Source organism: Microcoleus sp. AT3-A2 (assembly GCF_036705685.1).
Lineage (GTDB): Bacteria > Cyanobacteriota > Cyanobacteriia > Cyanobacteriales > Microcoleaceae > Microcoleus.
The window spans coordinates 56534-114204 of the sequence record NZ_JAUBVF010000008.1 but is presented as its reverse complement, the minus strand read 5'-3'; the positions used below and the strand labels follow the sequence as shown (position 1 = coordinate 114204).

Here is a 57671-nt window from a genome sequence, read left to right as displayed (position 1 = left end):
AGCTATCGTAGAAGCGAGTATTGGTATAACTTCTAGTGCAATAAATTATCAACACCCGATGGATATCCTTAGAGATGTGGATATTGCGATGTATCGAGCCAAAAAGCAGGGAAGTGGTAACTATCAGGTTTTCGATCCGCAGATGCAAGCGGATGCGATCGCACGCCTCGAACTGGAGCAAGACTTGCGAAAAGCGATCGCTCAACAAGAATTTTGCTTGTACTATCAACCTATTGTTTCCCTCGTTACTGGAGAAATTAAAGGTTTTGAAGCTTTAATCCGCTGGAATCATCCCAAAGGCATAATTTCACCCGATCAATTTATCCCTGTTGCTGAAGAAACAGGATTAATTAATCCTTTAGGTTGGTGGATTTTACGGGAAGCTTGCAACCAGTTAAGACGTTGGCAAGAGGAATTGCCTGACCTGCCTTTGAAACTGAACGTTAACTTTTCTCCCATTCAATTCCAGCAAGTTAATTGCTTTGAACAAATTGCAGAAATTTTACAAGAAACTGGGATAAAGAAAAACACTTTAAATATAGAAATTACTGAAAGTTGTCTATTAAAAACAACAAGTTTTAACTTTGAATTTTTAAAAGCTATGGGGGTTGGTATATGTATCGATGATTTTTGTACTGGCTACTCTTCATTAAGTTTACTCAAAGAGTTGCCAATTGATACTTTAAAAATCGATCGTTCCTTTTTGCAAAACTTGGCTCGAAATCCCAACGATACAAGTTTAATTCAAACAATTATATTATTAGGTAAAAATTTAAATATGGAAATTGTTGCTGAAGGATTGGAAACTCAAGAACAAATACAAATTCTTCGAGAACTAGGATGTATTTTCGGACAAGGTTACTTTTTTTCTCGCCCCTTAGATAGTCATAACGCCACGCGGTTTATAGGCTTATAATTGAAATAATTTTGTGTTATTTTCCATCATCAATTTGATTTTTGTTATCGGCTTTGTAATCGTTAATTAATAACCGTAATTGTTTTTCCTGAAAGCTGGCAGCCAATTCACCTACCCGTTCGGCAAAGGGAATATATTTTGCATCCAATTTTTTTAACTGTTCAACTTGTTGAGTCACTGCTTTTAAATTACCTCTCATAACCAAATCGTATAAAATTACCAGTTCTTCATCTGGTGGAGGGACTAACAAAGAAGCTGAATCCGATCGCACGAATTGATTGACATTTTTATTGAGGTGAGATGACTCTTGATATACCCAAGATATCCCTAAATGCTTTTGTAGCAATACAAATAACTCAGCCGCCTGTACGGGTTTGGGTAAAAAAGCATTTGCGCCCATATCTAAACTCTTATGCTGGTCAGCTTCAAACACGCTAGCTGAAGAAACGATAACGACTAAATCTTTAAACTTAGGTTGAGAGCGGAGACGGCTTACTAACTCGAAACCATCCATTTCTGGCATTACTAAATCAGTAATAATAGCATTAAAATGGCCACAATCGACTTGTTTTAAAGCTTCTTTGGCATTCGTAGCTTCTAGCACTTCAAAGCCAAGGGGTGCTAACAAATTAACGAGCACAGATCGATTTTCCCACTGATCGTCAACTGCGAGAATTTTCAGTTTAGTTCCTTGATAGCCAGCGATCGCAGCTTGTAGCTGAATTGCCGATTCCCATTTACTAGCAGAAGGTAAATCTAAATCAAACCAAAATTGGCTGCCAGCATTTAACTGACTGTTAACTTGAATACTGCCACCCATCATTTCGATGATTTTTAAAGTAATTGCTAATCCCAAACCCGTTCCTTCTGACATCTTATCGGTATTGCCTACCTGTTCAAAAGGTTGAAAGATTTTCTGCATTTTCTCTTCGCCGATCCCCACTCCAGTATCTTCAATTTGAAAGCGGATAGTGTTGAGGGCGTTTAATTCATTTGGGTTAGGTTCTAAGGGTACAGATTTTATGAGTTGAACTTTGAAAGTAACGCCCCCTCGATCGGTAAATTTTACAGCATTACCTAAGAGATTAATTAAAATCTGCCTTAAGCGTTTTTCATCCCCTTGCACGTTGGTGGGTAAGGAAGAGTCAAATTGACAAATAAAACTGATAGCTTTTTGTTCCGATCTGAGGCGAAAGATTTGGCTGACATCTTCTAAAAATGCCCAAAAATGAAATGGCGTCGGGTAAAGTTCTATTTTGCTAGCTTCGATTTTAGAAAAGTCGAGGATGTCGTTAATTAAAGTGAGCAAATGAGAGCCACACTGATGAATAATTTTCACACCGCTCAGATCTTGAGAGTCTAAATTTTTTGAACGCATGAGGATTTGAGCGTAGCCCAATATACCGTTTAGGGGTGTGCGAAGTTCGTGGCTCATGTTTGCCAAAAATTCGCTTTTGGCTTTGTTCGCAGCGTCGGCAGCTTCCTTGGCTATTTGCAATTCTATTTCCGTTTGTTTGCGATCGGTAAGATCGGTGTGAGAGCCGACTAAACGTAGGGGTTGGCCTTCCCCATCTCGCTCGACAACCCGACCTCGCGATAGTATCCACCTGTAGCTACCGTTTTTGTGCCGCATCCGAAATTCCCAACTATAAGGTTCGTTACTTCCTCTTTTTAAATACTGTCCTAAAGAGTCTAATATCGGGTGTAAATCATCGGAGTGAATCAGTTCTTCCCAAGAACTAAACTCGTTAGAAATTTCGCTGTCTTGATAGCCTAGCATGGCTTTCCATTGGGGTGAAAAATAGATGGTGTTTGTTTGGACTTGCCAGTCCCAGATGCCTTCATTAACGCTTTCTAGGGTTAATTGATACCTTTCTTCGCTTTGCCGGAGTGTCTCTTGTATCTGTTGGCGATCGCCCATTTCTTGCTCTAATGCTTGAGTTCTTTCTGCGACTTTTTTTTCTAAGGAGTACGAATAATCTTCTAATTGTGCGTAGGACTGCTTGAGTTGCTGGCTCATTAAATTGAAAGAAGTCGCTAAAGCGCTCATTTCTTTAACGGAGGAAGCCGTTACTTTTTGCTCGAAGTCGCCGTCAGCGATCGCGCTTGTGGCTTTACCCAAACGCCGAATTGGTCGGGCTATCCATTCAGAAGTCACAATTCCCAAAACAGTTGCCAAAAATAGTGCCAAAAGACATAATAAAATAGTCGTATGTCTACTCCTGTTAATTTGTTCCATAAAATCATTTTCTGGAACCGCAATTACAATTAACCAATCAATACCTTTACCATCTTGAAAAGGAACAAGTTGTACGAATTGTTTTTGTCCGTTTACTAAAAACTCTAACTGCTGAGAAGTTTTAATTTCATTGAGATTGTTAAATCGATCTGTTAAATATTTTGCAGTAGCTTTGGTTAAAATATCTTTGCTGTCAGTGGCTGGAAATCTTTGCCTATTTCGGTATGGTTTTTCTGATGTGGAAGTTGCCACTAGCATTCCGCTTCGCTCGATAATAAAAGTTTGTCCTGTTTTTCCAACTTTTAGAGTTTGCAAAAAATTCCCAATAAGGGATAAACGTAGAGTAGTTAACAAGACACCAGCAGCTTTTCCATTTTTATCAAAAAGTGGTTGCCCTGCTGTCATTATAGGGGTGATAATAAGTTCACCAAAATGTATTTTTGTCCAGGTAGGTTTGCCAGCTTTCATGCTTTCTTTGTAAGCTGTAATTCTTCGGGGATCGAAATTTTTAACCACTTTAATTAATTTTATTCTTTCTCCTTGACTACCAGCCAAATACATAAATACTTGGTTCGGCTTGGTTGGACTTGTTGCTTGAAGGACTCGCTTTCTTTCATCGTTACTAATAATAGATACACCTTGGCCTTTTTCATTGATAATTGTTAAGCCATCTACGCTATTAAAGCGATTTTTTTGTAGCCCAAAATGACGCTCCCATACTGTCAGGTTATCTAGGCTAAATTGACCCATACTAATAGCATCTGCATTAATTTGATTAACTAAATGGGGAACCGCTAGATAGGTATGCAAATTCTGCTCAATTCTCGTGGCAATTTCACGGCGCAACTGTGCCGCTACATCATTCACAGCTTTCTGTCCGTTTTGTAACGAAAAATATCCGGTCAACCCTACGGCTGTAAAGATTTGTAAAACAAAAGGAACAATTAAGACACGGCGTAGCGGCATTTTCTGGAACTTAGCAACATTTGTACACATAACTTTTTAGTAGGAATAATGTATTTGTCTATACTATAGAGCCATAGAATATTCACCAGACGTAGGACTCTTCTGTAGATAAAGGGATAGGAAAGCTATAAGGCTAGAGTGCGTTACAAAAACTTTACGTTAAAATAAAAAAGATTACATTGGTTAGCATCCTCGTTGAACTATAATATGATGATACACCAATGGGAGAAGGTTAATTTTTTCCCTACCCCTAGATAGTCAGAACGTCATGCAGCTTATAATTGAAAAATCCTGCTGCAGATTGGCTCTGCAAACTTGCAGATTAGATAGTCAGGACGCCACGCGGCTTATAATTAAAAATCAAGGAGAAGGCTAAACCTTTATGAATAATTTATCTTTCTCAAAAAATACCCTTTTAATTGTAGATGATAATCCTACAAACTTAGGTGTTATATTTAACGTTTTAGATGAGGCAGGACTAGAAGTTTTAGTAGCTCAAGATGGAGAAAGTGCGCTGCAAAAAATAGAATATGTCACTCCAGATTTAATCTTATTAGATATAATGATGCCGGGGATTGACGGATTTGAAACTTGTTCTCGGCTAAAAAGTAACCCATCAACTTCAGGAATCCCGATAATTTTTATGACGGCTCTTGGCAACACCGATCAAAAAGTCAAAGGTTTGAGCCTTGGGGCTGTAGATTATATCACTAAACCCTTTCAAAAAGAAGAAGTATTAGCTCGAATTCAAGTTCATTTAGAGTTGCGAAACTTGACCAAAGATCTGGCCAGCAAAAATCAATTGCTCCAAGAAAAAATTGAAGAAAAAACGACTTTAGAAAAAACTTTACAACAATTGAATCAAGAATTAGAAAAACGAGTTGAAGACCGAACCTCTGAACTAAAACAAGCTCTACAGACCATACAACAAGCTCAACTCCAATTAATCCAAAGCGAAAAAATGTCTACCCTCGGTCAATTAGTGGCTGGAGTGGCTCATGAAATTAATAATCCAGTAGGCTTTATCAAGGGAAACCTGACTCATGCTGAAACTTATATTCAAGATTTATTAGAAATTGTTCATCTTTATCAGCAACAGTTTCCCTCTCCAGGTGCAGCGATCGCAACTCGTGCCGAAGAAGTGGATTTAGAGTATCTCATACAAGACTTACCCGAGCTTATTTCATCCATGAAAGTAGGGGTAGAACGGATTCGTCAAATTAGTGTATCTTTAAGAACTTTTTCCCGCGCTGATAGTACATCAAAAGTAGAAGCTAACCTGCATGAAGGGATTGACAGTGCATTACTAATTCTACAACATCGATTAAAAGCAAATGATCTACGTCCGAAAATAGAAGTCGTTAAAGGATATGGAAATTTACCTCTAGTACCGTGCTACCCCGGACAGATAAATCAGGTATTTATTAACATTATTGCTAATGCCATTGATGCTTTAGAAGATTCTCTTCAGAAGCAAAACTTGGCAGAAATTAAAGCAAACCCTAGACAAATTACGATTTGCACTGAAGTTGACCCCCACCGAAATCTCGCCATTATTCACATTAAAGATAACGGTTTGGGAATGCCGGAAGAGGTATGCACTAAAATATTTGATTATCTATTTACAACCAAGCCAGCAGAAAAAGGTACGGGACTGGGTTTATCGATTAGCCATCAGATTGTTGTAGAAAAACATTGTGGTCAACTGAGTTGCTTTTCAGAACAAGGTGTTGGGACAGAGTTTATTATTGAAATTCCTTTAGCCTAAAGGGTGAGCGTAGGAATTAACGAATTTATGGGAGACTAAACCGACGTAGCAGGGAACGTCTCTACTCGGTCAATGAGACCCTTCATTTAGACCCGCTATATAGCGACGGTTCAAAGCAGGATTTATCAACGCCCTTGGAGAAATGATGATTTTCATCCCCGCAGTTCCCCCAGCCAATCAATAAAAATTAAGAGAAGCCGCTAGGACTTACGCATTAACAAAATGTTTATATTTTGTATAACGGCCCCTAGAGGCGATCGCTATTTCCAGAGCCGACAGAATTAAGTAAAATTACTCAAGTTGTCATTTGGAGCAGAAACATTAGACATCTCCCCAAAAGCTGAATCACCTACTGGGAGACAATTGTGCAGAATATGCACAGCCAGTTGACTTCACCTCGATTTTACAAATCCCGATGAGTAAACTCCTTCGCATCCTTGCCTACATAACTCGCGGCAATATGGCCATCTCCAACAACTCGATACTTATAGGTAATCAACCCCTCTAAACCAACAGGCCCGCGAGGTGGCATTTGCTGCGTGCTAATCCCCACTTCTGCACCGAAACCGTAGCGGAAACCGTCGGCAAATCGAGTCGAACAATTGTGATAAACTCCGGCCGCATCGACTCCATTTAAAAATGTTTCGGCGGCTTCGCTGTCTTCGGTAACAATGACATCTGTATGTCTGGAACCATATGTATTGATATGGTTGATTGCCTCTTCCACAGAATCTACTATTTTGATTGATAAAATTAAATCGCTGTATTCTGTAGACCAATCAGCTTCATTTGCTTCGGCAATATTTTCTAGGATGGCGCGAGTTTTTTCGTCTCCCCGCAATTCGACTTTTTTCTGCTGCAAAGCTGCGGCGACAGCGGGCAGGAATTTGGGGGCGATCGCACTGTGAACTAACAAAGTTTCAATGGCATTGCAGGCGGCTGGATACTGAGTTTTTGCATCGACAGAAATGTCTACTGCTTTCTGAATATCCGCCGCTGTGTCTGCGTACAAATGACAAATTCCGTCGGCGTGTCCTAACACGGGAATCCGCGTGTTTTCCTGCACGAACCGCACGAAGGAATTAGAACCTCTGGGAATAATTAAATCTACATATTCATCCATTTTCAGCAGTTCGATAGTTTCTTCCCGCGTAGTGAGCAACTGCACGACTTCGGGATTTACTGCGGTTTCAGCTAATGCTTGATGTATCACTTTTGTCAAGATTTCGCAGGAACGGACTGCCTCTTTGCCTCCTTTGAGAATGACGCCATTTCCTGATTTGATTGCCAAGGATACTATCTGAATTAAAGCTTCGGGGCGCGCTTCAAAAATAATGCCTAAAACGCCCAAAGGACAGGTGATGCGCTTCAGAATTAATCCTGTATCCAATTCACGGTGAATTTGCACGACACCGATCGGCTCAGGGAGTTTCGCAACGTCGCGCACGCCTGCGATCGCACTTTTCAACTTGCTCTCATCCAACTTGAGGCGATCGTACAGCGGTTTCGCAATTCCATCCGCCTGGGCAGCCTTGCAGTCAGCCGCATTCGCTGCCACAATATCCGGCGCAGCAGTTTCTAAAGCTTTCGCAATAGCCTCAATAGCGTGATTTTTGGCATCAGCGGACAAAACTGCCAATTTTCTAGCAGATACGCGCGTTTTTTGGGCAATTTCAATAATAGACATGGCAGTAACTTTTAAATAGTTTTGATTGTTGGGTTTTGAATTTTGAGTTGTGAATTGAATCCGCACAAATAAATTTCGCGCCGGTTTTCAGTCTTAACAATTCTAGAGGAAATTCTATATTTTTGTTGAGACCCCTTACAGCAATCCGCATTAACAGGTTAAAACAGTGAAGTATAGATAAAATCCCACGGTCATTTCCATTTGTCAATAACCTTTGGAGATTATTATGTCATCTCATGCCCCTTTACGCAAGGCAGGGCGAGCCGCCAAAGCCGGCGTTAAACTGATACAGAAAACTGGCGGAAATCTCGTTTTAGCTTCCGGCGTCACCATCAGCCTGCTGTTTGGTATGGTGCTAGCGCTATCTTTAGCATCAGTTTTAATTCTCAACAGTCCCGATCCAGTTGCCGGATTGGCGATCGCACTTCCCATAACTCTGATTTTTAACATCGCTGCTTTTTTCCTATCGCCTTACTTGATGGACTTAAGCCAAAATTGGCTCTACAATACTCGCTGGGTTTCTCTAGCAGAAATTGAAAGCCTAAGTCCCGAAACAGCTAAAGTTATTCAGAAGGTTTGCAAGCAGAAAAAACTCTCTTCTCCGCGTTTAGGAATTATCGACGACCAAAACCCTACTGCTTTTACTTACGGTTCATTTCCAAACAGCGCTCGCTTAGTGGTCAGTCAAGGTCTTTTTACCTATTTAGACGACGAGGAAATTGCCACTGTTTACGCCCACGAACTCGGTCACATCGTCCACTGGGACTTTGCAGTAATGACTTTAGCTTCGACTTTGGTGCAGATTACTTATTTAATTTACACTACAACTCAAAGAATGGGTCGAAGTGGTGGCGACAAAGCTAAAGATGCGGCGGGTACGGTAGCTGCTGTTGCTTATTTGTTTTACATCGCTGGCACTTATTTATTGCTGTATTTGTCGCGGACACGAGAATATTTTGCCGACCATTTTGCCGCCGAAACGACTGGCAACCCCAATGCTTTGTCTCGCGCTTTGGTAAAAATTGCTTACGGTATTTTAGAAGAAGGACAAAGGGCAAAAGAACCCAGCATTTTGTTAGAAGGAACTCGCGCTTTAGGCATTTACGATGCCAAAGCTGCCACATCTACTGGGACTGCTTACAGGATTTCTTCGCAACCAGAAAAGATTGGGCGAGTGTTTTTGTGGGATATGTTTAATCCGTGGGGTTGGTGGATGGAGTTGAACTCGACTCACCCGCTGACTGGTAAACGAGTTCGCGCTTTGAGCACTTATGCCGAACAATTAGGCTTGGATATTGAGTTTGACATGGGTCGGATTGTCGGCGAAGGCAACGATTTGAGCAAGCGGAAATTGTACGGAAACTTTGTGTTCGATTTGCTGCTGTACAGTGCAGAAACTCTGGGCTTAGCGGTGGGTTTTGCGATCGGCATTTCCCTGTATGCTGTAAACCCGATGATGATGGTTGCTTGTCCTTTCATCGGTTTGGGTGTGGGAATTTTGCTCAAGACTTTGGTAATGTTCCCGAATTACCAACAAGCAGAACATTTGGATGTTTTAACCTTAATGTCTGACCCTTATGCAAGTCCTTTGCGGGGTCAACCGGCGCAACTGCATGGCGAATTAATTGGTCGCGGCGATGCGGGTTATGCGTTTGGTTCTGATTTGAAATTGCAAGACAGAACGGGAATGATTTATCTGCGCTATGCTTCTCGTTTTGGGCCAATTGGTAATTTTCTGTTTGGCATGAAACGGGTTGAAAGTTTGATTGGGATGGATGTTAGGACTTTAGGTTGGTTCCGGCGGGGCGTTGCACCTTGGATGGATTTGATTCAGCTTGAAAGCGATAGCGGTACGGTGGTTAGTAGCTATCACCGCTTCTGGTCTTTTGTAATGAGTATAGGGGCGATCGCGATCGGTATTGCACTTCTATTCGTGTCATTTCCTGCTTAACAGTTGACCAGGTGAAACCTTTTAAGTTAAATATAATTAAGCTCGCATTTTCGAGCTTATTTTTTTGGTTACATACGGTACTATATAATTTAATACCGCTCTCAATTATATTTTTCTTATCAAAATAGTGAGGGAACTAACTGCTTTCAATGTGTTAGTGAAGCGGGGCGATAGCGCTCTTGTCGCACAGAAAAAACCAGGAAGAAGTAAAGAAAGAGATAGGTAATCTTATGGTGGAAAGGAAGTAATTCAGTTACGAGCAAACATGACATTCAAAATTGCTACAATTAGTTTGTTGTTGATAGTATTAAGTTTAGCAGTCAGCAACCCCAGCAAAAAACTCAGGGGTAACTTAACAAATTTGACCGCCCAAACGGAAAACCGGTACAAAAATACCATGCAAAGTATTCTTGATGACAGCGCAAAATTAGAAAAACTAGCTGGCGACTTCCAATTTATAGAAGGCCCGATTTGGCATCCAGACGGCTTTTTGCTGTTCAGCGACATTCCCGCCAATATTATCTATAAATTCGCCTCAAATCAGCAAGTTGAGGTATTTCGCCGCCCTTCGGGAAAAGCCAACGGGAATACTTTAGACAAAGAAAACCGCTTACTTACTGCCGAACACGAAAATCGCCGCGTATCCCGCACAGAAAAGGACGGCAAAGTTATCACATTGGCGGATAGATACGAGGGCAAGCGGCTCAACAGCCCGAACGATTTGGTGGTTAAATCCGACGGTAGTATTTATTTTACCGATCCGTCCTATGGTGTTAGTAAAGATCAGGAAGAATTGGGTTTTTACGGTGTTTACAGGCTGGCACTCGACGGAAAATTAACTCTGCTGGTTAAGGATTTGGTGCTGCCCAATGGCATCGCTTTTTCACCAGACGAGCAAAAACTTTATGTCAATAATTCGGAAGCGGGATACATTGCCGTTTTCGATGTAAAACCAGACGGAACTTTTACCAACCAGCGGCTTTTTGCGGAGTTAAAAGATGCCAGTCAAAGCGGAGTACCCGACGGTTTAAAAGTTGATGTAGAGGGGAATGTTTACAGCACCGGGCCGGGGGGAGTGTGGATTTTCTCGCCGGATGGTAAGCTTTTGGGGAAGATTTCTGTACCTGAGACGGCGACTAATTTGGCTTGGGGAGAAAGCGATCGCAAAACGCTTTATATTACGGGAAGTACAAGTCTTTATCGAATTCGGCTTAAAATTGCGGGTGTGCGTCCTGGAAAATAATCTAAAATAGGGCGCTGTTAAAAATAAAGCGGTTTGTCGTGAGCACTAAATTCTTCACGACAAACACTTTTTATTTGGGGTAATTTACCGGGCATGATATAATCCTAGTTTTGAGAATCAGTCCTTCCCAATTCTTTAATCTAAAATCTAAAATCTCCAATGGTATTAATAGCTCCGTTGCACAAATTTCTGACTGCTACAGTCGATCGCAAATCCCGATCGCACACAATATTTTGGTTGACTCTGAGCCTGACATTTGCCGCCCTCTATGCTATTTTAGGGTTGAAGCAAGCCTTTAGCGGTGAGTATATCGTGCAAGACGATGCGAGGCAGCACGTTTTCTGGATGATGCGATTTGTCGATCCTGAATTATTCCCCAACGATTTCATTGCTAATTACTTTCAATCTGTCGCCCCCGCAGGATACAGCACCCTCTACAAATTAGCCGCAACAGTTGGTATTCGCCCGCTATTTCTTCACAAAATATTGCCGCTATTTCTCGGCTTAATCTCGACTTATTACTGTTTTGGCCTTTGCCTAGAAATGCTGCCAGTGCCGATGACTGGATTTATTGCATCTTTGCTGCTAAATCAGCATATGTGGATGACCGATGATTTGGCTTCCACAACGCCAAGAGCTTTTATCTATCCGATATTTCTTGCTTTTTTATATTATTTATCGCGCCGTTCCTTGCTGCCTTGTTTGGGAGCGATCGCCCTAATCGGACTATTCTATCCTCCTTACGCCTTGGTGGCTGCGGGAATTTTAGTTTTGCGGCTGCTATGCTGGAAAAACGGCGGTTTGCGCTTGTCGGGCGATCGAACTAATTACCTATTTTGCACTACAGGTTTGGGAGTAATCTTTTTAGTAATGCTGCCCTATGCCTTAGATAACTCTGAATTTGGCCCAACTTATACCGCAGCAGAAGCGAAGCAAATGGCCGAATTTCTCCCCAGCGGCAGAAATGCTTTTTTTCGTCCAAATCCTAAAGATTATTGGTTGACAGGGCGGGGCAGCGGGATGTTTCCCAAGTCGCTGTTTACGCCTGTAACTCACTGTGTCGGATTGTTATTTCCGCTACTGCTGTTTTTGCGATCGGCTTTTCCCTTAGCAAATCAGATTCAACGCCAAATCTGGCTTTTGCTTCAGCTATTTTTAGCATCCTCGGCGATGTTTTTTGCTGCTCACGCTACCATTTTTAAGCTGTATCAACCAGGTCGCTATACGGCATACAGCTTGCGATTTATTGTGGTTATAATAACTGCGATCGCCCTCACTTTAATTATCGATGGAGTCGGTCATTGGGCATCAAAAACCGCAAGAACATTTGATGTAAAAAATCTACTAGCACTAATTACGACAGCGACAATCGCTATCGCCGTTGTCCTTTATCCCTGCTTGGTAGAAAAATTTCCCACAGTTGGGTATGTAGAGGGTAAAATGCCGGGTTTGTACAAGTTTTTTGAGCAACAACCTAAAGATATCTTGATTGCTTCGATCGCCACCAATACGGATTATTTGCCAACATTTAGCCAGCGTTCTGTTTTGGTCGCAAAGGAATATGCCGTGCCTTATCAGAAAGGTTACTACAGCAGATATCGGCAGCGACTTAACGATTTAATTCGCGCTCAATACACTCCAGATCGAGCTGTATTGCAAAGTTTCATTAATAGCTATGGAGTTGATTTTTGGATGCTCGATCGCAATGCTTTGACTCTTCAGTATATCAAGGATGATGGCTGGCTAAATCAATTTGATTCTACACCGGAGGCGAGGCTTTCTCTCGAACAAGAGAAAATTCCCGCCTTAGCTTCAGCAATCACAAGTTGTGCTGTTTTTCAGAATGAAATTGTAGTGGTGTTGGATGCGTCTTGTATTGTGAAATAGGCTGGGAATTAAGGCGAGGCGGAGCCAAAGCATCTGCGTTACCAGGAAGAGTATGGGAACTCAAAAAAAGTCAATTAGGGGATGGGGAAGATATCAAACATGAATTAGAACGGTTAGAAAATCCTAATTATTCTGTTAGTGCAAATGTTACCGCCTGCTGGGGGGGATGAAACAGGAAGCGATTCGGTTGTGTGGGGCTTGTTATTCTGAGTCGCCTTGTCATAAGATTGAGTGGCAGTTTAAGACGGTGCAGGGTAAACGCATCTTAATTTCAACCTAAAACATGATAAGATGAAGTAATTAGCTAAATCAAGTGCGTAAGTCATAAGGGCGATCGATGGCGAAATGGTTTACTTCGACTTTAACTTCCCAACAAAAAACAATAGGTGTATCGAATCCGACAGACTTATTGAACGTTAGTTTTTTAAACCATTTTGAGACATTGACAATCCAAGCATAGAAAGAAGTAAAGAGCATTTAGTAATAGATATTATAGCCATTGCGCTTCTAGCTGTCATCAGCGGTGCGGATGGGTGGGGAGCAATAGAACTCTATGGAAAAGCTAAATATGAATGGCTAAAAGGTTTTCTGGAACTGCCGAATGGAATTCCTTCTCCTGATACATTTAGTCGAGTATTTGCTCGACTTGAACCGAAGCAGTTTCAAGAGTGTTTTTTGAGTTGGGTAAATTCAATTACCAAAAAAATAGAGCTAGAAGTCATAGCCATTGATGGCAAAACAATGAAACAATCTTATGACCGGAATCAAAGCCGAAAACCGTTACATATAGTCAGTGCATGGTCGGCGTCCCATCAATTAGTTTTAAGGCAAAAAAAGTCAATAATAAATCTAACGAAGTGACCGCAATGCCTGCTTTGTTAGAGCTGCTAAAAATTGAAAAAAGCATAATCTCGATGCTCGATTGATGTCAAAAAGAAATAGCAGCGCTCATAATTAAGAAGAAAGGAGATTACCTTTTAGCGCTAAAGGGAAATCAAAAACTTTTTCATAAAGACGTAAAAAACTGGTTTGAATTAGCTAGAAAAGAAGAGTTTGCTGGCAGAGAGCATAGCTATTATCAACAAATAGAAGCAGGGCATCATCGAGTTGAAAAAAGACAAATTTGGACTGTGGCAGTCTCGGAGTTGCTACCTCTTCATAATCAATCATTATGGACTGGATTAAAAACGGTTGTAATGCTCGTAAGTGAAAGACGTTTGTGGAATAAAACTACCACAGAAGTTCGGTTTTATTTAAGTAATTTAGCGAGTAATGCCGAGAAGATTTCTCAAGCAATTCGCAGTCATTGGGGCATTAAAAATAGCTTACATTGGACATTAGATGTTACTTTTTCGCTCAGACAAGAGTCGCATTCGTAAAGATCATTCTCCTAAAAATTTTGCTCTTCTACGTCGCGAGTGCTGTCAATTTACTGAAACAAAAAAAAGGATTTAAAGGAAGTTTAACAATGAAGCGGTATCTAGCGGGAATGGATAATAATTATTTAGTTCAAATTTTAGACTCTGCCAGCTAACGCTCGAAAACTCAAACGGATTACCGAGCTAAATTGATTCAGCTTTGAGAATTTAGAAATTCTTAAAGCTCGATTTTAACTGGGTTAATTGCATCAAATTTAAGAGTTTTAAGAAGGGTTTTCTCCGAGAATAGCTCATGCACAAATATGATTTTATGTCAACTTAATTTAGATGCGTTTACCCTGTCTTAATCGAAATAGAGCATTTAGTTTGGCAACGGTTAGATGAATTAGGTATAGTACCAGGAACCTCTTTATATGTTCAAGGTAAAAGAGTCAGAAAAAGTCAGCCTGCCACTGGATTTGATGTTGCTTGTAAGTGGAAAAGAAACTAGGGGGCAAGGAAAGTTGATGAAGCGTGGTTCATTCTTACAGATTTAGGTTCATTGCCGTCTGCTATCGATGCTTATAAGCAACAGATGGGCATTGAAGAAATGTTTATAAATTGTAAAACAGGAGGCTAGGATCTGGAAGGAACTAGCTTAAACGGAAACCGACTGATTAACATGATTCTGCTCATGACACTCGCCTACAGTTCGGGAATATTTGAAAGCACCGCTCTTCGGAAAAAGCAAGTAGAAAAATATGTATGTCGGCGTCAAGAACCTAAAACAAGATATCGAAGATGGAGTACATTTGGCGTTGGCGCAAGATGGAGAAAAGTGGGTTAATTATCTCGAACAATATTCTTTGGATGTGGAACAGTTAACTTCATTAACTCGAAATAAACGCCGCTTTTGTCAACAAGGTATGCGGGCTGTAACCCTTATTCTGTCTATCTCCTAGACTTCTTTGTCACCCCCCAGAAAGAAATCAGAATGCTTAAGAATTGCCTACGAGATGAAAGAAGAGTTTCGAGAAAATCTGAAACCAATATGACCTTCACAGTAGCTCAGACAGAGTTCAAGGATTGGCTGAATTATGCGGAAATATTTTTCCAAGAATCAGCTTCGACAATTGTTAATCGCTTTGAAGGAATTTGTAATTACTTTATTAATCGCACAACAAGTGGAGTAATGTCAGGGATAAATAATCAAATTAAATTAATGATGCGACAAGGATATGGCTTCTCAAACTTTGATAATTTTCGAGAACGCGTATTAGCTTGCTTTTCTAATTATATAAAAATATCACTGCAAGTTCAGGAGAGCCGAATTAATGAGTAAAACTCAAACTTTTAGTTAACTCGTTGGTAATCCGAAGACTTCAGAGCATGAGCCAAAAAGCGTTCTGTGTAGTACAAAGCTAATTGATTGCTCGGGCCATTAAAAACTGCATCAAAGGCGTGTTCAGCCCAAGGAATTTCGAGCAAAATAGCCCGTGAAGCGAAGCTATCCCGTAGGGAATCGCCCGTGGCTCGCAATCGTTGGTAGAGCGATCGACCAAACTTAACCTGAACGATATGGTCGCGACCTGCATAAACCAGTAGAGAAGGGGGAAGATTCGGTTTAATATAATTTATGGGAGAAGCCCGACGGTAAAGCTCGTTGAGTTCGTCTGGCGTTCCTCCCAGAAAGGCACGCAAGACGGCTCGAACATTTATAGCATCAGGAAAAGGTGGGTCATTATATCCCCGAATCAGGTCATTTGGCCCGTAATAGTTCACCACTGCTCGAACTGGAAGCACACTAGAATCATAAGCAGTTAGCATTGCTAAATGGGCACCTGCTGATCTTCCCATGAGAGCAATTCGATCGAGATCGATTTCCCAATCACCAGCATGAGTTTTGATATAGGAAAGAGCGGCTTGTACGTCCTCAAGCTGAGCAGGAAATCGATACTTGGGAGCGTGGCGGTAATCAACTGCAACCACACAATAGCCTTGGGCGGCCATGTAGCGGCTGAATTCTTCATTGGCATCGGCATTGCCTCTCTGCCAAGCTCCCCCGTAGAGTGTGATAATCGCGGGATATTTGCCAATTTGCATCGGCCGATAAACGTTTAGTTGCAGTGAAACTCCGTCAGGGTTGGCAAATCCAATAGCCCGATCGATCCTAACCTCTCTGAGGGGAATTCCTCGGAACGCATCTGCGAGGATAAACGGTTGAGGGCGTAGCTGCGCGCGATCAGCTTGAGGAACGGCTGCTAAATAGTTTTCCCCTAGTACAGCTTGCACTTGGGTAGCTATGGCTGCATTGGCTGCGGGGAACTGAATCAGGGGTAGCAGGCCCAGGATTAGGGCGAACAGGTTACAAATGAGTAAAATAATGTAGACTTTGCCTTGATGCCGTCTGAGCAGGTTCAACAGAAGGGCGATCGTATTGATACCGACCAACCAAGGACTGATTTCTGGTGCTCCCACCGCCAAAGGGTACAGGAACATCGTGGGTGCTGGTATGATGACCCAGAGACTGAGAAATAGTGCGATCGCACTCAGGAACCAAGAAATAAATGGCGAGACTAAGAATGCTGCCAATAAGGGTAACTTTTTGCGGTTCTTCTTGTGGATCATCGGATTTTTGCAGCCTAGTTTTTAATCAGTTTAAATTAATCTGGCGGTTTTTATTGGTAACTCGATCGCCTCTGGCATTTTACCAAACCAGCAACTTCATTGACACCGACATCCTACGTCGATCGAAAATGCTTTAATGTATCGTTGTATTTTCATCTTTGGGGTTATTCGCTGTTTCTGGGAATCTTAAGCTGAGGTTCTCTGGCTCAACTAGCTCTATGGGATCTTACTCATCAAAAGTTTGGCTATTATTCCGATTTTGGTAGTTAGACAGGAATTAGGCACGGGTGTGGATAAACCAGGTTTTTTTACATATTATTAAAATTTATGGAAACCTCAAATCGGGACGCAATTAAATTGTAGACTAAGTGTATTTCTCAGGTAAAATCGAGTCTAATCCTTTAATTGCTGAGGCATAATCTCATGCCCATTCCCAAACTCACTGAAACAACGATCGAGCTTCACACCTCTGCCCAATCTCTCAAACGGGGTGAAGCTTACTATTTAGCTGGCAATGTTACTAGGGCAGTCCGGCGTGCCAATATGGTGCAAGCAGTAGTGGAGGGTTCCGAAGTAGAACCCTACCGTGTTACCCTGCCCTTTGATGATGCCGGATTAGCATCTACATTATTTTGCACTTGTCCTTACGAGAACGGTGGGTGGTGTAAACACATTGTGGCGACGTTGTTATTGTGTCTGCGGCAACCAGAAATAATTGAGCAGGGCCCGACATTGGAACAATTGCTCGATCGCCTCAACGATGTACAAACCCAGCAATTAATACAGCATTTAGTAAAAAAAGAACCATCACTCATTGATGCGATCGAACAATACATTAACTTAAGTGCTATTCCTGCACCTTCAAACCAACCAACTAAAGCACCCCGCCACACCTCCATCGATCCTGCTCCCTTTCGGCACCAAGTACGACGAATTTTGCGAGAGGCTATGAGGTATTTGGAGGATGGATGGGAAGAAGACCCGATTACAGAAGAACTTTTAGATGTAATTCAGCGAGCCCAGGAATTCAGCGCACAGGGGGATGGCAACAACGCTTTAGTAATTTTAGAAGCCATCACCACAGCCTGCGTTGAAGATTGGAATGATGTAGAAGAGTTTGGCGCTGAAAATTCAGAGATAGCTAACGCTTTGGATGAAGCTTGGACAGAAGCCATTTTGACGGCTCAACTAACTGCTGAAGAAGAGATCGATCTCCAGGTGATGTTAGAAGCTTGGCAAGATGAATGGGATTGTGATTTCAGTATGAGCTTGGAAGCTTTACGCCAAGGTTGGGATGACCCCCTACTCCAACAGGTACTTGAAGGAAACATTACTGGGCAAGGAGTTTGGGCTGGTGACGCACCAGACTGTGCTCATGACTTAACTTTGATTCGCTTGCAAATCCTCGATCGCCAGGAACGCGATCGAGAATACTTATACTTAGCCCAAGCAGAAGGTTGTACTCAACAATACTTGACGATGTTAACTCGTTTGGGGAGAGTAGAAGAAGCAGTGGAAGCTGCTGCTACCCAGATGCAATCAGCGGAAGAGGCTTTTGCTCTCGTTCAAACTTTAAAACAACAGGGAGCCTTAGAACAAGCTCTGAAAATTTGTCAATCTGGGTTAAATTTGTCAGGTCATTGCCATTACCAACTGGCCACATCGATGAGTGAGTTGGCTGTTGAGTTGGGCGAAGACGAAGTTGCGTTAAATGCTAGAATCCAGATATTTAAAATCCAACCGTCTTTTAGGGATTATAGTTTAGTGAAGGAGTTAGCAAGAGATAGTTGGTCAACTTTGAAAGCAGATTTGTTAGCCACTCTGAAAACTAATGAAAGTTGGAAGTTTACTGACGCGAAGGTTTATATTTTTCTGCATGAAGGAATGATTGAAGATGCGATCGCCCTTGTTGATGGCTTGGGTTATTACCAATCAGCACTGATTCACCGAGTAATGGGGGCTGCTATCAGCCACAGCCCCGATTGGGTAATCGCCAATGCTTGTCGGCGTGCTGCATCGATTATGGATCAGGGGAAATCAAACGAGTACAATCTTGCGATTAAGTGGTTGGAAAAAGCCCGCGCTGCCTATTTACACACTGGGCAAAATCTTCAGTGGTCTGCTTATCGTTCTCAACTGATGCAAGTACACAGTCGGAAGCGGAAGTTGATGGAAATGCTCAAAAGTCCCGATTTAGATTGAGCCTTAAGTTTACGGTAAACCCAAGTGAAAGCGACCCAACCCAGGATCAAATAAACCTTACTTAATTTTTGCTTTCACAGCCCTAGATTCCACTGTGAATCCTGGAATATCTTGCAGTTCTGTTTCGCTCAAACTGTACTGTTCGCAAACCAAACTCAAACGAGTTCCGGTACTTTTAACAGCGTTGACAGAGTGAGTCAAATCTCCTTGAAAATAGATCAGCGAGTTGGCTTGCGGCTTAATCTGCCCGACTTGCTGTTTGTTGCGCCGCAGTATCAATTCTCCCCCTTGCAAGTTCGGCGGTACTTGTACGTACAAAACGCTGACGGCTGCGGGAGGTTCAACTGTTTTGCAGTACGATCGCAAAGATCGATCGATATGCGGATCGACGCGGGAACCTTCACCCAGCAACAAAGGGTTGAGGTAAAAAGCGTTGCATTCAGGCTGTAATGCTTGGTCTAGATAGGGTTTGAACAAGGGAAACCGCCGTTCTACTTCGGCGATTTCCGAACGTTGAAACACTACGGAAAACCCTTTTGTGCCAATGAAATCGCGGTTGAGGTTGTTGATTGCTAGATAAGGGGAAGCTAGAATTGCTCCTCGCAAGTCGTTGAGGTAGTCGATCGAGAAAGCGTTAGGATGTTGGCTATAGTATTTCAAGGCACTCAAAAATCATCAAAGTTTAAGGAAACAGCAGATAGAAATGCAGCAATCACTCAGACTTGGGATTGCTTCGTTTCTCGCGGAGGACATAATAATCTTGATTTCAGTCCGCGTACTTAAGTCAAAGGTTTTTCTTAACTGCGGGCGATCGCCCGGAAGTGTCGCAACCAATTAGCAACTGCCAAATATTACTATACAGGCGATCGTTGTGGTGATTCGATTATATTTGCTATTCGATTATACCTGATGCCGCTGGGCAGTCGATCGCCCATTTATTTTAACTTGTGCAATTGCAGGGACGATCGCGGAAATTGCGATCGCATCCAGCCTCTGTTTTATCACCGATTTCTTGAGCTTGCTAGCTGGAAAACTGATGGGTGTGCTGTATAGGAAGCATCTTGCTAAAACAAGCAATCCGTGCATTAGGTCAAAATGCTGGGAGAGCGATCGACAAAATCTAAGTGGCGATAGAACGTTAATAAAGTTTACAAATAGAGGGTGGTCTACAAAATACCAGCAGTCCCAATAGTTACTAAATAATTATTTCAGATTAAATTAATATTTCACAGAGCGGAAAAAAGCAAAGCTGCCAGCTATAATTAAAGAGTGAGTGAAAAAAATAACTTTCTGAAACGATATGCCAACAACATTGTACGAAAAAATGGGTGGAGAACCAGCCATTAAAGAGATGGTGGATGATTTTTACCGCGATGTTTTGGCGGACGAGATAGTGAGCCACTTTTTCGATCATACAGACATGGAAAAGCAGCGCCGGCATCAAACTGCTTTTATCTCTTATGCCCTTGGCGGCACCAAGCAATACTCAGGCCGTTCAATGGAAAAAGCACACGCAGGTTTGAATTTACAGCCTGAACACTTTGATGCAATTGTGAAGCATTTGACAGATGCAATAGTTGCCCACGGCGCCTCCCAAGAGGATCTCGATGAAGCGCTAGGTAAGATCGCGACTTTGAAAGAGGCTGTTTTGTACAAGTAATATCTAGTGAATGCAACAGGGTTTGTACAGGCACTAGAATAGTGATAAAAGTGGAGATTTCGTAATTAGGAAGCGAAAGCTCCACTTCGTTTTGTGTCGGAGATAATGAACCGCTTTCGAGGCGAAGGAAGAGAAAAGTTCACAATTGAGGCGAAGATGGCTAGAGTTATTTAACTGATATCCCGCATGAGTTGTGGGAATCAATCGCGAGCGATATTATAGCGTGTTTAAATTATTTTCCACTTAATTTATCAATACGTGTTTCATTTTTTATAGTAGCTTATTCGGCGAGCCACGGTATTGCTGAATTATATTTCACTCTATTTGTTCATTTACTTGAAATGCTGACAAGTTATATTCCTCCTTTAGCTAGATGACGGTAGTCAAGTGCGGCTTGCACGATCGGTTTACTAATTGCCAATTACCAATTACCAAATCGTATATGCCGCAATACTTCGGAAAACTGCAAAAAACGGAACAGCCTTGGTCAACAATCGGTTCGGTAGAATCCATAAATAAAACCGATCGCAACCTTCACTTTAATTGCGGCGAAACTTCCCTAAACATCAGCATCCTCGCGCCCAATTTAATCCGAGTGCGAATGTCCCCGACAGGTGAATTCAAAAGCCGATCGCACTCAATAACCCTCGCTGACGAAGAGTGGGAAATTCTACCATTTGAAGTGCGAGAAACCGACGAAAAGATAGGAACTGAAACAGCAGAAATATTAATTTCCGTAAAGCGATCTCCCCAGTGAATTGTCGGACACAATTCCACGCTTCAAAGATTGGCAAAAGCGTTTAATCAGTGAGTCAAATATCATGGGAGGACAAACCGTTTTCCCAAATACTCGCCTCACTGTTCGCCGGGTAGGATCGATGCTCGAACGCGGTTCGCTGCAACGTAGTTGTTAGATTCACATTTCATGGATTTGTATTTACACCCTCGATTAAGACAACAGGATGAGCACGTGGATGTGGTGAACCTGGAAATGCAGAAAAACAGACACGACTCCCGACACTTGGTTTCTTGCCATACACACTATCAAAATGGAAGAAGATAGTCTCTCCATCATCACTTTGAATATTTCCCCAATCATAATTTGGATGTAAATTTTTACATATGCCAATTTGACGATCAACAACTGGATAGCAAAGTTTTTCACACCGTTGTACTAGCTCATCGGCAGTAGGGCGATCGTCTGGATTCTTATTCAAACATTCAAGGATTAGTGTATACAACTCATTGCCCAGGGACTGAAACTGTAGATTTTTATCAATATAAGCGGGTTTTTGGGGTGGAATAGCTGCAAGGATAGTGCGAACCGCAGCTAATCCAAAACCAAAGGGTTTTTGACCGCTCATTAATTCATAAATCATGGCTCCAACCGCCCATATATCTGATGGCTTACCTGCCTTGCTAGCTTCTTCAATCATCTCAGGTGCCATGTATGGCAAGGCTCCCATGACTGTAGCGGAAGCACTTATTGAAGATTCGTCCTTAACACCATTTACAATCTCTTCCTCAGCCATCTTAGCTATACCGAAGTCTGTGATTTTAATCTCTGATAGATTGAAATCGCCTGAAAACATCACATTACTTGGCTTCAGATCTCGATGAATAACACCTGCATTATGCGAAGCTGCAACACCCTTAGCTAAGTAATGAAGAATCTTAGCAGTGAGATATGGATCGACGATACCTAATTGCTGTAATAACCCTTCTTTAAGATCTTTTCCTGCAATAAACTCTTCTACTAAATAAGGCGATGAGTCAGTTTCAAGATAGTCTAATGTTTTTGCTACATTTGGATGATTCACTTTTGCACTGACCACAGCACTTCGCTGAAACCTCTTTTTTGCTGAGAAATTCTTAGGCAATTTAAGAGCAATTTCTCTGCCAAGCACTAAATCTCTTGCACAATAGACTTCCTGCATCCCGCCTTCACCGACAAAGCGAAGGATCTCATAACGCTTATCTACTAGATCGCCGATATTATGAATTTGATTTCCTGTCATAAAACCACCTCTGGGTTAGATATGTCAAAAGTCATAAATAATCTCTTCCCTCCACCCGAGTTATCTTCTAGTGTGATGACGCAACTTTTAGGAAGAGCTTGACCTTTTTCTACTAGCTGATTATTGACAAAAACTGAGCCATTCACTGCATCAACTAAGAAGTTAAAGCCCTCATACTTAATGTGGATAGAACCATAATTGGTAACATCCAGTTTTACGCGCTGATTGATTGTTTCCAGTGTATATGTCTTGTCTCTGTATACAAGTAGTCCACGATGTTTGCCATGCAGAAGATAATTACCAAGAATATCCTTAATTTCTGACATTGCAGGTCTCTCAGTTGCATCTTCAGTTAGGGTGCGATCGAGTAATTTGACAATAGCATCAGGAATACCCAAAGGAATAGAAGAAAAACTTGGAATAGTTGCAAGATGAGGTGGCTTTTTTAACAGAGCTTTTGGGATTTCCTCCCCAGAGAGATACCAGGCAGTAATACCAAAAGCATAGGTATCAACAGCATTTGTAAACGAAACCAATCCCGCTCTATATAATTCAGGAGCTGCAAAACCCTCAGTTCCAACGAATCCCAAAGTTGAGTCGTCTTTACCTAAAAACCTAGCTAAACCGAAATCAAATATCTTAATAATATTTGCCTGGTCAAACTTCATATTGTTAGGCTTAATATCTCTATGAATTAAGCCTTGGGCATGAATATCACTGATTCCCGAGGCTATCTGATAGAGAACCTTCAGATATTCATCTATCGAGAAGGAACTCCGAGCGGCAAAAGATTGTAAGTCATCACCAGAAACATATTCCTGGACGATCCCAACTCGTCTATCAGCTTCATTTAGGAAAACATCAAAGATTTGAACGACATGCTTTGAGCGAATTTTTTGTAATGCAGTTAGCTCATCAAAGAGTCGGCGCTGATGTCTAACATCTTGAATGAACTTAATGGCAACTTTCCTGTCAAGATTCCTATCTTGACAGACCAAAACTTCTCCCATTCCACCGATAAGCACTTTTTCTGTCGGAACATAACGAGACGGGATGCCACTTGACATAACAACTAATTCTCCTCAGAAAACTCAATATTTAGTTGGGGTACTGGCTTGTCAACTTCACGTTTATCGCCATTAGTTTTGTTACTGTTTACACCCGTGAACTCTATCTTTTGAGCATTGTCTTGATTTTTTTTCTTTGGTTGCTTTTTCGGCTGTGGGATTTTTTCTTGTTTAAGAGGTTCCTCAACTCCCGAGGCGCTGGCATCTGGAGTATTTAAGGATTTATCTGGAAGAGCATCAGTTTGTGGAGCTTTAATACTAAAAAATTCTACTTTTCCGGGGATACTCCAAATTTCAAGATAACTTAAATCCGATTCTTCATTTATTGAAAATAAATCTTTTCCAATAGTTAAAGCCGCTACTGTAGAATTATCCTTGCCACCCAACCATTCTGAAAGAGCGGTCAGTCTAGAAACAACTTCTCTGGGACTTTCTGCGTAGCTTACTAATGAATGAAATATGTTCTCAGGAATGCCGTGAGCACCATCCGACGTAATAAGCAACCATTTCATATCAGAAGAGGGTTTTAATTCAACACGTCGCGGCTCAATGCCTTCTCCCATGCCAACGTACTGCAATAATTGCCTAAATTCAGGCGGGGGAGAAGGAAGATTTAAACTTGCAAGATGTTTTTCCAATGTATCGTCAATCGTAAGTTGCTCTACTACACCGCTATTGAGTAGGCAATAAATTCGACTATCTCCTACGTTTACTGCGGCCCAATCTTTCGTTTCATTACAGATTACTGCTGACAAAGTTGCTCCCCCTTTTCCTTGGAAAGCGTTATAAACAGCCTCGTTAGCGTCCTGTATACCAACTTCGAGTTTCTTGATCAAGGTAGAGGCATTGCTATGTACCAAGGATGCAGCAAATGTACTTATTGCTAGATTTGCACACTCCCCACCCTTGACCATACCCCCCATCCCATCACAAAGTACGAGTGCTGCAATAGAAGGTTTGCGGGATTTTTCAAACTTTACTCTCAGAAAAATTGCGCGGTCTTGATTCTCTGACCGTTTTCCTAAAACGCTACTTAATACAACTGTTGCAGACTCTAATTCTGTAAATCCAGATTTTTCTCCAAACTTTAACCATCTGGAGATTCCTTCTTGGAGCTGCTTATAGAATTGACTTTCCGCCATATCTTGCACCATCCAAAATACTCGACTACCTAATTTATTTTACTCAACGCAATTCTGATCATAGTGTGTTTCGGAAATAACCTTCTACATATTTTGCGTGTTAAACTCTACTCCGATTGCTTTTTAGCCAAAGTTTACCTCAGTCATTGGGTAAATTATATCACAACTGCGGTATAATTTACCGAATATGGCTGTCAACTACCGCAAACAGCTTTTCTATGTCTAGCTTCATTTTGTAGACGCGCTCGCATAAGTTTTTGAAATAATTTTAGCAAACTGAGAAACTGAACCCGGAGCCGATCGCGCTTTATTGCTTCTAACCTAAGAGAGAGCGAGCTTTCGCCCTCGACTGGCATTATAGTTAGGAACGGGAACCTAAAATCGCATATGCCGCAATACTTCGGAAAACTCCAAATTACTGAACAGCCTTGGTCAACAATCGGTTCGGTAGAATCCATAAAAAAAACCGATCGCACAATTCACTTTAATTGCGGCGAGACCTCCCTAAATATCAGCATCCTCGCACCGAATTTAATCCGAGTGCGAATGTCCCCGACAGGTGAATTCAAAAGCCGATCGCACTCAATAACCGTCCCTGACGAAGAGTGGGAAATTATACCCTTTGAAGTGCGAGAAACAGACGAAAAAATAGAAATTGAAACAGCACAAATAACGATTTCTGTAAAGCGATCTGGCTCTGCAATCGAATGCTTTGACAAATCGGGAAAACCCTTTGCTAGCGACTGCGATCCCAGTATGGGATGGCGCACCGGCGCAACCGCAGGCTGGAAACGCATCGAAGCAGACGAACACTTCTACGGTTTTGGGGAACGCACCGGCTTTCTCGACAAACTCTCCGAAGTCAAGACAAACTGGACAATAGACGCCCTTGACTACAATTCCCTCAGCGATGAAATGTACCAGGCGATCCCATTTTACATCGCCCTGAATCCCGATCGCGCTTACGGCATCTTTTTCAACACGACATTTTGGAGTCAATTCGACATCGGCGCCCAACAACCGGGAGTTTTGCGGATGGAAACCAGAGGCCCGGAACTCGATTACTACATCATTTACGGCCCGGAACCCGCCCAAATTCTCGCCACCTACACGCAGTTAACCGGCCGGATTCCGCTTCCGCCAAAATGGGCGCTGGGATACCACCAATGCCGCTGGAGCTACGAATCCGAGGACGTTGTGCGGGAGTTGGCGAAGGAATTTCGCGATCGGGCGATTCCCTGCGATGTCATCCACCTCGACATCGACTATATGAACGGCTACCGCGTTTTTACCTGGAGCCCGAAGCGTTTCCCCGATCCCGCGAAACTGATCGCAGACTTGACAGCAGCCGGTTTTAAGGTTGTCACCATTGTCGATCCCGGTGTCAAGTACGAACCGGAAGGAGATTATGAAGTATTCGATCAGGGTGTGGAGAATGACTATTTCGTCCGAACCGCAGAGGGAAGGCTATTTCACGGTTACGTTTGGCCCGAAAAAGCGGTGTTTCCCGACTTCCTGCGGCCAGAGGTGCGCGAGTGGTGGGGCGAATTGCACAAAAACCTGACAGATATGGGCGTTGCGGGGATTTGGAACGACATGAACGAACCTTCGATCGCAGAACGGCCTTTTGGCGATGGCCACGAACACATTTGGTTTCCGCTGGATGCACCGCAAGGCCCGGAATCCGAGGGCGCAACCCACGCGGAAACGCACAATTTGTATGGTTTGATGATGGCGAAAGCTTGTGCACAGGGGTTGCAAAAAGTGCGATCAAACGAGCGATCTTTTGTGCTGACGCGATCGGGTTTTGCGGGCATTCAGCGTTACTCCTCGGTATGGATGGGCGACAATCAATCGCTGTGGGATCATTTAGAAATGTCGATGCCGATGCTTTGCAATATGGGGCTTTCCGGCGTGGCGTTTGTCGGTTGCGACATCGGCGGTTTTGCGGAGAATGCAACCGCCGAAATGTTCGCGCGGTGGATGCAGGTGGGAATGCTGTATCCCTTGATGCGCGGTCATTCGGCGATTAGTACGGCGCAGCACGAACCGTGGGTTTTTGGCGATCGCACTGAGAAGATTTGCCGCGAATACATGAATTTGCGCTATCAGTTGTTGCCTTACATTTACACGTTGTTTTGGGAAGCAGCGACGACGGGAACACCGATTTTGCGACCGCTACTATATCAATTTCCGCGCGATCGCACAACTTATCACCTTTACGATCAAGTATTGCTCGGCCCGTCGCTGATGGCTGCACCTGTTTACCGCCCTGGAGTTGAGCATCGCGCTGTGTATTTGCCGGAGGGGACTTGGTACGATTGGTGGACGGGCGAATGCTATCAGGGCCCGACGCACATTTTAGCTTATGCACCTTTGGAGAGAATGCCGCTTTACGTGCGGGGCGGGGGCATAATTGCGATCGCACCTGTGAGGCAATTTGTCAGCGAAGAACCGCTTGAGTCATTAAAAATGCGAATTTGGCCCGGAAGCGGTGAATGGACGCTTTATGAGGACGATGGACACAGTTTTGAACATGAAAAAGGTGTGTGGTCTACGACTAATTACAAGGTGTATTTGGAAGGGGAAAAAATCATCGTTGAAATTGCCGTGCGCGAGGGTCAATTTTCGATTTCTGAACGCGAAGTTATTGTGGAAGTTGTTGGCGTTGGCGAACAGCGATTTACAGATGACGGTACGGTGCGGCGTTTGACATTTGGATAACTTTGGCATAAAGCGGTTTATGCTATGGTGGGATTCATTCAGGGCGATCGCTCGATCTGGTAGAGTTTGAGATGGAAAGGGCGATCGTATCCTGGAAAATAGGTGAGTCTCTGATTCCCGTGTGGTGCGATCGAATTCATCAGCAAGTACAGCAAAACTAAAAAAATGGAAATTAACACCTTGGATGATTTAGATAAACTTGAGTTCAAGATTCGTCAGGAAATTAGCAAATATCGGCTAGGTGATCTTTTGTACTCTCTCTATCAAAGAAAAGATAGCTTGCGTCCCTTTATAGCTGCGGGAGTTGCCCTATTTGCTGTTAGATTTTCCGAGCCTAGCATAGTAAGCCAAAAAATTAAATTACTAAACATTGATACAATCATAAGACTTGTTTCTGATTACTTACTAGCCGACCCTATAACCTTTGACCAAGAATTAGAGAATAATTTTATGGGCTCTAATCCCGATTTTGTGCTGTTGAGATTAGCCTATAGCCAATTACCATTTGACGTTAGTGAATTCAGTCAATTTTCAAGACCTATCTTACTTTACCATGAGATTCCCAATAGTTTAGTAGGTAAGCCAGGTATTCGACAATTCGATATACAAAAAGAATTTTCGGCTCTTAATGGAGTCTCTATACATGAGTTTATCAATATTGGATTTGCAGCATCTGCATTTGCAAGAAAAAATTTTACGTTCTCCTTAAACAAGTTTAAAAAACTGCGCTCACAAGGTATTAGTCTTCTTGATGATCAAGCTATCTCTCAGGTCGTTCACCAGTTAGCAGGCGATCAAGTTAAAATTACAACCTTGTATGACAAGCGTAAAAACACCGATCGTAGATTTAGAATGTATGATTTTAATCCTCTGCAGACATATCCCCTAATATTTCCTTGCAAAAGTAAGGGCTTTGGGAATTTTGGACAAGACTTTATGTGCGCTCCAGTGCCTGGTTTAATTGATGATAAAATGTCTATCGGTATATATTATCAACTATTTAATAAATTTAAAAACAAGTTTTCTGATTATTTTGGATATGTTTTAGAAGAGTATTTAAAACTTATCTTAAATCACTCTATTACTTCAGAAAAAATTATTGATATACGCGACCTTGGTATAAAAAACTCACAATCTCCTGATTATGCAATTATTGATGGTAGCGTAGCGATCGTTTTGGAGTGTAAAGCAACCAAATTTAAATTACCTGCTAAAACTATCTCATCTGAAGAGGATATCAATGATAGTTTGGAACAAGTCATAAAAGGTTTAATACAAATTGATATCTTTATCAAAGCCTGCAAAGCCCGAGCCAGTAATCTAGATGAATTTCATGAGTGCAGCAGATTTATGCCAGTGTTAGTTACTCTTGAAGATATGTATTTAATTAATAGTGATGATTTTCGCGCTCACATAAATGAGTTATTGAAAAAAGAACAAATCGTCAATCTAGATTGGCAAATACTCTCAATTGGTGAGCTAGAACGTTTGCAGCCTCATCTAGCAGCGGGCATTCACTTATCTCAAGTGCTTCAAGATTTAAAACACAAAAGTTTTAAGAGTGTGTTAGAGGAGTTGGCTTCACAAACTCGCAAAACTTTTAAAGATTCTTTCCTCTATCCTAAGCAACAAGAACTATATCAGCGCCTTGGTCTTCCTGACAGAAGTGAATAGAAAAATTACTACTGACAACGTAGGATTTCCTTTGTTACAATATACCGTCCGGGGATGAGTAGACCCGACACCTACCCACAAACTATGCAACCGATCCAAATTACCACCTTCCAAGCTCTGTGGCGCAGCCTGGGCCTGATAATCAAAGCCGCACCAATAGAACTCCGCCATTTAATAATACTCAACATCATCGCCGGTGCTGCCCCATCTGCCGTGCTTTTTTTAGATAAATTAATCATTGATGAAGTATCTCGGTTGCTGTCGCAAACCCAAACAGCACAGCCCTTTGCTTTGATGCTTTCCCAGCCAATATTGCTGTGGAGTATTGCGGGAGTCTTAAGTCTTAGGTTAGTCGGCGATGCCCTCGAAACAATGAGTTCTTTTGCAGCGACATCTTTGCGCGATCGCGTTCAAGGCTTTGTCGAAGGAAAAGTCCTGGAAAAAGTCGCCAATTTCGACGATATTGCCCTGTTTGAAAACCCGGAACTATTAAATATTGTAGAACTCGCAAAAACCGGAGTATTCAAAATACAGCAACTAGCATTTACCATCAGCATGACCATCACGGGAATTTTTATATTTATTCCATCGATAGGCCTTGCTGCAGCGATAGCTTGGTGGGTGCCAGTGGTGATGTTGATTTCATCCTGTCCCTCAATTTACATCCAAAGAAAATATAGCAAAATCATCTGGAGAGTTCAAAGAAAGCAAGCTAAAATCAGCCGGGAGATGAACTTATCCGCTAGAGTCTTGACGGGCGAAGAATATGCTAAAGAATTGCGTTTGTTTGGCTTGCAAAAACTTTGGCTCAAACGCTGGCAGGATCAGTTTTTGCAATTTTTTAGCGAGATGCAGCAAATCCGAAAAAAAGGAGCAATTGTTTTACTTTTGTGGTCAGTGTTTAGTAGAATCGGAGTAGCTTTGCCATTTGTTTATGTGGTAATGGGAGCTTTGGGTGGTCGCTATACTTTGGGAGATTTGGCGCTGTATTCGGGTTTGATTGTTCAGGTGGAGCAAAGTTTGCAATTACTTATAGGCAATTATGCTAATTTGTACGATATCTCCCTCGGTGTTACTCCGATTTTTCAACTTTTGGAACTCAAACCAGAATTGCAGTCTCCGCTTGGAGATGTAGCATCTCGCCTGCCTAGTTTACCAGAAGACGGGCAAGATTCCCGCCCCACAAAAGATAAAATTGGCATCGAGATTAAGCATCTATCTTTCTGCTATCCCGGTAGCACTAAAAACACAATTACAGATATCAATTTAACCATTAATCCGGGAGAAATGCTAGTGCTTGTTGGTGAAAATGGCGCGGGTAAAACAACTCTTGGCAAACTCCTCGGTCGCCTGTACGACCCGACAAGTGGTACGATCGACTGGAACGGCAAAGATTTGCGATCGTACTCTCTAGCATACGTGCGATCGCGCATCGCTGTCGTTATGCAAGATTACGCCCGTTTCCCCTCCACAGTCCGCGAAAACGTCGGTTTCGGCGACTTGCTTTCACTGTCAGATGACACCGCAATTAATGAAGCTATTTCCGAAGCAGGAATTAGCGCAAAAGTCAATAGTCTTTCCGCAGGTTTAGAGACACCGTTGGGGAAACAATTAGAAGACGGCATAGACTTATCGGGGGGACAGTGGCAAAGAATTGCGATCGCCCGCGCCTTAATGCGGCTTTCTACAGCCGAAGTGCTAATTTTTGACGAACCAACCGCCGCCCTCGACCCCAAGACAGAACACGAAATTTACAGCATCTTCCGCCAAATAGCCGCCGGGAAAACAACCATAGTCATCAGTCACAGATTGGGATTAGCAAAAATAGCCGATCGCATCGCCGTCATGGAAAATGGTAAAATAGCAGAAATAGGAACTCACGACGAATTGATAGCATCAAACGGAATTTACTGCTCAATGTTCACCCGTCAAGCTAGTAGCTATATTTAGAGTTAAACAAACAGTCCGCCAGGGTTGAAAACCCCGGCCTCATATCTCCCCAGTCGGTTTCAACCGACTGGGGAGATATTGCAATGCTGGTTCAAAAATGTGTCTTTCAGTCATCTTTGAGAGGACTTTTGCTATGAGACGGGGGTTTTCAACCCGGCGGATTTGTGGGTTAGCGTGGGGAATCTGGCGCGGGTGATTGCGATCAATTATCGCGGATTTGCGATCTAATTTCTCTCGTTAGGTGGCGATAAACCGAGTTTCTGCGACAATTTTCAGTTGAGTACGAGAAATATCGGAAGAAACGCGGTTTCTGGGATGATTGTGCGAGATAGATTTATGATAGATTAATCTCATTTGTTTTGTGGCAAAGTCTCGATCCCCCCTAGCCCCCCTTAAAAAGGGGGGGACAAAAGTCAAATACAAATTCCCGCTTCTTAACGAGGGGACAAAAGTTCGATTCAAAGTCAACCCCTACTCCCCTTCTTAAGGGGGATTTAGGGGGATCTAGCCTTCGAGGTAAAGCAGAGATACCTGTTTTACTGTTGAATGCGATCTAATTGAGAAAATTGTCAGAAAGTGGGAGCTATAATAAAATAAACCTAGTTGGCGATAATATCAACGATGGAAACTATAACTCTCAACCTACCAGCCACCGTCGCTTTAACAGACGAACAATTTTATCAATTGTCCATTGCTAATGAAGAGTGGCGATTAGAACAAACCCCAGAAGGAGAACTAATTATTATGCCTCCAACAGGCGGCGAAAGCGGCATCAGAAATTCCGATTTGACTACAGACCTAAATTTGTGGAATCGTCAGACTCGATTAGGAAAAGTCTTTGACTCTTCCACTGTCTTTCAATTACCCAACGGTGCGAAGCGTTCCCCTGATGCTGCTTGGGTACTCCTAGAACGTTGGGAAGCATTATCCGCAGAAGATAAGCGCAAATTTCCTCCCCTGTGCCCGGACTTTGTAATAGAATTGCGTGAAGCGAAGCTATCCCGTAGGGAATCGCAAACTGATTCCCTAGAAACATTGCGGGCTAAAATGCGGTATTATCAAACTAACGGCTGTCGCTTAGGTTGGCTAATTGACCCCCAAACGCCTTTAGTAGAAATCTATCGCTTGTCTGAAGAGGTAGCAGAAGTTATTAATTTCTCTTTTGACCAACCGCCTACACTTTCGGGTGAAGATGTACTTCCCGGATTTCTTCTAGATCTTACACCTATTCTCAATCCTTGAATCTAGATCCAGAACTGTCGCCAAAGTGGCGAGAAACCGGGTTTATGCGACAATTTGGGTTGAGTACGAAAAATAAGGGAAGAAACCCGGTTTCTGAGATGAGCCTCCATCCACAAAAATGATCAGCAATTATCTCCCCGTCAACGTATCAGCATAAGGATCGGGCAAAGCTTGCTGCACTTCCAAAAGCGGCAAAGGATCTCCAGTCAACGGTTGACTAATCAAATTTTTTTTTACCCCATCCCCCCGGCGATCGCGCTCTTGCAAATGCGATAATTCCTCTTGATAAACCGCAACAATCCGCGCCAAACTCGCCGCCAAATCATCCCAGTTCTCATCTCCCACCAACTTCTCAGAAATTCCCTCAAATAACTCTCCCGCTTGCTTTTTTTGAACATAAGCTTTCAACAGCTTTCCCGACTTTTGCAAAACGGCCTGATAAATATCCCCATCCGACCACCACAGCCCCTGTTGACTCAGCAGCCAAGTCAAAATATACTCGCGAGCGTGTTGCTCCTTCACCCAGGCCGCGAGATACTGCAAATCTTCCATAGTTACAACAGTCTCCTAAAATTTCCTTAAAATGTCCGCTTGTTTGTATCTACCGTTACTGCGATCGACATAATACCTGCCTTATCATCACCTGCCCGCGTCATTAATATCCCTTAAATCTTAAAAAAACCCTACTGATTTACCAAACAGCAATTCTGAGAATATAAAAATAAACCTAAACCTCCTAGGTCTATTGTCCAATACTTTTAGTCCACCGGAAAGCGCTACACCCCGCCTCGCTTTCCTCTCTCGCAAACCTATCATCAAGCGGGAACAACAAGCGGGTTATTAGCATGACAAAGCAAAATTTTGGTTTAATCGGTCTAGCAGTGATGGGCGAGAACCTCGCACTCAACGTCGAAAGCAGAGGCTTCTCCGTGGCTGTATACAACCGCACAGCAGCTAAAACCGACGAATTCATGGCCAAACGCGCCCCCGGCAAGAACATTGTAGCCGCCAAGACTCTGACAGAATTCGTCGATGCCCTAGAAACCCCGCGCAGAATCTTAGTCATGGTGCAAGCTGGGAAAGCCGTAGATGCAGTCATTGACCAGCTCAAACCCATGCTGTCACCGGGCGACATGATTATTGACGGCGGCAACTCGCTCTACGACGACACCGAACGCCGCACCAAAGATTTAGAATCGATGGGACTGGGATTTGTTGGCATGGGCATCAGCGGCGGCGAAGAAGGCGCGCTCAACGGTGCTAGCTTGATGCCCGGTGGCACGCGCACTGCTTACGGCCTACTAGAGCCAATTCTCACCAAAATTGCGGCTCAAGTAGATGACGGCCCCTGCGTCACATTCATCGGCCCTGGTGGCGCCGGCCACTACGTGAAGATGGTTCACAACGGCATTGAGTACGGGGATATGCAGCTCATTGCTGAAGCCTACGATTTGCTCAAAAACGTTGGTGGATTGGACGGCAAGCAGTTGCAGGAAGTTTTTGCCGAATGGAACACCACAGACGAACTCAACTCGTTTTTGATTGAAATTACGGCTAACATTTTCAAGTATATTGACCCAGAAACTAAGCAACCCTTAGTTGAGGTAATTATGGACGCAGCCGGTCAAAAAGGCACCGGCCGCTGGACTGTAATGAGTGCTTTAGAATTGGGCGTGAGCATTCCCACAATTATTGCTGCTGTGAATGCGAGAATCATGTCTTCTTACAAAGACGAGCGCGTTAAAGCTTCCCAACAACTGACCGGGCCTAGCGGCAAGTACGAAGGCGATACTAAAGAGTTTGTGAACAAAGTTCGGGATGCGCTTTACTGCTCGAAGATTTGCTCCTACGCGCAAGGCATGGCACTTTTGAGCGCGGCATCGAAGTCGTACAACTATGACTTGAGTTTGAGCGAAATTTCCCGAATTTGGAAAGGTGGCTGTATAATTCGGGCTGGATTTTTGGACAAGATTAAAACAGCTTTTAAGGACGAGCCCACGCTGCCGAATTTGCTGTTAGCGCCGGAGTTCAAACAGAGCATTCTCGATCGCCAATCGGCTTGGCGGGACGTGTTAGCTACTGCTTGCCAACTGGGGATTGCAGTGCCAGCCTTTAGCGCCTCGCTCGACTATTTTGATAGCTACCGACGCGAAAGATTGCCACAAAACCTCACGCAAGCTCAGCGTGATTATTTCGGGGCTCACACCTACGAACGCACCGACAAACCGCGCGGCGAATTCTTCCACTCAGAGTGGACGCAAGTTGCTGAAGAGTCGCTGCAAACCGGTACTACCGACTAATTAATTTTTGTAGGGTGCGTTTCGGCGCACCTTACTAATTAATTATTCTGGTGTTGCTGTTTTGACGTTTGTTTTTGAGATAGTTTTAATATATTCGTCGTTAAAGAGCGATGGCGTCGTTTGTAGTAATTTATGTAATTTCATGAAACCTTTTATAGTAAAAGCCGCTGCCGTTTTCGGTGTGATTGCAACATCGGTATTGGATACATTGAAAGAAGAAGAGTCAAGAAAACGTTTATTAGACAGTGGTATTCTGGAAGTAGATGAAATGACGGGAAAAGAGTTTGAACAATTTCTAGAGGTTCATTTTAGAAACTTTGGTTATGGTGTTACTTTAACTCAAGATAGTCAAGATTATGGGGCGGATTTAATTTTATACAAAGATGGATCAAAAACTGTCGTTCAAGCGAAGAGAAGCAAAAACCCAATTGGTATTAAAGCAGTTCAAGAAGTAGCAGGAGCCGTCAGACATTACAAAGGGAATAAAGGAAGAGTAATCACGAACAATAGATTTACAGAAAACGCTTACAATCTTGCTAAATCTAACGACGTAGAGTTATGGGATAGAAAAAGACTCATCGAATTCATCCTGACAGCTAAGAAGTGTAAATAATTTATCTACCCAAGTAAGTTATATATAAAAGATGCACTGCTTTCTCCGTATCTTTAATTTCACTTATTCATCATGTTACAAATTTCTAATACTGTGTTCATTCCTGATGGCGAAATCGAGATTAGTGCGATTCGCTCTCAAGGCGCGGGGGGGCAAAATGTAAATAAGGTGGCCAGTGCGATTCACTTGCGCTTTGATATCCCAGCTTCCTCTTTGCCCGATCGCTACAAGGAGCGTTTGTTGCAAATCAATGACCAGCGCATCACCTCCGAAGGTGTGATTGTCATCAAAGCCCAGGAACACCGCAGCCAGGAACAAAACCGGGAGGAGGCTTTGAGACGGCTGCAAGAACTGATTAAAAGTGCGATCGTCATACCGAAAAGGCGCAAACCCAGCAAAGCGACTCGTAGTTCCCAGCGCAAGCGTCTCGACAGCAAAACCAAGCGAGGGCAGATTAAAGCTCTGAGAGGGAAAGTCACCGATTGAGGGATGAAAGGTCGATCGGGCTTTTTGAGTTTTTACTTCTCAGTCAGGATTTGGTGGGCCTAAGTCGTCAGGCAAATCGTTAAGGGTTTTTCCCAAAGCTTTGCAAAGAGCTTTCATTTGAGCAATGGTCAGTTCTGGTTCGTCTAGTCCTCGTTCCCAGTTACTTATTGCTTGTTGACTTAGGGTTTTTGCGCCCGTTTTGTCGGGAATTTGTTTTGCTAAAGCTGCTTGCGATAAACCAACAGCCTCTCGCAAGATTTGCAGTGCTGGTATATCTTTGGACTCTTGAGTTTGTTTCTTTCGGGGCATATCATGGGAAATTTACAAGCAAACTTGTTGACAACCGCGAGGTTTACAAGTATCCTTGTTAAAGATAGAGACAACAGAAAGGCCGCTGCTTTAGCCGGACGGTGGAAACGCTTTGGTTTAGCAAGCTGCCCTATTTGTAGTTTCTACCCATTATGCCTGCATAGCCCAACCTATTTTCCGGGCTTGGTTGCATGACTCAAACCCGTTTCCCTAGACATTTCCGAACCCCTGCGGGTTAGTTGTCGTTCTGCGAGGGCGATCGACTTGGTAAGTCATCGGGAATTTTAGTTACGTCTAATCCTAAAAGCTCAAACATAGTTTTTAGAGAAACCTGGTACAGGTTAGCCAGTGCAGCTACGTTTTCAACAGTTGGCATGGACTTTCCTGATTCCCAGTCAGCTTGCATCCGCTCAGAAACGCCGATATGTTGTTTGACTTGAGGGCGGGTTAGCCCAGCTTGTTCTCTGAGAAGCCTTAATGGAGACTTCTCCTTTTCTTGCAAATTTTCTTCCACAGTACATGAAGTTTGTTTCATGAAGCGAACCTCTTGACATGGTCTTTTAGATGAAGTAGACTTCATGTATAGCGACCAAACAAAGGCCCCCTGGCGAGCCTACTTTCGTCAAAATGCAGGTTTGAAAGACCGCCTTATTTTTAGTGTCTATCAATTGTGCCTGCATACCCAAGCGTATTTTCGGGGCAAGGGCGCATACCTCAAGCCCCTTTTTTCTCAACGCCGAGGAGGAGGTGCTATGTAAAAGGTCGATCGACCTCACAGGAGTGCCCAGCTCAAGATTGTATCAAATATCCAGCCCAAAACTTATACTTTGCGATCGCACAACTTCCGTGGTATCGTGCCATTTCTCGAACCATTCCAGATCATGCCCACATCCATTGACAACTTCTACCTAGGCGATGTCGCCTCCAACTTTCACTTTGCAGGCCCGCTGCTAGACTTTGAAGAAGAAATCCAGAATCAATCTCCCTTTCACGATTTAGACTACCTGACAGGCGAAATTAAAAGGGGATTCCTAGACTACGTGCGTCAAGGAATCATGCTGGACGCCATCCGAAAGCTGCGATTGTACAAAGACAAATTCAAAACTTTTAAAACTTACTGTGAGCAAGCATTAGGCAGGCAGTATTTTTACTGCACGCAAATTATTAAATCGGCGAGTATTTGCCTGCGCTTAATTAAAGCAGGATTTGAGATTTTGCCTAGCTGCGTTGCTCAAGTTGTCCCTTTGTTCAAACACGCAATCACCGACCAATACGGCGACAGTCCTTTACAGGAAAAGTGGCAAGAAGTTGTCGATGTCATACCCAAAGAAAGGATTACCGCAGTAACTATTGCCGAAACCGTTGACAACAATCCCAACCTGCGGCTCAAACAAATTCGGATTAAAACCGACACTTACGCCCTTTTAACGAAAAAAGCAGCCGCAGCCGGACTATCAATTTCGGAATTTTTGGCAAGGTTGGTTGACGAATACAATCCCAGAAATTTAGAACAGCCAGCGGAACATACTCCCGAACAAGAGGAGATTTTAGACCAATTAGACGCGGAGTTTAAGAAGCCAGCAACGGGAAAGGCTTCAACTTCTGCCCAAGGAAAAGTTAAGTCTAAAGGTTTTGGAGTCAAAGTTGAGCCTAAAGGTGGTAAAACGGAAGTGAAGGCGAAAACTTCGGAAAGGGAAGTTAAGGCAAAAACTTCGGAAGGTGAAGTTAAGTTTAAAAATCGGCAAGCTGAAATCAAAGCCGAGAAACAGTCGAATTCATTTAATGAGAAAAATCATGAAGTCATCTGCCCAAAATCCTATCATGCGTCAACTGAAATTAATGGAGGCTCAACTGAACGAAATTCACTGCCACCTTATTAAAGCCAGTGTGTTGAATTGGTGGCAAATAGTTTTGCCTGACGGTCAGAAAATTGCGATCGAGCACGCGGGCGGCGGACACTGGATTTTTCGGGCTAACGGGCTTGAGAAATTTCATCCAGAAGTGCGGCTAGCGGTGTTAAGGGCGATCGCCGAAGGCTGTCGCAGGTAAGTTATCAGGGGGTTTTTCCCTTTGGCGTCTCAAGTATTCCTGCGGGTGAGGACACGGCTGTGATGCCGTGTCCCGGAAGGGGCTGGTGGGCGGACACTACTACCACGTCTTCTGAAATAGTCAAACCAAAAGCTTTATGCACTTTTTCTAAAGTAAAATCACTTTAAGCTATTTGATTTTTTCCCCTATTTTACAGAATGGCTGACCTTGACTTATTCTGTCACCGTTCGTGTGGAACTGAGCCAAAGATCAGCGGAAAACAGAACTCTTAGTGAGATGGAAAACCTCAAACCCCGGATTTATAAATGGTGGAAATTCATGGACACAACTGGACTCGAACCAGTGACCCCTACGATGTCAACGTAGTGCTCTAACCAACTGAGCTATGCGTCCTCACGAATTCCTAATGTAGCACAACATTCGATCGCCTGTCAAGCATAAATATAAGATTTTTTAGGCCGGCACTCTTGACATCTCCCCTAAAGCCCAATCCCCCGCCAAATCCTCACAGTTCGATCGCCCGCACCGCTAGCCAAACTACCCCCATCAGCACTAAACGCCACCGACAAAACCTCGCCCTCGTGGCCGGTCAGAATTTCCAGCAAACCCCCCGTACCCGCATCCCACAAATAAATCGTGCCATCCCGACTCCCCGTCGCCAAAACCCGACCATCGGGACTGAACGCCACACACAAAACATCCCCAGAATTGTCCCTCATACTCCGCAACAGCGTCCCTCGCCCCTGTGCATCCACCCGCCACAGCTTCGCCGTACCATCCCGACTGCCACTTGCCAAAATCAATCCTTCTCCTACTCCCCCCCTTACCAAGGGGGGGCTGGGGGGGGTCGGGCCGGCAAGGGAGTTGGGGGAACTCGCAGCAAAAACGATCGCCCGCACCCAATCCCCGTGCTCTGCTAAAGTACAAATCGATCGATTATTTTGCCAATCCCACAACTGCACAGTCTTGTCCCGACTGCCACTTGCCAAAAACTCCCCGCCAGGACTAAAAACCACCGCCTCCACCGCGCCAGCGTGACCAGTCAAAGCCGACATCCGCCTTCCCTTATTCAAATTCCACAACTGCACAGTTTTGTCCCGACTGCCGCTAGCCAAAACTTGACCATCCCGACTAAACGCCACAGCAGAAACCCTGTCAGAATGACCCGTAAGAGTGTACCACCGCTTACCCTTATTCAAATCCCAAATATGAATCATTTTGTCCCGGCCGCCACTAGCCAAACTCGCACCATCAGGACTAAACGCCACACAAGTCACCCACTCAGAATGACCCGTGAGAGTGTACCACCGCTTACCCGCGTCCAACTTCCACATCTCAATCGTCTTGTCCTCACTGCCGCTAGCTAAAGTCGCGCCATCAGGACTGAAAGCTACCGACGTAACAGCATTAGAATGCCCTACCAGAGTATGAACACACCTCCAAGTAGGCGCGCGTGCCGGTACAACCCGCTGCATCGGCGGCACAGGTAAAATGGTGCCTGCAACCGTTGGCGGCACAGCATTCTGCACCACAGGCGTCCTCTGTGGCACGGAAATTTTAGGCGCTGGTAGGGGCGATGCCCCCGTTCCCGCCCCCGCCGACTGCTGCGGCTGCAAATCTTTCAATACCTCAGCTACAGATTTGTAGCGCCGACTGAGACTCGATTCGATCATTTTGTCGAGGATGCGACTTAATTTCGGATCAATTTGAACCTTCAAAAAGTCTCGCCAAACCCAAGCATCTCGATTGATATCGAACAAATCAAAAGGAGATATTTTAGTCAGCAAATAAATGCAAGTTACTCCCAAACTGTACAAATCGCTGGCATAAACCGCTTGACCTCTAATTTGTTCCGGCGCCACGAATTCGGGAGAACCGATGACTGTACCGGTTTCTCTCAAACCCTCCACAACTTTTGCAGCGCCAAAATCAACTAAAACTAATTCCCCGGTTAATGTTGGGTAAGTATAAATGATGGGAGTTTGAGAAATGCGGCGGCGGATAATATTGGGGGGTTTAATATCTCGGTGAATTACACTACGATCGTGCACGAACTGCAATACTGGCAATAAATCCTTCAGCAGACTGAGAATCTGACTTTCGCTGAAAGGCCCAGTCCGCGCCAACTCTTCCTGTAAATTCTGACCTTCTATAAATTCCTGTACCAAATACTGATAGCGTTCCTGCTGAAAGTGCGCCAACAGTTCGGGAATTTGCGGGTGTTTCCCCAACTCGTCCAGCCGCACCGCTTCTCGGTTGAATAATTCTGCTGCTTTTTCGCTGCTGCTGGTACCTTGGGATAGCGGGAAAAACTGTTTAATTGCACAGCGCGGTTTTGAGGGTTTGTCTTGGTCTATTGCTAAAAAAGTGCGACCAAAACCGCCACGCCCAAGGGGTTTGATGGCGCGGTAACGCTCTCTCAGCAACAGTTTGGAGCCGCAATTCAGGCAGAATTGGGTGCGATCGGCATTTTGCGGGTTTTGACAGGCGGGGTTTAGGCAATAACTCATAACTAAACCGAGAAGGAATCAGCAGCACATCTCTATGATACTGACGCCAAAGGGCGATCGACTCTCGCGTTACAATTATAGTCCTGGACGCACCAGCGCCCAGAAACCGGGTTTTTAACCAAAATATTTGCTTAAAACTTTCAATCTCGGTTCAAAAACCGGGTTTCTTTGTTCGGGTGCATAACTCCTCAATTAGAAATTAAAGGACTGAAGTCATAACTACAAACTGGTTAGTAGTTATGACTTCAGTCCTCATAATTTAAGATGTCGCTTTCACTTCCAGAGCATACTCTTTAAACCTTTCCAAGTCAGCCATAAGAGTCGATTCAACTACTCGCGCTAGAAATGAATTGTCCATCAATTTTGCCAGCCAGCCGGGAACTCCATAAGCTACCGTCAGTTTGACAATACTGCTGTTTTTGCGATCGTAAAATCTTATCGCACCCCGATTTGGCAAACCGTCTACCGATTCCCACTGAATTATCTGCTTGGGCACTAATTTGACAATCCGAGAAAGCCAGCTAAATTCTAACCCGCCAGTTGCGAGTTTCCAGCGCGATAATTCCGGGTTGTCTTCGAGAACGCGAACTGATTCGATCCACTTCATCCAGCGCGGCATTTGCTCTAAATCAGACCAGAGTTGCCACGCTAATTCGATGGGAACTGCTACTTCTATTTGGACACTGTGTTCTAACCAATCAGTCATGCGATTTTAGATTTTAGATTTTAGATTTTAGATTGTGGATTTCTCGTTACTAGGCTCTGCCTGGTAACGCATTTCACTCTTGCTCTGCTTGGCGTTTCCTATCTCAATACTGGAGGCAGAGCCTCCTGATAGGCATTCCCAGGCAGAGCCTGGGAACCAGAGAAGACGAGGGAGAACTAATGACTAATGACTGTAAGCTTCGAGAATTGCCTTAGCCGCTTGATGGCCTGAAAGTGTCGCTCCTTCCATACTATCAATGTAGTCTTGCTGAGTGTAACTTCCTGCTAGGAAGAAATTGGCGATCGGAGTTTTTTGAGCAGGGCGGAAAACATCCATCCCCGGTGCTTCACGATACAAAGATTGAGCGAGCTTAACTACACTGTACCAAGTCATGTTTAATTCCCGCGCTGAGGGGAATAAATCCTGAACTTGCTTAAGTACGTGTTGGGCGATCGCCTCATTGCTTTGTTTAATAAACGGATCTCCCGGTGTCAGCACCAACTGGAGCAGCGAGCCTTGTCCTTCTTTATAATAATCCTTGGGACTTGCCAGCGCTAGGTCTGCAAAACAGGAAAAGTCTGCATCTGCTGAATACAGCAAATTATCGATTCCTACAGCATGGCTCAACTGTTTGCGCTTGGCTTCGTCTTCCAGTTCCGTTACCCAACCGTCGAACCGCAATTGTACTGTAGCAACTGGCACCGCATCTAACTTATAAATGTTGTCAAATTCTGACCATTTGCGCCAAGCTGGGGGCAATATTTTCTGAATTCCTGGCACATCTAATGCAAACACATAAGCATCGGCGGTAATAGTTTCTTCCGTTTCGCCGCTAGCTATTGCCAAACCAGTTACGTGAGTTTCTGCACCTTCTTGAAACTGAATTTCTCGAACTCGGCGCCGCGTGTGGATTTTCGTTCCTTTGCTTTCCAAATATTCCACAATTGGTTTGTGCAAATATTCGTTGGGAGAACCAGCTAGCATCCGCATGACAGAAGCTTCTGTTTTTGATGCAAAGAATTGGAATATTGTCAACATACACCGGGCAGAAATATTTTCAGTGTCGATAAAACCCAGTGCGTAGGCGATCGGATTCCACATTCTTTTGAGCGAGTTTTGGTTGCCACCTTGACTGCGGAACCAGTCAGCAAAGCTAACTTTATCCAAATCGCGGATAGTTTTCATGGCCCCGTCAAAGTCTATCAAACCTCGGACGATCGGGCTAGTTCCCAGGGCGATCGCATTTTGAATTTTGTCTTGTACGGATAACTGAGAAGTCGTGAAAAACGCCTTCAAACCGTGCAAAGGAGCACCCACGGGAAAACGAAAATCTAAAGAACCGGTTTCGCCCCCTCGATTGATAAAAGTGTGAACGTGTTCTTTGAGGAGCAAATCGTCAAATGCCCCCACTTTTTTCATCAGGGCAAATAAGTTATAATAGCAGCCGAAGAAGACGTGCAAACCCATTTCAACGTGATTGCCGTCGGGATCTACCCAACTGCCGACTTTGCCGCCGACAAACGGGCGGGATTCAAAAATTTCTACTTCGTGGCCAGCATCCACTAAATCGACTGCTGTGGTCATTCCAGCCAGTCCCGCACCTGCGATCGCAACCCGCATTTTACCTATCCTTTACACTATTTTTACAAATTGTAACAAAATTTAGAATATTAGAAATATTATTAAAGTTCATAAATGCCGATCGACACTTGTACAGCCCTCTGAATTCTGGCTAGGACATCGGCACTAATTTGACCGTAAGGGCCTTGTTCTAGGAATGTCTGCCGCAAAGCAGAAACGTTTTCACATACATCTAGAGAATCAGCTTGCAATCCTCCCTCACCCGCAGGAATCAAGACACGAGTAGGATTTTCTACTCCTGCCAGATTACTTGTGAAAGGAACCACAATGACAGAATCAGTAAACTCGTTGCGGATATCGGGAGAAAACACAACTACAGGTCTTTTTTTGGTATCTCCTAACTGACGCAAAGCCCTTGAAAGATAAATCTCACCTTGGCGAGGATAAGTTTTTCCTGTTGAGTTAGAGTCCATCGCTGCTCCATGTTTTTTCTATCTGTTCCTCTACAAAATTAAACCACTCTTTTTCCTCCTCAATATCTTCTGGGCTGCGGTTTTGATAAAACTTCCGCAACTTATCTTCTATTTGCTTAGCGTACCAGAGACGGAGAGCTTGTTCGATCGCCTCCGTCCAATCATCAGTAAGTTGGTCTATTTTTTCCGCGAATTCAGCATCAAGGGCTACTAACACTTCTCGCTTTTGAGTAGAATTTGACATAATCATTTTCCTTAATAATTTAAAAACTATGGTGCGCTGGGGCGCACCTTACAAATTACTTTTACATCTTCTTTCTTCCTTCTTCCTTCTTCCTTCTTCCTTCTTCCTTCTTCCTTCTTCCTTTAAAACATTGGCATCAACTGAAGTGGCCCAATTCCCAACTCTTTAGCAGACACCCAGCGCACCTCAAGCAAAGCGATCATATCCTTAAACTGAGGCTGACCGCGAGAAGCACCCATCAACCCTTTAGCAATAATCAAACCGCACCAACCGTTGGTTAATTTACAGCGACGGTCCCACTTTTTGCGAGCTTCCTGATGCACCGGATCGTCTTCATTAAACTCTCCAAACAAATACAGCTCCCCATTTTTTGTTTGCAAAATACCCAAGTCGAATTGCTCATCCTGAAAAGGATTTTCGCCCGGATTAAAACCAATCCCCTTGACGCCTCCAGCTTCTTTCAAATCCTGAATCATAGTTTTTGCCTTCGGATGAGAAGTTTGGATCATCACCACCGGCAAACCATCTCCGGCGGTATTAATATCAACTTCTGCACCTTGGTGAAACTGGACACTTTGGCGCAGGAAATCTACCGTTTCCCAAGGTACGGCGCCGAGACTCAAAAATGAATTTTGCGGCACCAAATCGTCCCGCAGCAGTGGCTTGTCAAATTCATCATCATCATCTTCATCATCGTCATCATCATCACCGAGCATCTGTAATAATTCGTCTGACACATCGGGCATCGTGGAAACTTTAACGGATACCTGTTGAATTTCTCCGTCAGGCTGCGGCACAGGGATGCGGTAGCGACTGCTAAGAGTGGGAAAAGTGTCTGATCCCAATTTCCGGCGACCGTTGCGGAAAAAACGGTGAAATGCTTCGAGAGCAACTAACATCGTGAGGGCTTCTTCTTCGTAAAGAATCGATCGCAATCCTTCTAAAGGATGTAGGTTGCCGAAATTTGGTTCAATTTCCGATGGAGGCAAATCGGCTAAATCAATGTCTTCCTCGTCGTCCTCATCAATATCGGTGGCACTTTCAAAGGTAACAAACAAACAGTCTTGCCCTAAAAAAGCCTGTTCTAAATCTTCAAAAGATTCATCGTTGTTGACGACTCGTTCTCGAAACCGCTTCAAGGATTCTAGAGAACGGTACAGTAAAACTCCGTAATCCATTCTGCCTTGCCCCAATACGGACACGTAGAGGCTGGCGACATCCCACTGATTGATTTCAATAGATATAATTTGGTGTTCGCTCAAAGTCCGCCACGGAGCATCTTGCCAAATTTGAGCAGCTTTTTCCATTAAAACTTCAGCATACTGAGGGGGCAACTCAGGAGGTCTGTTGATCGCGACCTCTTCCATGCCGCGAAATATTTCGTCAATTAGGGGCAATTCCGGCACGTAGTCAATGGAAATGCCTAAATCTTGAAGTACGCCCCGCAGATAAAATTGAATTTCTCGGTTTTTGACTACTATTTTTTGGGGGCGGACTGCGGGAGCCGGACTTTGGGGATGTTCCATTGCCCGTAGCAATGCCCGGACGAGCGCCTCTGGGCCGGCATCTGGACCTACCATGTCCATAGCCCTCACGACTCCTTCAGAGCCATCGACCCAGAGAATGCACTCGCCACCAGCTTCTAGAACGTCATCGTCATCTAGCATCATGTGTGAGTCAGCATTAGATAAGGGTCGGCGATCGCCCTCCCACACGCTGGGAATTTGAGGTAAGTTTTGTAGCCGACGAAGAGTAGTGCGATTCAGCGCTGCCATAGAGTAAGCCCGTTGGGTGAAGCATTGTTGCGGTGCCGATAGCCGGTCAACCGCTGCTTATCAATCATAAACCCTATAGGGGGAGAGGACATCAAGCTGGGGAACGAGGCCCCACGGGAATTAAAAATTAGAAGGTAAAAATTCAGCCTTCAGCATCTAACTCAAGGCCTTCTGGCGAATGCCTGTACAATGGAGGCATAAGATTAACTCTTTTGGCGTAAGTCCCGCGCTGTAATTGTACTAAATTGGGCGTCGGGATATAAGCCAAGCAAGGCTTGTGAAAAAGAGCGACAAGTTCCTAATTTCTCTAGCAAAAAACGTGTAAAATATAAGTGGTTGCGACCCACCCACTCGACTGCAAACAACAGGCTACAGTAGCACTAAGATGCTTGGCAAGGACAACAGACCGCGAGAAAGGGGGAAAGAACAGACCGCTGGTTGACAGGGTACGCCCTGTTGTGAAATATAATCCATGTTTGTTGTACGAAAGAGTTTTTTGCCTTGGGAAACAGGGTTTCTGCGTGGGTTCCCTAGGAAGGGATAAAGGGTGTAAAAGCCCAGAGATGCTGTGTCAGACTCGGATCGTCTTCAGTGACGAATACCCACCAATGGGATACCCAACAGAGCAACGGCAAACGAGACACGAAGCGCGAACTATAACGGTATTCCGTTTAGTTTGGGTATTTCACACTCTTAGCATTAGACAATCTCAGGAGTTCGGCAAATTATGACTCAAGCCATTTCTGAAAAGCGCGGCATTCAAATGACGGACTCTGCTGTCCGTCAAGTTTTAGCTCTCAGAGAGAAACAAGGTAAAGACCTCTGCTTGCGGGTAGGGGTGCGCCAGGGCGGATGCTCTGGAATGTCCTACGTGATGGATTTCGCAGATCCCAGCACTGTCAAATCCGACGATGAAGTGTTCGACTACGACGGTTTTCAGGTCGTTTGCGATCGCAAGAGCATTCTTTATCTCTACGGTTTGGTTCTCGACTTCAGCGATGCTATGATCGGGGGCGGCTTTCAGTTTACTAACCCCAACGCAACTCAAACTTGCGGTTGTGGCAGTTCATTTTCTACATAAATGGGAAAATAGGGCGTGGGGCAGAAAGTTGTTAACTGCCCCACGCCCTTTTCCATGCAACATCCCAAATCTAAAATCTAAAATCGAATGACCCCTGAAGAATTGTTTAAAGACGGTTTCGATCGCTACCAAGCTGGCGAAGCCCCGGCTAATCTGATCCCCGTGTTTAAAGAAGTGTGCGAAAAAGCTCCCAAAAATGGCAATGCCTGGGCTAGCCTCGCGTGGCTCTACCTGTTGGAAAATAAACCTGCACCGGCTCAAAAGGCAGCGAAAACAGCCGTTAAATTGAACCCTCATGACCCCCAAGCTCGCATCAACCTAGCAGTAGCGATCCTTGATCTCAAAGAAAAAGGAGTGCGCCCCCACGTAGAAGTGGCTCAGCAACTCCTGATGGCTTCCGAAGAGTTACTCGACGAAGTTAAAAAAAATTTTGAAGAAGGATTAAAGAGAAAACCCGACTGGAAGAGTCTAGCCCGCGTTAAACAGTGGCTTCTGGAGCCGTAACCGCGCAAACAAGTCGATTTTTGGGCGGGGATCGAAGAAATCGGGTTTGTGGTTTATTACGAGATCGTAATAAATCAATAAATAACTTTATGGAAAACTCAGAAAGTCAGTGCTAGTATTTGAAAACTTAGACGATTGACAAACCCGCTCAGCGGTTTTCAGATTTTACTACGACAATACTAGGAGTTGTAAAAACATGAGCAATGAGAGCCACGTTAACATCAAACCAGCAACCCGCAACCATAAAGGTTTCTTTATTCAGCCCGCTTCTTACAAATTGATGAGCATAGATAAATCTGGCTGGGCATTGATTTGCATGGACAAAGCAGTTTGTCACTATGTAGATCCTGATGATTTGCAATTGCCCAATAAGTCGGGAATGTCTGAAGGTTAATTCTGAAGTTTTGAGAGACTTTAAGATGCTTTATTTGAGTAGCTGCCCTCCCTAGAGAGGCAGCAACTTTTTTAGTAAGAAAAAAGTCCGGCAACAAAGCAGTGTACCGGATTTAAGGGATAAAAGGATAAAAGGAAGAATTATTAATTCCCGATTCCCGATTCCCTAATGGGTAGATTTCAAAGCAAAAAGCATCTCCAACTGAGCAGTTGTCGGTTGTGTAGAAGCTGTGGCTACGCTAACTCCTCGGAGAGAATTGAGCAATTCAGCGACGGGCGGCGAAACTAAATTTGGCTGTACTGCGAGCAAATATTGGTTAGCCCAAGACATGGTTTTTTCCATATCTATGTAAAAGTAACCTTGGTTGGCCCGCGGTAAAGAAGTAGCGATCGCCTGAAAACTCGGACTGCTGCTTAGCGGCTGGGGTGGCGTCGAAGTAATCACATCAACTAAAGGCCCGCCGAAAGCTACAAACACAGAATTTTCATTCAGCCAACCGTGCCCGAATAAAGTGCCTTGCTGGGGTATTTTCCATTCCGTAACTTCCTTTCCTTGAACTTGTCTGGGGGCGACGCTGACTGTAGGATTGCTTTTGGCGATCGCATCGAGTTTTTTCAGGGTTGCTTCTGCAGCAGGGCGATCGCTCGTTTCAAAAATCATCGCCGCCCCCATTCCCAACTGAGACAAAATCCCTTGATTGGAACCGATCGCCCCGATCGCAAATTCCCCGTTCATCCAACCAAAAACTTCACGATCCGCATCCAAATCCAACCGATTAAAACTACTCCTCACCTGCTGAACTCCTCTGTCAACTTCCGGGCTATCTTTTCCCTGGGCTGTCGCTTGCGACCAAATTTGATCTAGTCCCTTGCCGCCGACTAAAGCAATAGTTTCGTCGGGAAATCTGGGTAACAATTTCGAGGGGACTTGTGGATTTTGCTGGACGAATTTAGGGTCTAACTGAGCGATAGTTTTTACCCTCAATCCCGCACTATCCACCCCAATTCCTGCAACCAAAGACTTAACTTGTTTAAACTGCGAAAACACTGTCCAAGGCAACTGGATATCTGGGGGCAAATTAGCTTTCAATTGCTCAATTGCAGCAGGATAGTCAGCAATATAAACAGTTGCGATCGGATTCTTGACACCAGCACTCTCTGCAAAAAACTTAGTTGTGCTCTGCTGGGTGGCAAGGGAGGGTTCTCCTTTAAAAGTATCGATCGCCAATTCCACAGGCTTTTTCAAAGGAGCCATCACTAATTGGTCGTTCAGCAAAGCCAAACTGTAGCGCTTGCCAGTTGGCTCTGCAATTTCAAAAATTTTAACTCCTTTATACTCGGTTTCTTGAGTAGTTGCACCGGGCTGAGATTTTAATTTATTAGCAAAATTCCAAGCGCTAATTTTATTTTTGACGCTGACTACTACCAGCAGTTTTGGAGGCTCTGTATTTGTCACAGCATCAGGGGGCAGCAAAGCGACCATCACCCCCCCTAACCAAGGTTTTAAGTCCCTGTCAAAGTCGATTTGAGTGCCTGCCAAGCTTTGTTCTTGAAAGGTCTTCAAACCCTGACCGATCAACTTTTGAGCCCCTGGCGTGCCAAATCGCTGCAACTGGGCCAACGCTTGGGGATTGGGGGAGATGAACGCGGCCATCATTGCTTCGTCGGGTACAACTTTGGCGCTGTCTTGAGGGTTGGATACTTGTTGGCTCAAACCCTGGAAGTAAAAGTAGACCGCAGCGCTACCTGCTGCGGCGATGGAGGCAGCAATTAGAAGCTTTGATTTTTTTGCAGGCATGGTTTGTGTTCCTCGCGTCCCATATCAGTTTAATCAAAATACAGAAAGCTTGTGGAGAGGCGATCGAGGCTGCTGTTTATTTTTGTATGATTTAACACAAGTTTGGACGATCGTCTAAACTGCTAGAACTGTGCATTATTTGTAAAAGATGAAAGTAGCGATCGCGGGAGCAACGGGATTTGTAGGTAGCCGGCTGGTGGAGAAACTGCAAGCTGCGGGAGATAAAGTGGTGGTTTTGAGCAGGGATGCGGCGAAGGCTGGCCGAGTTTTTCCGGCTTCAGCTTATCCGAATTTGGAAGTTGTCGCCTACACTCCGGCGTCGTCTGGTGATTGGCAAAAGTCGATCGCAGGCTGCGACGCGGTTGTCAATTTAGCCGGGGTTCCGATTGCGGAGGAAAGGTGGACGGAGGCGCGCCAGCAAGCAATTCTGGACAGTCGCAGACTGACGACAGCAAAATTGGTCGAGGCGATCGTCAATGCTAATCCTAGACCATCGGTGTTTGTTAGCGCATCGGCGATCGGCTATTACGGAACCAGCGAAACCGCTGAGTTTGACGAAACGAGCCTCGCGGGAAACGATTTTTTAGCAGCAGTTTGCAAAGACTGGGAAGCAGCCGCCCAACCTGCAAAAAATGCGGGAACGCGGTTAGCAATTTTGCGGCTGGGGATAGTTTTGGGAATGGGAGGTGCGTTGGCAAAAATGCTGCCACCTTTTAAACTATTTGCAGGTGGGCCGCTGGGCACTGGGAAACAGTGGTTTTCTTGGGTTCATCGCGAGGATGTGGTTGATTTAATTTTGTACGCTTTGCAAAATTCGCAAGTTGAAGGTGTTTTGAATGCGACAGCACCGAATCCGGTGCGGATGAATGAATTGTGTCAAACTTTAGGGGAAGTTTTAAAGCGGCCTTCTTGGTTGCCGGTGCCAGGTTTTGCTTTAGAAATGCTGTTGGGAGACGGGGCAAAACTTGTTTTGGAAGGGCAGAAAGTGTTGCCTAAACAAACTTTAGCTAGCGGTTTTCAATATCAATATCCGACGCTGAAATTAGCACTAGAAGAGATTTTGTCTGGAAGCTAGGAAGTAGCCGAATCCTCGTTGTCCAAGAAACCGGATTTCTTCGATAATTGTGGCATCCTCACGCCGGATTTTGTTAATAAACCCGGTTTCTGAGGGTCCTGCGGGCCTAATCCAAGAAACCGGGTTTCTGCGATAATTTTGGCATCCTACCGAAGATTTTGTTAATAAACCCGGTTTCTGACTCCCCGACGCGATCACCTCAGCCTCAGCCAAGAAACCGGGTTTCTGCGACAATTTTTGCATCCTCACGCCCGATTTGGGTAAGAAACCCGGTTTCTGAATCCCCACGCGTGTTCCCAGAAACTCCAAGAAACCGGGTTTCTGGGAGAATTTTGGCATCCCAACAGAGATTTGGGTTTCAAACCCGGTTTCTCAACCCCCCACGCGATCGCGCCTAACCCTGAGCCAAGAAACCGGTTTTCTGTGATAATTTAGGCATCCTACCCAAGATTTGGGTTTCAAACCCGGTTTCTGAACCCCACGCGCGACTATATCTAGTTGTTATAATAAATAAACCTGAGCATTTTTTCTTCTAATAGAATAGCTTGTATTAATTGCCAGATGAAGATTAAGCGCGATCGCCCCCCCGGAGAGTGACAGAAGAGGGATATAGGGTTTAATCTTCAATATTGCGATCGCAATATAAACGCATTCTTAATATTCTGTTTATTCCTTGCTATTGAAACTGTTTCAGAGTAATCTAGTAACCATAAGTCAGTTATAATATTTTCATAAGTTGGATTCACGAAAAATTTCTGCAAGTTTAACTCACATCTCTGGCGCTCAAATCATATGGACACATCTGAAAAGTTTTGTTTTTGTACTCTAGCTGTAGGTGATAGGTATCGTGCTCATGTAAAGATGCTAGCTCAAGATATCCAGACCCATATGCCTTCCACAACTTTATGTATCCTAAGCGATCAACCAGAGCAGTTTAAAAATTTCCCTCATGTTCTGGTGTTCAAGCACCACCTCCAGAGTGTGAAAGGGTATCATGACAAACGTTTCGTTCTTGAAAAAGCTCTCTCACTATTTGAGAGTTGTATGTTTTTAGACTCTGATGTTAGATTGCTAGGCCCTCTAGTAGAAGAAATGAATTGGTCTCCTGGAATTACAGCAAGAGCAGGTACTGATTTGGTCAAACACATACAAAACATTAAAAATCCGAAAAAAATTGAAGTTATAAAAGCAGCAGGGCAAAAACTAAATATTGATCTTCAACAAGTGAAGTGGCTTCACGAGTTTATGTTTGTCATGAAGAGACAGAATGGATTAGAAGGGAAATTTTTTGAACTTTGGCAGACAATTTCTTACTTTTTTGAAATCCAAGAAATCTATCATGGTGAGGGTTATGCTATGGGGCTAGCTGCGGCTCGAATTGGGATGACATTTGATTTTTTCCGCGAAGACAAATTTCCATTCTTTAAGGATAATATTGAACGAGTAAGAATCCAAAATGGACAAGCAATTATTCAGGAGAAACAAATTTACTTCGACATCCATAAACAGATTGAATATCCCAAACGTTCCCTTTGGGAGAAAATCAACAACAAACTAAGTAAACAGGTTGTGTTTTATTATCGATTATTTAGACTGAGAGTTTTTATTAAAAAAGATCCTAATTATTATAAAATCTTTGGATGAGTATACAAAAAATAATGGCTCTTCATTACTTGGTATGCTAACTTGTATAGAAATGTAGTCAAAACCTTTGCGGAGCAAAGGTTTTGACTATTTATTTAGATGAATTGGGCTAGAATGAGCGATATTTCGTTTAATCCTTATTTAATATTGTTTCCGGTTGCATCGGAATGATTTAACCACAGAGAACGCAGAGAACACAGAGGGAGATAAGAGAGATGAATAATTCCGATGCTACCGGATTTGATATAACAAGGTTTACAGCTTGATTTTGGGTTGTTTAGCATACTACGTACTGAAGAACCAAATATTTCAACCTGAAAGCAGATGATGCAGTAATTTGCAGTATAGAAAATGGAAAAATAGTCATAGAGCCTGTAAATCAGAAACTTTCCAAATATACCCTAGATGAATTATTAGCAGGCGAAATAGAACCGGGCGAAGAAATCTCTTGGGGAAAACCAGAAGGAGAAGAATTTTGCTAAAATATATCCCCGAACGAGGTCATTTTATTCGCTTCAATTTCGATAATCACAGAGATTTATGGAGAAACCCGGTTTCTGATCCCGGCGCGATCGTGAGCTTTGAGCAAACTCGCCGGATCGGGCCCAGCGGGGATAATGCAGCCGGGATTCAGCGGGAACAAATTGCCGTAATAATCGCGCTTCACAGCCTCCAAATCGCAAGTGCCAGCAACTCCCGGTAACTGGTACAAATCGCGCAGATAAGCTCCCAAATGCTCGTAATCTTGAATGCGGCGCACATTGCATTTGAATAAGCTGTAGTAAACTGCATCAAAACGGAATAGAGTAGTAAAAAGCCGCACGTCTGCTAATGTCACCCGATCGCCACAAAGGTAACGACTCCTCAAGAGCGATCGATCGATCTCGTCTAAAACAGCAAACAATTCACTGCAAGCCGAGTCATAAGCAGCCTGAGATTGCGCGAAACCGCAGCGATAAACGCCGTTATTCACCGATTGGTAAATCTTCTCATTCCACTCGTCAATTTGCGATCGCAAATCCAGAGGATAAAGATCCATTTGAGGATTGCTAGCAAACTCGTTAAACTCCGAGTTTAGCATCACAATAATTTCCGAACTCTCGTTATTGACGATCGTCTTTGTCGAGTCATCCCACAGCACCGGCACCGTACACCGCCCCTGATAGCCCGGTAAAGCCAACTGGTAAAGTTCCGGCATCGTGTTGCAGCCAAAAGTCTCCGACTCCATCACCCACATTCCCCCTTCCGAGGGATAGACAATAGAGACGGATATCGCATCTTCCAGCCCTTTGAGCGCCCTCGTCACCAGAGTGCGGTGCGCCCAAGGGCATCCCGTACCCACAAAGAGGCGATACCGTCCCGCAGCGGGCCCGTGAGGGTTGTCTGGTGCAGTGCTGACAAAGTTGCGGAAACTGCTGCTGGGGCGAATGTATGCTCCGGTGCGATCGGGCGGCGCTAGTTTTGACATCATTAATTGCCACATTGATGTCCAGACAAATTTGCCTAGCTTGACTGTTACGGATGAAGGAAGCGATTTGTTTTTCACAATGCGATTAAAAGAGGTTTGCTAAACATAATCAGCTTATTTTAACTCACATTGCGAGGTTTATTCCCTCGTTCCCAGGAAGAGCGTGGGAACGCAGATGCTTTGGCTCTGCCTCGATGTTGGTTTTGAGTTATAATAATCTACTAAGTCCTTGGCGCTTAACTTAAATTTATGGATTTCACAGGCACTTTAAATCAGATCGTCGCCCTCAGCGTTCAAGATCGGATTCGTCTTGTACAAGCAATCTTAGAGAGTATAGCGGCAGAACAGGTTCACCCCGATCTGACAGACTTTCAAAAGCAGGAACTCGATCGCCGAATTGATGATACTGAAGCAAATCCTGATAATGTGCTGACCTGGGAAGAAGTTAAAGCTTCAGTCAAAGCACGAAAATAAACTATGAATTATGCGTTAGTATTCCGCCCAGAAGTTCGTGAAGAAGTTGATGAAGCTTACACTTGGTATGAAAGTCAGCAACTAGGACTTGGTGACGAGTTTTTAGACTGTATTGACGAAATGCTCGATCGAATTTGCCAGATGCCGGAGTCCTATCCAGTTGTCTATCGCGATGTTCGGCGATCGGTGGTGCGTCGCTTTCCCTATGCTGTGTATTATCGCATTGTATCAAGCCGAGTGATAGTGACCGCCATTTTTCATGGTCGCAGAGACTCAACAGCATGGCAAACGCGAACCTAACAAGTTCCCTCGTTACCATGCTCTGCCTTCCTCTGTTCCCTCACCTGAGAACGACTTTTCTAGGATCTGCCAGAGGCTATTTCAGCATAAGCTCGATCGATCAATCGGCGAGCAACCGTCTGAATTCCCGTATGTTCGTAATAATTGGTAGTCATGTCTAAAAACGCCGCCACATAATCCAATTTGTCATCGGCAACATCAATGTATTGCTTGAGATGGCCTAAAACTATGGCCGGAGTTAAGCCGCGAGACTGTACTAAATTGTTCATCCAACCTTGCGCTGAGGCGAAACTTGCTGTCACAAATCCGAACTTTTGTGAATTATTTGCGCCGGGAATTAGGTTGCTGATATTTTGGAATGTTGAGTTTTGCTGCAAGGTTGAAGGATTCAATCCGCCTATGGTATTTTGTGCTACTCTAATGAAGTCCGGGCCAAGGGGAATTAAACCGTCAGCACAAACTAAAGCAGCCATCCGCATCAGAGATTCGCCTTTGTAATGGGATAAATAATTACCAAAGCTTCCCACATTGTTAAGGGAAATATTGTTAAGTTTGCAGTAGGCTATTAGCTCGATCGCCACTTTGACGCACAAGTCGATCGTTTGAGTTGTGTCAGCTTTAGGAGTGAGGCGGTTGAGAAAGGAAAGAAAGCCGATGTTTTCGCCGATTTTACTGGCCATAGCCGTTGCACCTAACGCACTGTCGGCGCTGTCTGCTAACTGGTAAAGCCTGACTACGCCTTGATATGGCTCGTTGGGGTTGGCGTAAAGCTCGATCGCGCGATCGCAAATTTTCCCCACTAATTTGCGCTTTGTTTCCCCTGTCACCGCTTCAATAGTATTATCAAAACCCGTCAGATTGTTCCACTCTCCCGGAACCACAAAATCGAGAGATTTTAACATCTTCACAGTGACCCCACCAGACGGCAAATTGTCAACCAATTCCACAATAGATTTGCTCATCACAAACTCCTTAATAGCCAGATTTAAAGTGTTCTTCCAAATACTCCAACTTCGGCAAATCCGATTCCAGATTCTAGATGAATTCCCCAGAACTAAGTAGGCAAGCACAAATAAATATTATACCAGCCGAGCCACTTTTGCCCTACTCTTATCTTTTCTCTCTTTTCTTCCTCTGCGTTCTCTGCGCCCTCTGCGGTTCATTAAAAAAAGTCTTTCCCCCAAAACATTTGCATTTCACTCGCCCTCACCAAGTTAAGTTTCATTATATCGAACAACTCAAAATCCTCGCACTGTGTTAAAATAGATGGCGCAAAATAGAAACACATAAAATATGACGGTTGCAATTAACAAAACTCCGGGATTAGCTTCGCGTTTAGTAAATGGCGTCCTTTCCATCAAACCTTTGGCTAATCTAGCCAAGCACCAAGCGCGGGAAATGATGATAACAAGAGCAGAAAAAATCGGAGTGCATTGGCGACAAGAAGCCCAAGCACTTTTAGCTCGAAATTGGGATGCAGAATTGCTCAGCGTCCAAAATCCCGATCTTGTTTACCCGAAATATTATCTAACTTCATTCCACGCTTATGAAAAAGGCAATATGAGTTGGGAAGCTGCTACAGAAGTAGAAGTTGCCGCCCGTACAGTTCACGCGGGAATTTGGCCGGAAGCCGGTGCAGAAGGCGATTCTAAACTCCGCGCCAGCTATCACGAAGTCATCAAATCTCAGATTGCTTCTTCACCGCAGGATATTGTTGATTTGGGATGCAGTGTGGGAATGAGTACCTTTGCCCTTGGCGAGGTTTACCCGGAAGCGAAGATGACTGGGGTGGAGTTGTCGCCTTATTTTTTAGCAGTTGCTAAATACCGTTCCCAACAGCGAGAATCCCAATCTTTAAATCAAAAATCTCCGACTTGGGTTCATGCTGCTGCTGAATCTACTGGTTTACCTGCGGCTGCTTTTGATTTAGTTTCTATCTGTTTAGTTTGTCACGAATTGCCGCAGAAAGCTACTAGAGAAGTGTTCCGGGAAGCGAGGCGTTTGCTACGTGTTGGCGGACATTTGACAATTATGGATATGAATCCTCAGTCGGAAGTTTATGCCAAAATGCCTCCTTATATTTTGACTTTGCTCAAGAGTACGGAGCCTTATTTGGATCAGTATTTTGGGTTGGATATTGAGCAAGCTTTGGTAGATTCTGATTTTGCTGCGCCGACAATCACTTGCAATACAGTCCGACACCGGACTATTGTTGCTAAGGCAATATAGCGGTTTTCAGTAGAGTGAAGTACAGATATCGGGTAGGACACGGCAGTGCCGTGTCTAAAGCTGTATTTATTTAATTCGATTGAAAACTGCTATAAATGGTAAAGTTGCAGAGATATTATTCAATCCTTGGGGCGGTGCGTGAGTGTAAATAGTCTAATCTGTGGATTTTAAAATTTCTGCGATCGCGCCCCCTACCGATAAATAATTCCGATGCTACCGGATTTGATATTGGACAGCCGTAGAAGCTATTCACAGCGCCATTTGTTAGACATTTTGATAGAACCCTAAAAGTAGGACATCTTCATGAACCCGACAGCCCCCTCTCAAAACGTCATCGATTGTTTGCAGGTTATCTTGGATGCCACTGCATCGAAAAATTACGAGCTTTTTACCACAGTCGGTGATGCAGGCTACAAAGCGGGCATTACACAACAAATGTTTGACGATGTTAGCGAGCTGCTCGCTTCACGCCTGCAAAAGGGATACTCTATTACTTATTTTGGTGAGATAAAACAAGGTAATTCTCCGATTTATTTGTGGAAGCTGAGTTTTGAAGATGGTGGAGATGAATTTGTGGCACACATGACAATGAATGGAGACAAAGTTGCTGGGATTTTCATCGAATAACATATCTTGCTTGACACGGTGTTTCACTGAATCTAACGCCGATCGCCCACAACCGTTAATCGAAACCGATCGGGCGGCACAAAGGTGATTCCCCGGCGCGCCGGACGAATTGGCCGATCGAGATTCGATACAAACTCACGGGAAGACAGCACCGTTGCTAAAACCAGCTTCATTTCAAACATCGATAACGCCATCCCGATGCAGCTTCGACTCCCCCCTCCAAACGGTAAAAATTCAGAGGCGGAAAACTTGCGATCTAAAAAGCGATCGGGATTGAATTGAGCGGGATTTTCGTAGGTTTCAGGGCGACGGTGCGCCAAATAGACACAGGGGATTAAAATCGTTCCCGGTTGATATGTATAGCCTTCGAGTTCGATCGTCCGTTTCACCTTGCGCGGCTGCGAAATTAAGGCAATTGGATAAACCCGCAGCGCTTCCTTGCAGACTGCTGTTAAGTAGGGCGACTGCGAAAGCGCGATCGGATCGGGATTCTCGCCCAATTCATCCAATTCCTGCCGCAACCTAGCAAGGCATTGGGGAAACTGATGCAGCCAGTAAAACGCCCAAGTCAACGCCGATCCAGTCGTTTCATGTCCCAATAACAACAGCGTCATCAACTGATCGCGCAATTCTCGATCGCCGATGGATTCGCCGGTGTCGTCGCGGGCCATCATCAACACCGACAGAATATCCGTGCGAGACGAATCGAG

51 protein-coding genes, 1 tRNA gene and 1 pseudogene (2 of these 53 running past the window's edge) are annotated in these 57671 nt (G+C 44.0%); 30 read left to right on the top strand and 23 right to left on the bottom strand.

Going from position 1 to position 57671, the window contains the following annotated elements; translation table 11 throughout:
• A protein-coding gene (locus tag QUB37_RS07615) for an EAL domain-containing protein (RefSeq protein ID WP_333160601.1) crosses the window boundary here: on the top strand, window positions 1-916 show its 3' portion. It extends 902 nt beyond the left edge of the window; the window shows 916 of its 1818 coding nt (coding positions 903-1818); its start codon lies off the left edge, out of view; its stop codon occupies window positions 914-916.
• 16 nt (window positions 917-932) lie between these two features.
• On the opposite strand, the gene QUB37_RS07610 is transcribed toward QUB37_RS07615, so the two are convergent.
• Window positions 933-4151, bottom strand: a complete 3219-nt coding sequence (locus QUB37_RS07610; RefSeq protein ID WP_333160599.1) for an ATP-binding protein — start codon at window positions 4149-4151, stop codon at window positions 933-935.
• Between the two features lie 352 nt (window positions 4152-4503).
• On the opposite strand from QUB37_RS07610, the gene QUB37_RS07605 reads away from it, so the two are divergent.
• The gene (locus QUB37_RS07605; protein WP_333160597.1) at window positions 4504-5889 is read left to right on the top strand and encodes a response regulator; all 1386 of its coding nucleotides are present in this window, start codon (window positions 4504-4506) and stop codon (window positions 5887-5889) included.
• Between the two features lie 403 nt (window positions 5890-6292).
• Here the strand turns inward: QUB37_RS07605 and QUB37_RS07600 are convergent, their stop codons facing one another.
• Complete coding sequence (locus QUB37_RS07600) at window positions 6293-7576, bottom strand: glutamate-5-semialdehyde dehydrogenase (protein ID WP_333160594.1); 1284 nt, start codon at window positions 7574-7576, stop codon at window positions 6293-6295.
• A 226-nt stretch (window positions 7577-7802) separates the two neighbouring features.
• Here QUB37_RS07600 and QUB37_RS07595 point away from each other — a divergent pair, with 226 nt between their 5' ends.
• The 6 genes and pseudogenes from QUB37_RS07595 to QUB37_RS07565 all read left to right on the top strand — a co-directional run bounded on the left by QUB37_RS07595 (window position 7803) and on the right by QUB37_RS07565 (window position 15357).
• Window positions 7803-9527 carry a zinc metalloprotease HtpX gene (locus tag QUB37_RS07595; protein ID WP_333160592.1) on the top strand — a complete coding sequence of 575 codons (1725 nt, stop codon included), beginning with the start codon at window positions 7803-7805 and terminating at the stop codon, window positions 9525-9527.
• A 265-nt stretch (window positions 9528-9792) separates the two neighbouring features.
• On the top strand, window positions 9793-10770 hold the full coding sequence (locus QUB37_RS07590) for an SMP-30/gluconolactonase/LRE family protein (protein ID WP_333160591.1): 978 nt from the start codon (window positions 9793-9795) through the stop codon (window positions 10768-10770).
• A gap of 159 nt (window positions 10771-10929) precedes the next feature.
• Window positions 10930-12657: a hypothetical protein gene (locus QUB37_RS07585; RefSeq protein WP_333160589.1), complete on the top strand. Its 1728-nt coding sequence runs from the start codon at window positions 10930-10932 to the stop codon at window positions 12655-12657.
• 441 nt (window positions 12658-13098) lie between these two features.
• A pseudogene (locus QUB37_RS29805) lies at window positions 13099-14191 on the top strand (ISAs1 family transposase).
• 585 nt (window positions 14192-14776) lie between these two features.
• Window positions 14777-14977: a hypothetical protein gene (locus QUB37_RS07570; RefSeq protein ID WP_333160587.1), complete on the top strand. Its 201-nt coding sequence runs from the start codon at window positions 14777-14779 to the stop codon at window positions 14975-14977.
• An 89-nt stretch (window positions 14978-15066) separates the two neighbouring features.
• Window positions 15067-15357 carry a transposase gene (locus tag QUB37_RS07565; protein WP_333160585.1) on the top strand — a complete coding sequence of 97 codons (291 nt, stop codon included), beginning with the start codon at window positions 15067-15069 and terminating at the stop codon, window positions 15355-15357.
• A gap of 11 nt (window positions 15358-15368) precedes the next feature.
• On the opposite strand, the gene QUB37_RS07560 is transcribed toward QUB37_RS07565, so the two are convergent.
• Window positions 15369-16643 carry an alpha/beta hydrolase gene (locus QUB37_RS07560; protein ID WP_333160583.1) on the bottom strand — a complete coding sequence of 425 codons (1275 nt, stop codon included), beginning with the start codon at window positions 16641-16643 and terminating at the stop codon, window positions 15369-15371.
• 423 nt (window positions 16644-17066) lie between these two features.
• On the opposite strand from QUB37_RS07560, the gene QUB37_RS07555 reads away from it, so the two are divergent.
• The gene (locus QUB37_RS07555) at window positions 17067-18845 is read left to right on the top strand and encodes an SWIM zinc finger family protein (RefSeq protein WP_333160581.1); all 1779 of its coding nucleotides are present in this window, start codon (window positions 17067-17069) and stop codon (window positions 18843-18845) included.
• 57 nt (window positions 18846-18902) lie between these two features.
• Here the strand turns inward: QUB37_RS07555 and QUB37_RS07550 are convergent, their stop codons facing one another.
• Both QUB37_RS07550 and QUB37_RS07545 read right to left on the bottom strand, forming a co-directional pair.
• The gene (locus QUB37_RS07550) at window positions 18903-19505 is read right to left on the bottom strand and encodes a 2OG-Fe(II) oxygenase (protein WP_041622513.1); all 603 of its coding nucleotides are present in this window, start codon (window positions 19503-19505) and stop codon (window positions 18903-18905) included.
• A gap of 240 nt (window positions 19506-19745) precedes the next feature.
• The gene (locus tag QUB37_RS07545; RefSeq protein ID WP_333160578.1) at window positions 19746-19931 is read right to left on the bottom strand and encodes a hypothetical protein; all 186 of its coding nucleotides are present in this window, start codon (window positions 19929-19931) and stop codon (window positions 19746-19748) included.
• 214 nt (window positions 19932-20145) lie between these two features.
• Here QUB37_RS07545 and QUB37_RS07540 point away from each other — a divergent pair, with 214 nt between their 5' ends.
• From QUB37_RS07540 to QUB37_RS29800, 3 genes are all read left to right on the top strand, one after another.
• Window positions 20146-20505, top strand: coding sequence for a group 1 truncated hemoglobin (locus tag QUB37_RS07540; RefSeq protein ID WP_333160576.1), 360 nt, complete (start codon window positions 20146-20148; stop codon window positions 20503-20505).
• Window positions 20506-20947: 442 nt separating this feature from the next.
• Window positions 20948-21262, top strand: a complete 315-nt coding sequence (locus QUB37_RS07535; protein WP_333160574.1) for a DUF4968 domain-containing protein — start codon at window positions 20948-20950, stop codon at window positions 21260-21262.
• A gap of 64 nt (window positions 21263-21326) precedes the next feature.
• Window positions 21327-21419 (top strand): hypothetical protein, encoded by a 93-nt coding sequence (locus tag QUB37_RS29800; protein ID WP_445300009.1) that lies wholly within the window; start codon window positions 21327-21329, stop codon window positions 21417-21419.
• 9 nt (window positions 21420-21428) lie between these two features.
• Here the strand turns inward: QUB37_RS29800 and QUB37_RS07530 are convergent, their stop codons facing one another.
• The 3 genes from QUB37_RS07530 to QUB37_RS07520 are packed head-to-tail and all read right to left on the bottom strand — an operon-like array spanning window position 21429 to window position 24744.
• Window positions 21429-22523: a serine/threonine-protein kinase gene (locus tag QUB37_RS07530; protein ID WP_333160572.1), complete on the bottom strand. Its 1095-nt coding sequence runs from the start codon at window positions 22521-22523 to the stop codon at window positions 21429-21431.
• Window positions 22520-23590, bottom strand: coding sequence for a serine/threonine-protein kinase (locus tag QUB37_RS07525; protein WP_333160570.1), 1071 nt, complete (start codon window positions 23588-23590; stop codon window positions 22520-22522). The genes QUB37_RS07530 and QUB37_RS07525 overlap by 4 nt, the downstream gene beginning before the upstream one ends.
• 5 nt (window positions 23591-23595) lie before the next feature.
• Window positions 23596-24744, bottom strand: a complete 1149-nt coding sequence (locus QUB37_RS07520) for a protein phosphatase 2C domain-containing protein (RefSeq protein ID WP_333160568.1) — start codon at window positions 24742-24744, stop codon at window positions 23596-23598.
• Between the two features lie 375 nt (window positions 24745-25119).
• Between QUB37_RS07520 and QUB37_RS07515 the strand changes: the two genes are divergently transcribed.
• Window positions 25120-27456: a glycoside hydrolase family 31 protein gene (locus QUB37_RS07515; protein ID WP_333160566.1), complete on the top strand. Its 2337-nt coding sequence runs from the start codon at window positions 25120-25122 to the stop codon at window positions 27454-27456.
• A 38-nt stretch (window positions 27457-27494) separates the two neighbouring features.
• On the opposite strand, the gene QUB37_RS07510 is transcribed toward QUB37_RS07515, so the two are convergent.
• Window positions 27495-27635: a hypothetical protein gene (locus QUB37_RS07510; protein ID WP_333160564.1), complete on the bottom strand. Its 141-nt coding sequence runs from the start codon at window positions 27633-27635 to the stop codon at window positions 27495-27497.
• Between QUB37_RS07510 and QUB37_RS07505 the strand changes: the two genes are divergently transcribed.
• From QUB37_RS07505 to QUB37_RS07495, 3 genes are all read left to right on the top strand, one after another.
• Entirely contained in the window at window positions 27622-29130 is a 1509-nt protein-coding gene (locus QUB37_RS07505) for a hypothetical protein (protein ID WP_333160562.1), read from the top strand. The two genes, QUB37_RS07510 and QUB37_RS07505, sit on opposite strands and share 14 nt — an antisense overlap.
• A gap of 84 nt (window positions 29131-29214) precedes the next feature.
• A complete protein-coding gene (locus QUB37_RS07500) occupies window positions 29215-31080 on the top strand; it encodes an ABC transporter ATP-binding protein (protein WP_333160560.1) in 1866 nt (621 codons plus the stop codon).
• A gap of 621 nt (window positions 31081-31701) precedes the next feature.
• Window positions 31702-32322, top strand: a complete 621-nt coding sequence (locus tag QUB37_RS07495) for a Uma2 family endonuclease (protein WP_333160558.1) — start codon at window positions 31702-31704, stop codon at window positions 32320-32322.
• 129 nt (window positions 32323-32451) lie between these two features.
• Here the strand turns inward: QUB37_RS07495 and QUB37_RS07490 are convergent, their stop codons facing one another.
• Window positions 32452-32874 (bottom strand): hypothetical protein, encoded by a 423-nt coding sequence (locus tag QUB37_RS07490; protein WP_333160556.1) that lies wholly within the window; start codon window positions 32872-32874, stop codon window positions 32452-32454.
• A gap of 293 nt (window positions 32875-33167) precedes the next feature.
• Between QUB37_RS07490 and gnd the strand changes: the two genes are divergently transcribed.
• From gnd to arfB, 3 genes are all read left to right on the top strand, one after another.
• On the top strand, window positions 33168-34622 hold the full coding sequence (gene gnd, locus QUB37_RS07485) for a decarboxylating NADP(+)-dependent phosphogluconate dehydrogenase (RefSeq protein WP_333160554.1): 1455 nt from the start codon (window positions 33168-33170) through the stop codon (window positions 34620-34622).
• A gap of 142 nt (window positions 34623-34764) precedes the next feature.
• A complete protein-coding gene (locus tag QUB37_RS07480) occupies window positions 34765-35235 on the top strand; it encodes a restriction endonuclease (RefSeq protein WP_333160552.1) in 471 nt (156 codons plus the stop codon).
• Between the two features lie 72 nt (window positions 35236-35307).
• Window positions 35308-35721 carry an alternative ribosome rescue aminoacyl-tRNA hydrolase ArfB gene (arfB, locus tag QUB37_RS07475; RefSeq protein ID WP_333102661.1) on the top strand — a complete coding sequence of 138 codons (414 nt, stop codon included), beginning with the start codon at window positions 35308-35310 and terminating at the stop codon, window positions 35719-35721.
• 39 nt (window positions 35722-35760) lie between these two features.
• Here arfB and QUB37_RS07470 read toward each other — a convergent pair whose 3' ends face one another.
• Together QUB37_RS07470 and QUB37_RS07465 are read right to left on the bottom strand one after the other, a co-directional pair.
• A complete protein-coding gene (locus QUB37_RS07470) occupies window positions 35761-36030 on the bottom strand; it encodes a helix-turn-helix transcriptional regulator (RefSeq protein ID WP_333160550.1) in 270 nt (89 codons plus the stop codon).
• A gap of 235 nt (window positions 36031-36265) precedes the next feature.
• The gene (locus QUB37_RS07465) at window positions 36266-36565 is read right to left on the bottom strand and encodes a helix-turn-helix transcriptional regulator (protein WP_333160548.1); all 300 of its coding nucleotides are present in this window, start codon (window positions 36563-36565) and stop codon (window positions 36266-36268) included.
• A gap of 346 nt (window positions 36566-36911) precedes the next feature.
• On the opposite strand from QUB37_RS07465, the gene QUB37_RS07460 reads away from it, so the two are divergent.
• Window positions 36912-37910: a hypothetical protein gene (locus QUB37_RS07460; protein ID WP_333160546.1), complete on the top strand. Its 999-nt coding sequence runs from the start codon at window positions 36912-36914 to the stop codon at window positions 37908-37910.
• Complete coding sequence (locus QUB37_RS07455) at window positions 37852-38079, top strand: hypothetical protein (RefSeq protein WP_333160543.1); 228 nt, start codon at window positions 37852-37854, stop codon at window positions 38077-38079. The genes QUB37_RS07460 and QUB37_RS07455 overlap by 59 nt, the downstream gene beginning before the upstream one ends.
• 319 nt (window positions 38080-38398) lie before the next feature.
• Here the strand turns inward: QUB37_RS07455 and QUB37_RS07450 are convergent.
• The 7 genes from QUB37_RS07450 to QUB37_RS07420 all read right to left on the bottom strand — a co-directional run bounded on the left by QUB37_RS07450 (window position 38399) and on the right by QUB37_RS07420 (window position 45368).
• Window positions 38399-38472 (bottom strand) — tRNA-Val (locus tag QUB37_RS07450).
• A gap of 86 nt (window positions 38473-38558) precedes the next feature.
• Window positions 38559-40589: a serine/threonine-protein kinase gene (locus QUB37_RS07445; RefSeq protein WP_333160541.1), complete on the bottom strand. Its 2031-nt coding sequence runs from the start codon at window positions 40587-40589 to the stop codon at window positions 38559-38561.
• A gap of 259 nt (window positions 40590-40848) precedes the next feature.
• Window positions 40849-41295, bottom strand: a complete 447-nt coding sequence (locus QUB37_RS07440) for an SRPBCC family protein (protein WP_333160539.1) — start codon at window positions 41293-41295, stop codon at window positions 40849-40851.
• Between the two features lie 183 nt (window positions 41296-41478).
• Window positions 41479-42915: a 9,9'-di-cis-zeta-carotene desaturase gene (zds, locus tag QUB37_RS07435; RefSeq protein ID WP_333160537.1), complete on the bottom strand. Its 1437-nt coding sequence runs from the start codon at window positions 42913-42915 to the stop codon at window positions 41479-41481.
• Window positions 42916-42977: 62 nt separating this feature from the next.
• Window positions 42978-43349, bottom strand: a complete 372-nt coding sequence (locus tag QUB37_RS07430) for a type II toxin-antitoxin system PemK/MazF family toxin (RefSeq protein WP_333160535.1) — start codon at window positions 43347-43349, stop codon at window positions 42978-42980.
• Complete coding sequence (locus tag QUB37_RS07425; RefSeq protein WP_333160532.1) at window positions 43339-43593, bottom strand: hypothetical protein; 255 nt, start codon at window positions 43591-43593, stop codon at window positions 43339-43341. Before QUB37_RS07425 ends, QUB37_RS07430 begins: the two co-directional genes overlap by 11 nt.
• 122 nt (window positions 43594-43715) lie before the next feature.
• A complete protein-coding gene (locus tag QUB37_RS07420) occupies window positions 43716-45368 on the bottom strand; it encodes a DUF6930 domain-containing protein (protein WP_333160530.1) in 1653 nt (550 codons plus the stop codon).
• Window positions 45369-46095: 727 nt separating this feature from the next.
• Between QUB37_RS07420 and QUB37_RS07415 the strand changes: the two genes are divergently transcribed.
• From QUB37_RS07415 to QUB37_RS07405, 3 genes are all read left to right on the top strand, one after another.
• Window positions 46096-46449, top strand: coding sequence for a HesB/IscA family protein (locus QUB37_RS07415; protein ID WP_006632680.1), 354 nt, complete (start codon window positions 46096-46098; stop codon window positions 46447-46449).
• Between the two features lie 87 nt (window positions 46450-46536).
• Window positions 46537-46953, top strand: coding sequence for a tetratricopeptide repeat protein (locus QUB37_RS07410; protein WP_333070877.1), 417 nt, complete (start codon window positions 46537-46539; stop codon window positions 46951-46953).
• Between the two features lie 196 nt (window positions 46954-47149).
• Window positions 47150-47347, top strand: coding sequence for a hypothetical protein (locus QUB37_RS07405; protein WP_190743630.1), 198 nt, complete (start codon window positions 47150-47152; stop codon window positions 47345-47347).
• A 165-nt stretch (window positions 47348-47512) separates the two neighbouring features.
• Here the strand turns inward: QUB37_RS07405 and QUB37_RS07400 are convergent, their stop codons facing one another.
• The gene (locus QUB37_RS07400; protein ID WP_333160527.1) at window positions 47513-49144 is read right to left on the bottom strand and encodes a DUF3352 domain-containing protein; all 1632 of its coding nucleotides are present in this window, start codon (window positions 49142-49144) and stop codon (window positions 47513-47515) included.
• A gap of 148 nt (window positions 49145-49292) precedes the next feature.
• Here QUB37_RS07400 and thyD point away from each other — a divergent pair, with 148 nt between their 5' ends.
• Window positions 49293-50219, top strand: a complete 927-nt coding sequence (gene thyD, locus QUB37_RS07395; RefSeq protein WP_333160524.1) for a thylakoid membrane protein ThyD — start codon at window positions 49293-49295, stop codon at window positions 50217-50219.
• Window positions 50220-51011: 792 nt separating this feature from the next.
• The gene (locus QUB37_RS07390; protein ID WP_333160522.1) at window positions 51012-51863 is read left to right on the top strand and encodes a hypothetical protein; all 852 of its coding nucleotides are present in this window, start codon (window positions 51012-51014) and stop codon (window positions 51861-51863) included.
• Window positions 51864-52401: 538 nt separating this feature from the next.
• Here the strand turns inward: QUB37_RS07390 and QUB37_RS07385 are convergent.
• Window positions 52402-53346, bottom strand: coding sequence for a glutathione S-transferase C-terminal domain-containing protein (locus tag QUB37_RS07385; protein WP_333160669.1), 945 nt, complete (start codon window positions 53344-53346; stop codon window positions 52402-52404).
• 234 nt (window positions 53347-53580) lie between these two features.
• On the opposite strand from QUB37_RS07385, the gene QUB37_RS07380 reads away from it, so the two are divergent.
• Entirely contained in the window at window positions 53581-53805 is a 225-nt protein-coding gene (locus tag QUB37_RS07380; RefSeq protein ID WP_333160520.1) for an addiction module protein, read from the top strand.
• Window positions 53806-53808: 3 nt separating this feature from the next.
• Entirely contained in the window at window positions 53809-54105 is a 297-nt protein-coding gene (locus QUB37_RS07375; protein WP_172187606.1) for a type II toxin-antitoxin system RelE/ParE family toxin, read from the top strand.
• A 59-nt stretch (window positions 54106-54164) separates the two neighbouring features.
• Here the strand turns inward: QUB37_RS07375 and QUB37_RS07370 are convergent, their stop codons facing one another.
• Entirely contained in the window at window positions 54165-55067 is a 903-nt protein-coding gene (locus QUB37_RS07370; RefSeq protein ID WP_333160517.1) for a hypothetical protein, read from the bottom strand.
• A gap of 331 nt (window positions 55068-55398) precedes the next feature.
• Between QUB37_RS07370 and QUB37_RS07365 the strand changes: the two genes are divergently transcribed.
• Together QUB37_RS07365 and QUB37_RS07360 are read left to right on the top strand one after the other, a co-directional pair.
• Window positions 55399-56334 carry a class I SAM-dependent methyltransferase gene (locus QUB37_RS07365; RefSeq protein WP_333160515.1) on the top strand — a complete coding sequence of 312 codons (936 nt, stop codon included), beginning with the start codon at window positions 55399-55401 and terminating at the stop codon, window positions 56332-56334.
• Window positions 56335-56637: 303 nt separating this feature from the next.
• The gene (locus tag QUB37_RS07360; RefSeq protein WP_333160513.1) at window positions 56638-56961 is read left to right on the top strand and encodes a hypothetical protein; all 324 of its coding nucleotides are present in this window, start codon (window positions 56638-56640) and stop codon (window positions 56959-56961) included.
• A 32-nt stretch (window positions 56962-56993) separates the two neighbouring features.
• On the opposite strand, the gene QUB37_RS07355 is transcribed toward QUB37_RS07360, so the two are convergent.
• Window positions 56994-57671: the 3' portion of a cytochrome P450 gene (locus QUB37_RS07355; protein WP_333160511.1), read on the bottom strand. It continues 675 nt past the right edge of the window; the window shows 678 of its 1353 coding nt (coding positions 676-1353); its start codon lies off the right edge, out of view; the stop codon is at window positions 56994-56996.

Bases quoted from the DNA above. Each gene is read 5' to 3' on its own strand.
- QUB37_RS07610 (WP_333160599.1), bottom strand. From the start codon at position 4,151: ATGTGTACAAATGTTGCTAAGTTCCAGAAAATGCCGCTACGCCGTGTC.
- QUB37_RS07605 (WP_333160597.1), top strand. From the start codon at position 4,504: ATGAATAATTTATCTTTCTCAAAAAATACCCTTTTAATTGTAGATGAT.
- QUB37_RS07600 (WP_333160594.1), bottom strand. From the start codon at position 7,576: ATGTCTATTATTGAAATTGCCCAAAAAACGCGCGTATCTGCTAGAAAA.
- QUB37_RS07595 (WP_333160592.1), top strand. From the start codon at position 7,803: ATGTCATCTCATGCCCCTTTACGCAAGGCAGGGCGAGCCGCCAAAGCC.
- QUB37_RS07590 (WP_333160591.1), top strand. From the start codon at position 9,793: ATGACATTCAAAATTGCTACAATTAGTTTGTTGTTGATAGTATTAAGT.
- QUB37_RS07585 (WP_333160589.1), top strand. From the start codon at position 10,930: ATGGTATTAATAGCTCCGTTGCACAAATTTCTGACTGCTACAGTCGAT.
- QUB37_RS07570 (WP_333160587.1), top strand. From the start codon at position 14,777: ATGTATGTCGGCGTCAAGAACCTAAAACAAGATATCGAAGATGGAGTA.
- QUB37_RS07565 (WP_333160585.1), top strand. From the start codon at position 15,067: ATGACCTTCACAGTAGCTCAGACAGAGTTCAAGGATTGGCTGAATTAT.
- QUB37_RS07560 (WP_333160583.1), bottom strand. From the start codon at position 16,643: ATGATCCACAAGAAGAACCGCAAAAAGTTACCCTTATTGGCAGCATTC.
- QUB37_RS07555 (WP_333160581.1), top strand. From the start codon at position 17,067: ATGCCCATTCCCAAACTCACTGAAACAACGATCGAGCTTCACACCTCT.
- QUB37_RS07545 (WP_333160578.1), bottom strand. From the start codon at position 19,931: ATGCACGGATTGCTTGTTTTAGCAAGATGCTTCCTATACAGCACACCC.
- QUB37_RS07540 (WP_333160576.1), top strand. From the start codon at position 20,146: ATGCCAACAACATTGTACGAAAAAATGGGTGGAGAACCAGCCATTAAA.
- QUB37_RS07535 (WP_333160574.1), top strand. From the start codon at position 20,948: ATGCCGCAATACTTCGGAAAACTGCAAAAAACGGAACAGCCTTGGTCA.
- QUB37_RS29800 (WP_445300009.1), top strand. From the start codon at position 21,327: ATGGGAGGACAAACCGTTTTCCCAAATACTCGCCTCACTGTTCGCCGG.
- QUB37_RS07530 (WP_333160572.1), bottom strand. From the start codon at position 22,523: ATGACAGGAAATCAAATTCATAATATCGGCGATCTAGTAGATAAGCGT.
- QUB37_RS07525 (WP_333160570.1), bottom strand. From the start codon at position 23,590: ATGTCAAGTGGCATCCCGTCTCGTTATGTTCCGACAGAAAAAGTGCTT.
- QUB37_RS07520 (WP_333160568.1), bottom strand. From the start codon at position 24,744: ATGGTGCAAGATATGGCGGAAAGTCAATTCTATAAGCAGCTCCAAGAA.
- QUB37_RS07515 (WP_333160566.1), top strand. From the start codon at position 25,120: ATGCCGCAATACTTCGGAAAACTCCAAATTACTGAACAGCCTTGGTCA.
- QUB37_RS07505 (WP_333160562.1), top strand. From the start codon at position 27,622: ATGGAAATTAACACCTTGGATGATTTAGATAAACTTGAGTTCAAGATT.
- QUB37_RS07500 (WP_333160560.1), top strand. From the start codon at position 29,215: ATGCAACCGATCCAAATTACCACCTTCCAAGCTCTGTGGCGCAGCCTG.
- QUB37_RS07495 (WP_333160558.1), top strand. From the start codon at position 31,702: ATGGAAACTATAACTCTCAACCTACCAGCCACCGTCGCTTTAACAGAC.
- QUB37_RS07490 (WP_333160556.1), bottom strand. From the start codon at position 32,874: ATGGAAGATTTGCAGTATCTCGCGGCCTGGGTGAAGGAGCAACACGCT.
- gnd (WP_333160554.1), top strand. From the start codon at position 33,168: ATGACAAAGCAAAATTTTGGTTTAATCGGTCTAGCAGTGATGGGCGAG.
- QUB37_RS07480 (WP_333160552.1), top strand. From the start codon at position 34,765: ATGAAACCTTTTATAGTAAAAGCCGCTGCCGTTTTCGGTGTGATTGCA.
- arfB (WP_333102661.1), top strand. From the start codon at position 35,308: ATGTTACAAATTTCTAATACTGTGTTCATTCCTGATGGCGAAATCGAG.
- QUB37_RS07470 (WP_333160550.1), bottom strand. From the start codon at position 36,030: ATGCCCCGAAAGAAACAAACTCAAGAGTCCAAAGATATACCAGCACTG.
- QUB37_RS07465 (WP_333160548.1), bottom strand. From the start codon at position 36,565: ATGAAACAAACTTCATGTACTGTGGAAGAAAATTTGCAAGAAAAGGAG.
- QUB37_RS07460 (WP_333160546.1), top strand. From the start codon at position 36,912: ATGCCCACATCCATTGACAACTTCTACCTAGGCGATGTCGCCTCCAAC.
- QUB37_RS07455 (WP_333160543.1), top strand. From the start codon at position 37,852: ATGCGTCAACTGAAATTAATGGAGGCTCAACTGAACGAAATTCACTGC.
- QUB37_RS07445 (WP_333160541.1), bottom strand. From the start codon at position 40,589: ATGAGTTATTGCCTAAACCCCGCCTGTCAAAACCCGCAAAATGCCGAT.
- QUB37_RS07440 (WP_333160539.1), bottom strand. From the start codon at position 41,295: ATGACTGATTGGTTAGAACACAGTGTCCAAATAGAAGTAGCAGTTCCC.
- zds (WP_333160537.1), bottom strand. From the start codon at position 42,915: ATGCGGGTTGCGATCGCAGGTGCGGGACTGGCTGGAATGACCACAGCA.
- QUB37_RS07430 (WP_333160535.1), bottom strand. From the start codon at position 43,349: ATGGACTCTAACTCAACAGGAAAAACTTATCCTCGCCAAGGTGAGATT.
- QUB37_RS07425 (WP_333160532.1), bottom strand. From the start codon at position 43,593: ATGTCAAATTCTACTCAAAAGCGAGAAGTGTTAGTAGCCCTTGATGCT.
- QUB37_RS07420 (WP_333160530.1), bottom strand. From the start codon at position 45,368: ATGGCAGCGCTGAATCGCACTACTCTTCGTCGGCTACAAAACTTACCT.
- QUB37_RS07415 (WP_006632680.1), top strand. From the start codon at position 46,096: ATGACTCAAGCCATTTCTGAAAAGCGCGGCATTCAAATGACGGACTCT.
- QUB37_RS07410 (WP_333070877.1), top strand. From the start codon at position 46,537: ATGACCCCTGAAGAATTGTTTAAAGACGGTTTCGATCGCTACCAAGCT.
- QUB37_RS07405 (WP_190743630.1), top strand. From the start codon at position 47,150: ATGAGCAATGAGAGCCACGTTAACATCAAACCAGCAACCCGCAACCAT.
- QUB37_RS07400 (WP_333160527.1), bottom strand. From the start codon at position 49,144: ATGCCTGCAAAAAAATCAAAGCTTCTAATTGCTGCCTCCATCGCCGCA.
- thyD (WP_333160524.1), top strand. From the start codon at position 49,293: ATGAAAGTAGCGATCGCGGGAGCAACGGGATTTGTAGGTAGCCGGCTG.
- QUB37_RS07390 (WP_333160522.1), top strand. From the start codon at position 51,012: ATGGACACATCTGAAAAGTTTTGTTTTTGTACTCTAGCTGTAGGTGAT.
- QUB37_RS07385 (WP_333160669.1), bottom strand. From the start codon at position 53,346: ATGTGGCAATTAATGATGTCAAAACTAGCGCCGCCCGATCGCACCGGA.
- QUB37_RS07380 (WP_333160520.1), top strand. From the start codon at position 53,581: ATGGATTTCACAGGCACTTTAAATCAGATCGTCGCCCTCAGCGTTCAA.
- QUB37_RS07375 (WP_172187606.1), top strand. From the start codon at position 53,809: ATGAATTATGCGTTAGTATTCCGCCCAGAAGTTCGTGAAGAAGTTGAT.
- QUB37_RS07370 (WP_333160517.1), bottom strand. From the start codon at position 55,067: ATGAGCAAATCTATTGTGGAATTGGTTGACAATTTGCCGTCTGGTGGG.
- QUB37_RS07365 (WP_333160515.1), top strand. From the start codon at position 55,399: ATGACGGTTGCAATTAACAAAACTCCGGGATTAGCTTCGCGTTTAGTA.
- QUB37_RS07360 (WP_333160513.1), top strand. From the start codon at position 56,638: ATGAACCCGACAGCCCCCTCTCAAAACGTCATCGATTGTTTGCAGGTT.